At 41.5% G+C, this 57,671-nt stretch carries 53 protein-coding genes, 3 tRNA genes, 2 rRNA genes and 3 pseudogenes (2 of these 61 running past the window's edge); 35 read left to right on the plus strand and 26 right to left on the minus strand.

Going from position 1 to position 57,671, the window contains the following annotated elements:
• Together BG00_RS04740 and rrf are read left to right on the plus strand one after the other, a co-directional pair.
• Positions 1 to 2,123: ribosomal RNA gene (locus BG00_RS04740) — 23S ribosomal RNA — on the plus strand (it extends 763 nt beyond the left edge of the window).
• Positions 2,124 to 2,254: 131 nt separating this feature from the next.
• Positions 2,255 to 2,369: ribosomal RNA gene (rrf, locus tag BG00_RS04745) — 5S ribosomal RNA — on the plus strand.
• Positions 2,370 to 2,758: 389 nt separating this feature from the next.
• Here the strand turns inward: rrf and BG00_RS04750 are convergent.
• From BG00_RS04750 to uvrD, 3 genes and pseudogenes are all read right to left on the minus strand, one after another.
• Positions 2,759 to 3,845, minus strand: a pseudogene (locus tag BG00_RS04750) (ABC transporter substrate-binding protein).
• Positions 3,814 to 5,904, minus strand: coding sequence for a GNAT family N-acetyltransferase (locus BG00_RS04755; RefSeq protein ID WP_036980869.1), 2,091 nt, complete (start codon positions 5,902 to 5,904; stop codon positions 3,814 to 3,816). The pseudogene BG00_RS04750 and the gene BG00_RS04755 overlap by 32 nt, the downstream one beginning before the upstream one ends.
• Positions 5,882 to 8,047 (minus strand): DNA helicase II, encoded by a 2,166-nt coding sequence (gene uvrD, locus BG00_RS04760; protein WP_036980870.1) that lies wholly within the window; start codon positions 8,045 to 8,047, stop codon positions 5,882 to 5,884. The genes BG00_RS04755 and uvrD overlap by 23 nt, the downstream gene beginning before the upstream one ends.
• Positions 8,048 to 8,362: 315 nt before the next feature.
• Here uvrD and BG00_RS04765 point away from each other — a divergent pair, with 315 nt between their 5' ends.
• The 3 genes from BG00_RS04765 to BG00_RS04775 all read left to right on the plus strand — a co-directional run bounded on the left by BG00_RS04765 (position 8,363) and on the right by BG00_RS04775 (position 9,741).
• Positions 8,363 to 8,587, plus strand: coding sequence for a hypothetical protein (locus tag BG00_RS04765; protein WP_013463755.1), 225 nt, complete (start codon positions 8,363 to 8,365; stop codon positions 8,585 to 8,587).
• Between the two features lie 112 nt (positions 8,588 to 8,699).
• On the plus strand, positions 8,700 to 9,068 hold the full coding sequence (locus tag BG00_RS04770; RefSeq protein WP_036980872.1) for a YacL family protein: 369 nt from the start codon (positions 8,700 to 8,702) through the stop codon (positions 9,066 to 9,068).
• Between the two features lie 52 nt (positions 9,069 to 9,120).
• Positions 9,121 to 9,741: a dUTP diphosphatase gene (locus tag BG00_RS04775; protein WP_036980873.1), complete on the plus strand. Its 621-nt coding sequence runs from the start codon at positions 9,121 to 9,123 to the stop codon at positions 9,739 to 9,741.
• Here BG00_RS04775 and yrfG read toward each other — a convergent pair.
• Positions 9,734 to 10,381 (minus strand): GMP/IMP nucleotidase, encoded by a 648-nt coding sequence (yrfG, locus tag BG00_RS04780; RefSeq protein WP_036980875.1) that lies wholly within the window; start codon positions 10,379 to 10,381, stop codon positions 9,734 to 9,736. The two genes, BG00_RS04775 and yrfG, sit on opposite strands and share 8 nt — an antisense overlap.
• Before the next feature lie 286 nt (positions 10,382 to 10,667).
• Here yrfG and nudE point away from each other — a divergent pair, with 286 nt between their 5' ends.
• The 7 genes from nudE (at position 10,668) to BG00_RS04815 (ending at position 15,044) form a co-directional block, all read left to right on the plus strand.
• A complete protein-coding gene (nudE, locus tag BG00_RS04785; RefSeq protein ID WP_024601288.1) occupies positions 10,668 to 11,240 on the plus strand; it encodes an ADP compounds hydrolase NudE in 573 nt (190 codons plus the stop codon).
• Positions 11,233 to 12,030, plus strand: a complete 798-nt coding sequence (cysQ, locus tag BG00_RS04790; RefSeq protein ID WP_036980876.1) for a 3'(2'),5'-bisphosphate nucleotidase CysQ — start codon at positions 11,233 to 11,235, stop codon at positions 12,028 to 12,030. Before nudE ends, cysQ begins: the two co-directional genes overlap by 8 nt.
• Before the next feature lie 141 nt (positions 12,031 to 12,171).
• Positions 12,172 to 12,248: transfer RNA gene (locus tag BG00_RS04795), tRNA-Met, on the plus strand.
• 82 nt (positions 12,249 to 12,330) lie between these two features.
• Positions 12,331 to 12,407 (plus strand) — tRNA-Met (locus BG00_RS04800).
• Between the two features lie 67 nt (positions 12,408 to 12,474).
• Positions 12,475 to 12,551 (plus strand) — tRNA-Met (locus tag BG00_RS04805).
• A gap of 332 nt (positions 12,552 to 12,883) precedes the next feature.
• Positions 12,884 to 13,498, plus strand: coding sequence for a trimeric intracellular cation channel family protein (locus BG00_RS04810; RefSeq protein ID WP_024601286.1), 615 nt, complete (start codon positions 12,884 to 12,886; stop codon positions 13,496 to 13,498).
• A gap of 34 nt (positions 13,499 to 13,532) precedes the next feature.
• A complete protein-coding gene (locus BG00_RS04815) occupies positions 13,533 to 15,044 on the plus strand; it encodes a YifB family Mg chelatase-like AAA ATPase (protein WP_036980878.1) in 1,512 nt (503 codons plus the stop codon).
• Here the strand turns inward: BG00_RS04815 and BG00_RS04820 are convergent.
• Both BG00_RS04820 and BG00_RS04825 read right to left on the minus strand, forming a co-directional pair.
• Positions 15,041 to 15,745, minus strand: coding sequence for a response regulator transcription factor (locus tag BG00_RS04820; protein WP_013463763.1), 705 nt, complete (start codon positions 15,743 to 15,745; stop codon positions 15,041 to 15,043). The genes BG00_RS04815 and BG00_RS04820 overlap by 4 nt on opposite strands.
• A 164-nt stretch (positions 15,746 to 15,909) precedes the next feature.
• Entirely contained in the window at positions 15,910 to 18,402 is a 2,493-nt protein-coding gene (locus BG00_RS04825; protein WP_036980881.1) for an alpha/beta hydrolase family protein, read from the minus strand.
• Positions 18,403 to 18,486: 84 nt separating this feature from the next.
• Here BG00_RS04825 and BG00_RS04830 point away from each other — a divergent pair, with 84 nt between their 5' ends.
• Positions 18,487 to 19,554 carry a hemolysin family protein gene (locus BG00_RS04830; protein WP_036980883.1) on the plus strand — a complete coding sequence of 356 codons (1,068 nt, stop codon included), beginning with the start codon at positions 18,487 to 18,489 and terminating at the stop codon, positions 19,552 to 19,554.
• On the opposite strand, the pseudogene BG00_RS04835 reads toward BG00_RS04830, so the two are convergent.
• A pseudogene (locus BG00_RS04835) lies at positions 19,551 to 20,740 on the minus strand (EAL domain-containing response regulator). The gene BG00_RS04830 and the pseudogene BG00_RS04835 overlap by 4 nt on opposite strands.
• A 178-nt stretch (positions 20,741 to 20,918) precedes the next feature.
• Between BG00_RS04835 and BG00_RS04840 the strand changes: the two are divergent.
• On the plus strand, positions 20,919 to 21,932 hold the full coding sequence (locus BG00_RS04840) for a metalloprotease (RefSeq protein WP_036980885.1): 1,014 nt from the start codon (positions 20,919 to 20,921) through the stop codon (positions 21,930 to 21,932).
• Between the two features lie 39 nt (positions 21,933 to 21,971).
• Here the strand turns inward: BG00_RS04840 and BG00_RS04845 are convergent, their stop codons facing one another.
• Positions 21,972 to 23,282: a short-chain fatty acid transporter gene (locus BG00_RS04845; protein ID WP_036980886.1), complete on the minus strand. Its 1,311-nt coding sequence runs from the start codon at positions 23,280 to 23,282 to the stop codon at positions 21,972 to 21,974.
• 170 nt (positions 23,283 to 23,452) lie between these two features.
• On the minus strand, positions 23,453 to 24,400 hold the full coding sequence (locus tag BG00_RS04850) for a chemotaxis protein CheV (RefSeq protein WP_036980889.1): 948 nt from the start codon (positions 24,398 to 24,400) through the stop codon (positions 23,453 to 23,455).
• A gap of 166 nt (positions 24,401 to 24,566) precedes the next feature.
• On the opposite strand from BG00_RS04850, the gene BG00_RS04855 reads away from it, so the two are divergent.
• Positions 24,567 to 25,634: a potassium channel family protein gene (locus BG00_RS04855; RefSeq protein WP_036980892.1), complete on the plus strand. Its 1,068-nt coding sequence runs from the start codon at positions 24,567 to 24,569 to the stop codon at positions 25,632 to 25,634.
• On the plus strand, positions 25,634 to 25,825 hold the full coding sequence (locus BG00_RS04860) for a hypothetical protein (RefSeq protein WP_013463775.1): 192 nt from the start codon (positions 25,634 to 25,636) through the stop codon (positions 25,823 to 25,825). The genes BG00_RS04855 and BG00_RS04860 overlap by 1 nt, the downstream gene beginning before the upstream one ends.
• 21 nt (positions 25,826 to 25,846) lie before the next feature.
• Here BG00_RS04860 and BG00_RS04865 read toward each other — a convergent pair whose 3' ends face one another.
• Together BG00_RS04865 and BG00_RS04870 are read right to left on the minus strand one after the other, a co-directional pair.
• Positions 25,847 to 26,878, minus strand: coding sequence for a hypothetical protein (locus BG00_RS04865; protein ID WP_036980898.1), 1,032 nt, complete (start codon positions 26,876 to 26,878; stop codon positions 25,847 to 25,849).
• A 126-nt stretch (positions 26,879 to 27,004) separates the two neighbouring features.
• Positions 27,005 to 27,460 carry an EVE domain-containing protein gene (locus BG00_RS04870; protein WP_036980901.1) on the minus strand — a complete coding sequence of 152 codons (456 nt, stop codon included), beginning with the start codon at positions 27,458 to 27,460 and terminating at the stop codon, positions 27,005 to 27,007.
• Positions 27,461 to 27,543: 83 nt separating this feature from the next.
• Between BG00_RS04870 and tesB the strand changes: the two genes are divergently transcribed.
• Entirely contained in the window at positions 27,544 to 28,401 is an 858-nt protein-coding gene (gene tesB, locus BG00_RS04875) for an acyl-CoA thioesterase II (RefSeq protein ID WP_036980904.1), read from the plus strand.
• A 52-nt stretch (positions 28,402 to 28,453) separates the two neighbouring features.
• Here tesB and plsB read toward each other — a convergent pair whose 3' ends face one another.
• Complete coding sequence (gene plsB, locus BG00_RS04880) at positions 28,454 to 30,892, minus strand: glycerol-3-phosphate 1-O-acyltransferase PlsB (protein WP_036980905.1); 2,439 nt, start codon at positions 30,890 to 30,892, stop codon at positions 28,454 to 28,456.
• Between the two features lie 427 nt (positions 30,893 to 31,319).
• Between plsB and rpsJ the strand changes: the two genes are divergently transcribed.
• From rpsJ to BG00_RS04955, 15 genes are all read left to right on the plus strand, one after another.
• Complete coding sequence (gene rpsJ / locus BG00_RS04885; protein ID WP_002957900.1) at positions 31,320 to 31,631, plus strand: 30S ribosomal protein S10; 312 nt, start codon at positions 31,320 to 31,322, stop codon at positions 31,629 to 31,631.
• A 27-nt stretch (positions 31,632 to 31,658) separates the two neighbouring features.
• Positions 31,659 to 32,294, plus strand: coding sequence for a 50S ribosomal protein L3 (rplC, locus tag BG00_RS04890; RefSeq protein WP_008108338.1), 636 nt, complete (start codon positions 31,659 to 31,661; stop codon positions 32,292 to 32,294).
• 17 nt (positions 32,295 to 32,311) lie between these two features.
• A complete protein-coding gene (gene rplD, locus BG00_RS04895) occupies positions 32,312 to 32,917 on the plus strand; it encodes a 50S ribosomal protein L4 (RefSeq protein WP_008108340.1) in 606 nt (201 codons plus the stop codon).
• Complete coding sequence (gene rplW / locus BG00_RS04900; RefSeq protein ID WP_006791359.1) at positions 32,914 to 33,216, plus strand: 50S ribosomal protein L23; 303 nt, start codon at positions 32,914 to 32,916, stop codon at positions 33,214 to 33,216. The genes rplD and rplW overlap by 4 nt, the downstream gene beginning before the upstream one ends.
• Positions 33,217 to 33,233: 17 nt before the next feature.
• The gene (gene rplB / locus BG00_RS04905; RefSeq protein WP_007376192.1) at positions 33,234 to 34,058 is read left to right on the plus strand and encodes a 50S ribosomal protein L2; all 825 of its coding nucleotides are present in this window, start codon (positions 33,234 to 33,236) and stop codon (positions 34,056 to 34,058) included.
• Positions 34,059 to 34,073: 15 nt separating this feature from the next.
• Entirely contained in the window at positions 34,074 to 34,352 is a 279-nt protein-coding gene (rpsS, locus tag BG00_RS04910; RefSeq protein ID WP_004588689.1) for a 30S ribosomal protein S19, read from the plus strand.
• 13 nt (positions 34,353 to 34,365) lie between these two features.
• Positions 34,366 to 34,698, plus strand: coding sequence for a 50S ribosomal protein L22 (gene rplV, locus BG00_RS04915; protein ID WP_004588690.1), 333 nt, complete (start codon positions 34,366 to 34,368; stop codon positions 34,696 to 34,698).
• 12 nt (positions 34,699 to 34,710) lie between these two features.
• Entirely contained in the window at positions 34,711 to 35,412 is a 702-nt protein-coding gene (gene rpsC / locus BG00_RS04920) for a 30S ribosomal protein S3 (protein WP_008108350.1), read from the plus strand.
• A gap of 12 nt (positions 35,413 to 35,424) precedes the next feature.
• Positions 35,425 to 35,838, plus strand: a complete 414-nt coding sequence (gene rplP, locus BG00_RS04925; protein WP_008108352.1) for a 50S ribosomal protein L16 — start codon at positions 35,425 to 35,427, stop codon at positions 35,836 to 35,838.
• On the plus strand, positions 35,838 to 36,029 hold the full coding sequence (gene rpmC, locus BG00_RS04930; protein WP_004588692.1) for a 50S ribosomal protein L29: 192 nt from the start codon (positions 35,838 to 35,840) through the stop codon (positions 36,027 to 36,029). The genes rplP and rpmC overlap by 1 nt, the downstream gene beginning before the upstream one ends.
• Positions 36,029 to 36,286 carry a 30S ribosomal protein S17 gene (gene rpsQ, locus BG00_RS04935; RefSeq protein WP_008108356.1) on the plus strand — a complete coding sequence of 86 codons (258 nt, stop codon included), beginning with the start codon at positions 36,029 to 36,031 and terminating at the stop codon, positions 36,284 to 36,286. Before rpmC ends, rpsQ begins: the two co-directional genes overlap by 1 nt.
• A gap of 418 nt (positions 36,287 to 36,704) precedes the next feature.
• Positions 36,705 to 38,519: an assimilatory sulfite reductase (NADPH) flavoprotein subunit gene (locus BG00_RS04940; RefSeq protein WP_036980909.1), complete on the plus strand. Its 1,815-nt coding sequence runs from the start codon at positions 36,705 to 36,707 to the stop codon at positions 38,517 to 38,519.
• A 62-nt stretch (positions 38,520 to 38,581) separates the two neighbouring features.
• Complete coding sequence (gene cysI, locus BG00_RS04945) at positions 38,582 to 40,279, plus strand: assimilatory sulfite reductase (NADPH) hemoprotein subunit (protein WP_028835920.1); 1,698 nt, start codon at positions 38,582 to 38,584, stop codon at positions 40,277 to 40,279.
• A gap of 42 nt (positions 40,280 to 40,321) precedes the next feature.
• A complete protein-coding gene (locus BG00_RS04950; RefSeq protein WP_036980912.1) occupies positions 40,322 to 41,062 on the plus strand; it encodes a phosphoadenylyl-sulfate reductase in 741 nt (246 codons plus the stop codon).
• 136 nt (positions 41,063 to 41,198) lie between these two features.
• Positions 41,199 to 41,729 (plus strand): DUF4124 domain-containing protein, encoded by a 531-nt coding sequence (locus BG00_RS04955; protein WP_036980914.1) that lies wholly within the window; start codon positions 41,199 to 41,201, stop codon positions 41,727 to 41,729.
• A gap of 10 nt (positions 41,730 to 41,739) precedes the next feature.
• Here the strand turns inward: BG00_RS04955 and BG00_RS04960 are convergent, their stop codons facing one another.
• The 4 genes from BG00_RS04960 to BG00_RS04975 all read right to left on the minus strand — a co-directional run bounded on the left by BG00_RS04960 (position 41,740) and on the right by BG00_RS04975 (position 45,985).
• Positions 41,740 to 41,976 carry a hypothetical protein gene (locus BG00_RS04960; RefSeq protein WP_024601183.1) on the minus strand — a complete coding sequence of 79 codons (237 nt, stop codon included), beginning with the start codon at positions 41,974 to 41,976 and terminating at the stop codon, positions 41,740 to 41,742.
• A gap of 158 nt (positions 41,977 to 42,134) precedes the next feature.
• On the minus strand, positions 42,135 to 44,879 hold the full coding sequence (gene acnA / locus BG00_RS04965; protein WP_036980916.1) for an aconitate hydratase AcnA: 2,745 nt from the start codon (positions 44,877 to 44,879) through the stop codon (positions 42,135 to 42,137).
• A 197-nt stretch (positions 44,880 to 45,076) separates the two neighbouring features.
• The gene (locus BG00_RS04970; protein WP_036980919.1) at positions 45,077 to 45,505 is read right to left on the minus strand and encodes a hypothetical protein; all 429 of its coding nucleotides are present in this window, start codon (positions 45,503 to 45,505) and stop codon (positions 45,077 to 45,079) included.
• 96 nt (positions 45,506 to 45,601) lie between these two features.
• The gene (locus BG00_RS04975; protein ID WP_036983354.1) at positions 45,602 to 45,985 is read right to left on the minus strand and encodes an RNA-binding S4 domain-containing protein; all 384 of its coding nucleotides are present in this window, start codon (positions 45,983 to 45,985) and stop codon (positions 45,602 to 45,604) included.
• A gap of 241 nt (positions 45,986 to 46,226) precedes the next feature.
• On the opposite strand from BG00_RS04975, the gene BG00_RS04980 reads away from it, so the two are divergent.
• Both BG00_RS04980 and BG00_RS04985 read left to right on the plus strand, forming a co-directional pair.
• Positions 46,227 to 46,505: a hypothetical protein gene (locus BG00_RS04980; protein ID WP_036980922.1), complete on the plus strand. Its 279-nt coding sequence runs from the start codon at positions 46,227 to 46,229 to the stop codon at positions 46,503 to 46,505.
• Positions 46,506 to 46,586: 81 nt separating this feature from the next.
• Positions 46,587 to 47,225, plus strand: a complete 639-nt coding sequence (locus tag BG00_RS04985; protein WP_248533642.1) for a hypothetical protein — start codon at positions 46,587 to 46,589, stop codon at positions 47,223 to 47,225.
• Position 47,226: 1 nt separating this feature from the next.
• Here BG00_RS04985 and BG00_RS04990 read toward each other — a convergent pair whose 3' ends face one another.
• The 5 genes from BG00_RS04990 to glnA all read right to left on the minus strand — a co-directional run bounded on the left by BG00_RS04990 (position 47,227) and on the right by glnA (position 52,313).
• Complete coding sequence (locus BG00_RS04990) at positions 47,227 to 47,685, minus strand: Crp/Fnr family transcriptional regulator (protein ID WP_036980927.1); 459 nt, start codon at positions 47,683 to 47,685, stop codon at positions 47,227 to 47,229.
• 31 nt (positions 47,686 to 47,716) lie between these two features.
• Positions 47,717 to 49,102 carry a nitrogen regulation protein NR(I) gene (gene ntrC, locus BG00_RS04995; RefSeq protein WP_036980930.1) on the minus strand — a complete coding sequence of 462 codons (1,386 nt, stop codon included), beginning with the start codon at positions 49,100 to 49,102 and terminating at the stop codon, positions 47,717 to 47,719.
• A 15-nt stretch (positions 49,103 to 49,117) separates the two neighbouring features.
• Positions 49,118 to 50,188 (minus strand): nitrogen regulation protein NR(II), encoded by a 1,071-nt coding sequence (glnL, locus tag BG00_RS05000; RefSeq protein WP_008108383.1) that lies wholly within the window; start codon positions 50,186 to 50,188, stop codon positions 49,118 to 49,120.
• An 81-nt stretch (positions 50,189 to 50,269) separates the two neighbouring features.
• Positions 50,270 to 50,791 carry a DUF4124 domain-containing protein gene (locus tag BG00_RS05005; protein ID WP_036980932.1) on the minus strand — a complete coding sequence of 174 codons (522 nt, stop codon included), beginning with the start codon at positions 50,789 to 50,791 and terminating at the stop codon, positions 50,270 to 50,272.
• 115 nt (positions 50,792 to 50,906) lie between these two features.
• Entirely contained in the window at positions 50,907 to 52,313 is a 1,407-nt protein-coding gene (gene glnA / locus BG00_RS05010) for a glutamate--ammonia ligase (RefSeq protein ID WP_036980935.1), read from the minus strand.
• Positions 52,314 to 52,819: 506 nt separating this feature from the next.
• Here glnA and typA point away from each other — a divergent pair.
• Positions 52,820 to 54,643: a translational GTPase TypA gene (gene typA / locus BG00_RS05015; protein WP_036980938.1), complete on the plus strand. Its 1,824-nt coding sequence runs from the start codon at positions 52,820 to 52,822 to the stop codon at positions 54,641 to 54,643.
• Positions 54,644 to 55,014: 371 nt separating this feature from the next.
• On the opposite strand, the gene BG00_RS05020 is transcribed toward typA, so the two are convergent.
• The 5 genes and pseudogenes from BG00_RS05020 to BG00_RS05035 form a co-directional block, all read right to left on the minus strand.
• Positions 55,015 to 55,704: a CBM9 family sugar-binding protein gene (locus BG00_RS05020; protein ID WP_051498229.1), complete on the minus strand. Its 690-nt coding sequence runs from the start codon at positions 55,702 to 55,704 to the stop codon at positions 55,015 to 55,017.
• Positions 55,705 to 55,830: 126 nt separating this feature from the next.
• On the minus strand, positions 55,831 to 56,028 hold the full coding sequence (locus BG00_RS17975) for a hypothetical protein (RefSeq protein WP_253861352.1): 198 nt from the start codon (positions 56,026 to 56,028) through the stop codon (positions 55,831 to 55,833).
• 6 nt (positions 56,029 to 56,034) lie between these two features.
• Positions 56,035 to 56,196, minus strand: a pseudogene (locus tag BG00_RS17980) (BLUF domain-containing protein); the annotation flags it as partial.
• A gap of 145 nt (positions 56,197 to 56,341) precedes the next feature.
• A complete protein-coding gene (locus BG00_RS05030) occupies positions 56,342 to 57,433 on the minus strand; it encodes an MBL fold metallo-hydrolase (protein ID WP_036980942.1) in 1,092 nt (363 codons plus the stop codon).
• A gap of 138 nt (positions 57,434 to 57,571) precedes the next feature.
• Positions 57,572 to 57,671, minus strand: partial view of a DUF2959 domain-containing protein gene (locus BG00_RS05035; RefSeq protein WP_013463802.1) — the 3' end only. Its footprint extends 554 nt past the window's final position; only the last 100 of its 654 coding nucleotides appear in the window; its start codon lies beyond the right edge, outside the window; its stop codon occupies positions 57,572 to 57,574.

The following is a 57,671-nucleotide window of genomic DNA, read 5'->3' on the forward strand; positions in this document are numbered from 1 at the left end:
GTGAAAGGCTAATCAAACCGGGAGATAGCTGGTTCTCCCCGAAATCTATTTAGGTAGAGCCTCGGACGAATACTTACGGGGGTAGAGCACTGTTAAGGCTAGGGGGTCATCCCGACTTACCAACCCTTTGCAAACTCCGAATACCGTAAAGTACTATCCGGGAGACACACGGCGGGTGCTAACGTCCGTCGTGAAGAGGGAAACAACCCAGACCGCCAGCTAAGGTCCCAAAGTCATAGTTAAGTGGGAAACGATGTGGAAAGGCCCAGACAGCCAGGAGGTTGGCTTAGAAGCAGCCATCCTTTAAAGAAAGCGTAATAGCTCACTGGTCGAGTCGGTCTGCGCGGAAGATGTAACGGGGCTAAACTATGCACCGAAGCTGCGGATTCAAACTTTGTTTGAGTGGTAGGGGAGCGTTCTGTAAGCCGTTGAAGGTGTGCCGGGAGGCATGCTGGAGGTATCAGAAGTGCGAATGCTGACATGAGTAACGATAATGCGGGTGAAAAACCCGCACGCCGGAAGACCAAGGGTTCCTATCCCATGTTAATCAGGGTAGGGTAAGTCGACCCCTAAGGCGAGGCCGAAAGGCGTAGTCGATGGGAAACGGATTAATATTTCCGTACTTGGTATAATTGCGATGGGGGGACGGAGCAGGCTAAGCAAGCATGGCGATGGTAGTCCATGTGAAAGTGTGTAGGCTAGTGACTTAGGTAAATCCGGGTTGCTGTTAGGCTGAGACACGAGACGAGTCACCAAGGTGATGAAGTTGCTGATGCCATACTTCCAGGAAAAGCCTCTAAGCTTCAGATTATACCGAATCGTACCCCAAACCGACACAGGTGGTCAGGTAGAGAATACTAAGGCGCTTGAGAGAACTCGGGTGAAGGAACTAGGCAAAATCGTACCGTAACTTCGGGAGAAGGTACGCTCCTATCTGTGATGAGACTTGCTCTCTAAGCGGACGGGAGCCGCAGTGACCAGGTGGCTGGGACTGTTTATTAAAAACACAGCACTGTGCAAAATCGCAAGATGACGTATACGGTGTGACACCTGCCCGGTGCCGGAAGGTTAATTGATGGGGTTATCTTCGGAGAAGCTCTTGATCGAAGCCCCGGTAAACGGCGGCCGTAACTATAACGGTCCTAAGGTAGCGAAATTCCTTGTCGGGTAAGTTCCGACCTGCACGAATGGTGTAACCATGGCCACGCTGTCTCCACCCGAGACTCAGTGAAATTGAAATCGCAGTGAAGATGCTGTGTACCCGCGGCTAGACGGAAAGACCCCGTGAACCTTTACTACAGCTTGGCACTGAACATTGAACCTACATGTGTAGGATAGGTGGGAGACTTAGAAGCAGAGACGCTAGTTTTTGTGGAGTCGTCCTTGAAATACCACCCTTGTAGTTTTGATGTTCTAACGTTGGCCCCTGAATCGGGGTTACGGACAGTGCCTGGTGGGTAGTTTGACTGGGGCGGTCTCCTCCCAAAGAGTAACGGAGGAGCACGAAGGTTGGCTAAGTACGGTCGGACATCGTACGGTTAGTGTAATGGTAGAAGCCAGCTTAACTGCGAGACAGACACGTCGAGCAGGTACGAAAGTAGGTCATAGTGATCCGGTGGTTCTGAATGGAAGGGCCATCGCTCAACGGATAAAAGGTACTCCGGGGATAACAGGCTGATACCGCCCAAGAGTTCATATCGACGGCGGTGTTTGGCACCTCGATGTCGGCTCATCACATCCTGGGGCTGAAGTCGGTCCCAAGGGTATGGCTGTTCGCCATTTAAAGTGGTACGCGAGCTGGGTTTAGAACGTCGTGAGACAGTTCGGTCCCTATCTGCCGTGGGCGTTTGAGAATTGAGAGGGGTTGCTCCTAGTACGAGAGGACCGGAGTGAACGAACCGCTGGTGTTCGGGTTGTCATGCCAATGGCATTGCCCGGTAGCTACGTTCGGAACTGATAAGCGCTGAAAGCATCTAAGCGCGAAGCAGGCCTCGAGATGAGTTCTCACTAGACTTTTAAAGTCTCTGAAGGGCCGTTGAAGACGACAACGTTGATAGGCAAGATGTGGAAGTGGTGTGAGCCATTAAGCTAACTTGTACTAATTACCCGTGAGGCTTAACCATACAACGCCAAACGCGTTTTATGTGACAGTTTAAGCAAGAAGTTAATAGACTAAAGTAGATACTTGAAGACTTTTATTATCAGAATTCCAAATTTTAGTAAGCTCGATTAAATCGAACTTACACCATATTTGCTTGGTGACAATAGCGTTTTGGACCCACCTGACCCCATGCCGAACTCAGTAGTGAAACGAAACAGCGCCGATGATAGTGTAGCATTTGCTATGTGAAAGTAGGACATTACCAGGCTCCAAATTGAGAAAGCCCGACTAGCAATAGTCGGGCTTTTTTACGTCTGCAGGAAAGTAAAAGCGCAGGTGAAAGGTAAAAGGCATCAGGTAAAAGGAAAATAATAAGCGCCTAATGCCGACTCTATATATTTGCTATGTGGCTCTCTACCGCTGTGGGCACCACGACACTCTACTGCGTTGTCGCTACGAAGTAGCGCACCGACTCCAAATAAGAGAAAGCCCGACTAGCAATAGTCGGGCTTTTTTACGTCTGGAATAAAGTGAAAATGCAGCTGAAAGGTAAAAGGCATCAGGTAAAAGTAAAAGAATAAGCGCCTAAAGCTAGTACACTTAAAGCCTACTAACCGAACTTTTGTTATTAAGTGTTGTTTATAACAAATAATTAGCTTAGAACAGTCTATAGGCTTCGGTTTTCTGCTCTTGTGTGTTGTTAGAAGCTTGAAGTTCTTTGGGTTTAAATATAGCGCTTGGATCAATAAGTACGCTGTGTTTATCGGCTAGCTTAATTAATCCATGCATCATATTTCTTGTTTGTGGATCAATATCAAAGCCTATTTCAGTTAACTTATCGAGAGGTTTTATATCTTCTGCTTTGCTAAATGCCATAGTGTTAATATAGCCCTCAAAATGAAGACGACTCGGTTTTTTAATGTTGCTCGCTTGCATATCGGCTAAAAACTCAGTACAAAAATTATCGTTACAATTTAGTGGGTTTGGAACAATCTCCGTTACCATAATATTTGATGGTGAGTTTACTTCATCAAATAAGTCAAAGCTGGGTACAAACGAAACGCTAGTATATTCAGGATTAAACCCTTGCTTTTGGGCGCTATTAATAAACTCAGAGAGTGGTTCATAAGTGCGACTAAACAGATTGCCGTAACTCCGCTTAATTTTAAGGTATTAAGTGCTGACTCCACTTCTTGGCTATTGCGTTTGTAGCGAGCAACTATTGCCGGTGTAAGGTTATATTTAGCGAGTGCTTCTGTTAGCCCTGATTCTACATATAAGCCAAATTCGTCAGCCTGTATAAACAGCCCTATTTTAGTATGTTTATGCTCTTCAACGAGGTATTTGATTTGTTCTTGTGCTTCGTCGTTATAGCTTGCTTTAGTAAAGGTATAATCGCATGGCTGGTTGGGGTACCCTTGGCACCAAACAGGGCATCAACTTTATTTGTGTAAATAAACTCACGAGGATTATTAACGGTTTGTTTGGGTTCATAGTGATCGTTAGCAACTAAAAGTAGCACCTTAGCGTCATTAATACCGCCAGCGTTATTAACTTTGTCAAAATAAACGCTGCTACCTTTATACAACTATTGGCCAATATTTTTAGCAGGACTAGTTAGTGCAGTAGACATGCCCAGCTTAATTACTTTGTCGTTGGTTTGCTCTGCACGCGCGAAAGTTTGCCCAAGCACTAATGCTATAAGGACAATGTTAAGGTTTACTATTATGCGAAATGCGCTCATACCAATTATTTACAGCTTTTTTAAATAATGTATTAAATGACTTTGTGCCATTCAAACCTAACTGACTTTGGATATTTTTCGGTGTCCAATTTTGTAATACTAGCCTAATAAAAACATATTGGAAATTATCGTCATCGGTTGGCAAGCTATACGGCAATGCCCAAAAACGTCGCCAGAGTAATGGTTTTATATTAAAAAGCTGGTAGTCACTTGTTAACATAGACTTTAATCTTGATTGCTCAGTGATACTGTCGGTATGAGTAATAAAATGAGAGACAATTTTCGCGACCAGTTGATAATCAAGCTGACTATAGTGATCGAGTAGTTGCAAAGGGAAATCGGCTTCGAACTGTGCTACTAATTGCTCTACTAGTTGCTCACTTTTAGTTAAGCTTTTAACAACTAATGCGCTGTGCTCGCCCGTTGCCTTATCTTTTTGAAAACCGAGTTTAACTAAATCAAAGCCATTACTTTGCCAAAAACTGAGTAATTGCGCATTGCCACCAAAGCTGGCACCAAACCAATGACACTCGCTCTGCAATTGCTGTTCACAGTATTTAAGTAACTGTGTGCCTATTTTTTTGTTGTGATGCTGTGGATCAATGGCAATACGCACCACGCGGGCGCAGTGTGGTTTTAAAACATCAGCATTAAAACTCAATTGTGCTAGCGTTTGTGCCATTAAGTGACCTTGAGGCCTACGCTTTCCTTGTGCTATTTCATTGCTCATGGCAGCATTAAATCCACCTTCAATCGCAATTAAACAGACACCGAGAATATTATCACCTTGTTGGCAAACAAATACATGTTGTTTAGTGGCGTCTAGTAAGTGGCGTAAATCATTCACACTAGTTTGATAATGTGCCAGCGTTAGCAACCCAATCACTTGATAAAGTAGTGGCTCGTTACTAGCAAGTTGATGTGCCTGTAACTGCTTAAATTGCAAAGGGGTAGAGTGTAAGGTGAGGCTGTGATGTTCAGCATCTAAGGCTAATAACGTGCGAATGTGCTGCTCTAATGGGTCCTGCTTTGCAAAGCGAATAGGCTGTTCAAGAGTCATACTGCGCATATTTTTAAAATGCGTTTTAATGTAGCGAGTAAACTTTAGAATATAGCCGCGACCATTGCCTTCATAGCCAACCATGGTGCTTGAAAATACCACGCGAGGATAAAGGTGGAGTAGTTTTATGAGCATTGGAACAGGGATTGCTGCCGCTTCATCAATTAATAGCAAGTCACACTCAGGCTGTTCGTTAAGTAGTTGATCAGGTGCAATATATTGCATGTTTGCAATGCATTTATTGCCTGCTTGATACTCCAAATTAAGTGCGTTTGCTAAATGTTTAAAGCTGCTGTGCAATGCGCGAAATTGCATAGAGCTGATGAGGATTTTTTTATCGCTGAGCTCGCTTGCGGCAATCCCTAACGCCGCTGATTTCCCCCGTCCCCGATCAGCATTAATCAATAATGGTCTATTTGCCCGTCCGTGTGCGGTTTTTTTTATTAATTCAACACATTGTTGTTGCTCGGTAAAATCTATTGTACCTGCTGAGGCATCAATGTCGGCAAGAGTAACCCAGTCATCTTGTTGATTAAAATGTAATAAGGAGGCGCTGCTCAGTAAGTGCTTTAAACGTTGATTAAAAAAGCTGTATTGATACGCTTGTCCAAATGATTGAAATAATGGCAGCGCAGGATCGCACCAATGTTCAAGTGATTCGAGCGCTGGAAGTAATACAATTAAAAAGCCACCCGCTTGAACTACGCCCGCTAAGGCTGCTAGTTTATCTGGCACCAGTCCACTGTAGCCATCATAGACAGCATGGGCGCACTCTTGCCCTAAAATTTGATGGGTATGCTCTGGCCAATGTGCATTAACTAAATTTGTGTTTTTAGAAAGAACAAAAGAGGGTTGCTGTAATTGAGCAAGCAGCTGAGTGCATTGCTCATAACACCAATTTTTATCGCCTGTAAGCAACAGTAACTGACGATGTTTAGCATTCGTTAGCTGCTGTTGCAGATGCTTTATAACGCGGTTAAACGGCTTGTAGTCTTGCATAAGCTGTTACTAACCACTTACTACCTAAGTCGTCAAAGTTAACCTGTACACGCGATTGTGCGCCGCTGCCTTCGTAATTAAGCACCGTGCCTATACCAAATTTAGCGTGCAGTACGCGTTGACCTAAGTTAAACCCGCTTTCCTCAAATGCCGCATGGCTTACTGATGCACTAAAGCGCCCTGCAGCAGGCGGTCTTGAGACTTGTGTTTTAATGCGAATTTCTTCCAAACAGTCTTCGGGTATTTCACGTAAAAAACGCGATGGGCTGTGGTATTTTTCTTGACCATATAAACGGCGGCTTTCTGCGTGGCTTATATACAGTTTATCCATAGCACGGGTCATACCTACATAACAAAGACGGCGTTCTTCTTCTAAACGGCCCGTTTCTTCATTACTTTGTTGTGATGGGAACATGCCCTCTTCAACACCGACCATAAATACCAGCGGAAACTCTAAGCCTTTAGCTGAGTGAAGCGTCATCATTTGTACCGCATCTTCATGTTCATCAGCTTGCCCTTCACCTGATTCAAGCGAGGTGTAGGCTAAAAAGCCTTGTAGTGGTGAACTAAATTCTTCCTCTTCAGGGAGTTCATATTGATCGCAGGCGCTAATTAATTCTTCTAAGTTTTCAACCCGAGCACGGCCTTTTTCACCTTTTTCAGCCTGATACATTGCCATTAACCCTGAGGTTTGAATGGCATATTTAGCCTGCTCGTGCAGCGTTAAGTCACTAATTTTATCTTCAATATGTTCAATTAACTCAACAAACTTGGCAACAGCTCCAGAAGCGCGACCCGATAAATGCTGTTGCTCTACAATGGCTTTAGCAGCATACCAAAGCGGCAAAGATTCAGCGCGAGCGCAGTCACGTATATGGCTTAATGTTTTATCGCCAATGCCGCGGGCGGGCGTATTAATTACACGCTCAAATGCCGCATCATCTTGGCGGTTACCCACTAAGCGTAAGTATGAAAGAGCATCTTTAATTTCTTGGCGTTCGAAGAATCGCATACCGCCATAAATTCGGTATTTTAAACCTTCTTGTAGCATCGCTTCTTCAAGTACCCGTGATTGCGCATTACTACGATATAAAATAGCCGCATCTTGTAGTGCGTTACCTGCATTAAGCCAGCTACGTAATTTGCTACTCACAAAGCGCGCTTCATCTAGCTCATTAAAAGCAGCATAAATAGAGATAGGTTCACCGTCGTTACCGTCGGTCCATAAACTTTTACCCATTCGCTCGGAGTTATTTTGAATTAACGCGTTTGAGGCTTTAAGAATAGTGGCAGTCGAGCGATAGTTTTGCTCAAGGCGAATCGTCTCTGCGTCAAAATCAGTTAAAAAGCGTTTAATGTTTTCTATTTTTGCGCCGCGCCAACCATAAATACTTTGGTCATCATCGCCTACAATCATGATACTGCTGGTATCGCCCGCAAGTAGTTTTAACCACGCATATTGAATGGTGTTGGTATCTTGAAACTCGTCTACGAGCATGTGCGCAAAGCGCTGCTGATAATGACGCAGCAAGGTTGGGTTATTTTTAAGAACCTCATAGCTACGTAGTAATATTTCTGCAAAATCAACTAGGCCCGCTCTATCACAAGCTTCTTGATAGGCCGCGTAAACACGCAGCATCATTTGCTCGTTAATATCGTATGCCTGAATATCTTTAGGACGCAGAGCTTCATCTTTTTTAGCGCTTATATACCAACCAAACTGTTTAGCAGGCCATTTTTTGTCATCAATATTCATTGATTTTAATAGGCGCTTGATCATTCTTAGCTGATCATCAGAATCTAAAATTTGAAAGGCTTCTGGTAGGTTTGCTTCACGGTGATGAGCGCGCAAAATACGATGTGATAAACCATGGAATGTACCAATCCACATACCACCGACAGGTGCTTTTAAGGTTTCTTCTACTCGCGTGCGCATTTCTTTAGCTGCTTTATTAGTAAAGGTAACCGCAAAAATACTATAAGCAGAAGCTTGCTCAACCTGCATTAACCACGCGATACGATGAACTAAAACACGTGTTTTACCCGAACCAGCACCTGCTAATACCAGCATGTTTTGTAGTGGGGCTGCAACGGCATCGCGTTGTTTGTCATTTAAGCCATCGAGTAATTCAGAAACGTCCATCGTTACGCCTTTTCAATCAATAATGGGGGCAGTATAACAGGTGTTTTTGTTAGGCTAAATAAAATACTGTTTTTATAAACAGCTATTTATAAAATACGTATTTAAGTTGTTGAATAGTTAACAGTATAAACTGAGCAAGTAATTAAAATACCTATTTAAAATTGCTAATTTGACCTATTTTTGGCAAAAAATACTAAACTGATAAATTCGTAATAATTTAACTACATGATTTGTAAGCTTTAATAAATTGGCATAAAGTGTGTAAGTATAAATAATAAGTACAAATACAAAATTAATTAAACTACAGAGGTGAGTATGTCTCAACAAGGTTCTGGCGGTAACGTAATCGCAGCATTATGTAATATTTTCTTCCCCGGTTTAGGGCAGTTGGTGCAGGGCCGTATTTTAGCGGCACTTGTTTTTGCAATTCTGGTTTTTGGCGGTTATGCGCTATGGTTTTTAGTTGTTCCAGCCGTAATCGGTGCCGTGTTCCATTTATGGGCAATTATTGATGCTGCACGCTATCGCTCAGGCGGTTAGCTAAATTGATGATGCTAAATAGCGCCTTATGGCGCTATTTTTGTATCTGGCTTTCATTATTCATAGCTGATTAGGTTATAATCTGTTGCATTGGCAGTACTGGAATAAAGTTATGGAATATCAATTTATACGTGACCCTATTAGCGGGCTGCGCATTAAAATAAGCAGCGAGCATGCCCTAATTGGCCGCTGGTTAAACGAAGAAATTGGCAAAGAAAAAGTCGCGATGGTACAAGCACTTATTAGCTCGGTGAGTTCAAGCTTTGAACCGTTAACACTTAAAGGCCACGAAATTGACCTAATTCTTTCTAAAGATGAAGCATTATTCGAAGCGCATGCGTTGCATCAAGATAACGAAGATATATTAGCCTACCAAGATGATGAACTCATGCTGGAAGAGAATGATTTAAGCAGTGGTTGTGGTTTTGAAGACTTTGTTGACCTGATCAACTCATGGCATGAGTTTTCGGCTGGTCGTTAAGTTATATTATCTGTATTATTACCCTAATTATAAATCCAACAGTGGAACCAGTATGTCTGCGAATTTAAACAAACTAGTTGTTATGCTAGAAATGCAAAATGCCATGAATACCAAAGTACATGAGCAATGGTTTAGTCAAGGCTTTGAGTGGTATAGAGCTATTTGGGTTGAATGTGCAGAAATGCTGGATCATTACGGTTGGAAATGGTGGAAAAAACAAACGCCAGATACTGAACAAGTAATTTTAGAGCTGGTTGATATTTTTCATTTTGGTTTATCGCTACGTATCGACGGTAAGACCAGCTACGAGCAAATCGCTACGCAGCTACAAACTCAAATGAGCGCCCCACAACAAGGTGATGACTTCAAACAAACCCTTGAGCTATTAGCGGCCAGTGCGGTTGCCAATAAAACCTTTAATGCGGCTGCTTTTGCCGGTTGTATGGCACAAATCGGTATGGATATTGATGATTTATATCGTGGCTATGTGGGTAAAAATACGCTGAACTTCTTCCGTCAGGATCATGGTTACAAAGAGGGTAGCTACATTAAAGTGTGGCATGGCAAAGAAGATAACGAACACTTAGTTGAAGTAGTTAAAAGCCTTGATACTGAGCATGTAGATTTTGCAAAACAGGTATATCAAGGCCTAGTAGCGCGTTACCCTAAATAAGCTTACGGTAATCGGTGACGCTTAAGTAATCGGCTATTACATTATGTGGTTGCTGGCTATTAGGGTTAGCAACCGCAAGTAAATGCTCAATGCCGTATTCTCGTGCGGCATTTAATACCGGTAAGCTGTCATCTACAAATAATGTGCGGCGTTTATCAAACCCTAAATCTCCTTGAACCTTATGCCACAAACTTTGTTGCTCTTTACTTACCCCATATTCATGCGTTGATATTACCCCATCTAAGTAGTTATCAATGGCGGTATGTTCAAATTTAAGCATCACGCATTCTGGATGAGCATTGGTAAGTAAAATGAGTTCTTTACCTGCACGTCGAAGTTCAGTTAAAAAATGCGGAACATCTTCACGTATTTTAATTAAATGTGCAGATTGACGCTTTAATTCGAGAATAGGTAAGTTTAGCTGTGCTTCCCAATAGTCAGAGCAGTACCACTGAATTTTGCCACTCACAGCCTGATAGCGTTTTAAGATATCTGCGCGGGCTTCCTCAAAACTGATATTTTGAGCCAGAGCATGTTGTTGTGGAACAACATTGAGCCAAAAGTCAGTGTCGTAATGTAAATCAAGTAAAGTCCCGTCCATGTCGAGTAATACAGTATCGATTTTTGACCAATTGAGCATGATATATCCTTGTGGAAATTGAGGCGTTAAATGATTACGTTGCGATGAAATGCTTGCAAGCGAAATATAATGGGCTCTGTTAATTGAACTCTAAAAACATATTCCCAATGATGAAATATTAAGGGCGAATTCAATAACGGCAGATAAATATTTAACCTTAACTACGGGTAAGATATTTTATGATTAACTCTGCATTTAAATTGCTTTTAATTCAAACTGAAACTCGCATCTTATACTCATTTGGGTATATGATTAGTATAACTGCAATGATAGCAAATTGATGCCCATGACACAGAAAAAGCACCCAACACCACCACAAATTCTCAGTAATAATGTTGTCGCTAAAAGTCGCTTATTTACTGTGGAGTCTTTAGAACTAAAATTTTCAAATGACGAAGAGCGTCAGTATGAACGAATTCGCGGCGGTGGCCGTGGAGCCGTTATGATTGTACCCATCACAGCTGAAAACGAACTACTACTCGTTCGAGAGTATTGCGCCGGCACCAATGACTATCAGTTAGGTTTCCCTAAAGGATTAATTGACCCCGGTGAAACACCTGAGCAAGCAGCAAACCGAGAGCTCAAAGAAGAAATTGGCTTTGGTGCAGAATACTTTGAAGCACTTAAAACGGTCACTATGGCGCCTAGTTATTTCAATGCCACTATGCATATCCTCTTTGCTAAAGATTTATACCCTGAAACCCTATTAGGTGATGAGCCAGAGCCATTAGTGCTTGTTAAATGGCCACTTGCGCAGTGGCAGTCGCTATTAGAACAACCTGACTTTACTGAAGCACGTAGTGTTGCCGCTCTGCTATTATTAGATAAGTACTTAGCCTCAGGAGCGACTAATGGATAAATTACTTGAACCATGCATAACACTTGCCCAAAGTGCAGGTGATGCAATTATGGCTATTTATAAAAAAGATGATATTGGTCAACAAGAAAAATCAGACAGTACACCAGTTACTAAAGCAGATTTAGCCGCAAACGATGTACTTGTTGCTGGCTTAAAAGCGCTAGCTCCCGATATTCCTATTATGTCAGAAGAGACGCCGATCCCAGCATTGGAAGACAGGCAGCACTGGCAACGCTATTGGCTGCTTGATCCGATGGATGGCACCGGTGAATTTATATTAGAAAGCGGCGACTTTGCCGTTAATATTGCGCTGATAGAAAATAATCATCCTGTATTGGGAGTGATTCATTGGCCAGCAAAAGACGTGACCTATTTTGCTACCGCTAATAATGGGGCGTTTAAGCGTAAAGGCGAGCATGATAAACAAATATTTGTAGCACCTCCCGAAAGTTTAACTTTGGCTGTAAGTCGCCGCCAAAAAATAGAAGCCGTGAGTCAGTATTTAAATGCGCAATTTGCAACGGTGGCTTTAGGCTCATGTTCGCTTAAAGCTTGTATTGTTGCTGAAGGTAAAGCTGACTGCTTTTTAAGAATTGGTCCCACTGGTGAATGGGACACTGGCGCATCACAAGTAATAGTTGAAGAGGCGGGGGGGTGTATTACCGATGCTGAGTTTAACCCTCTGACCTATAACCAAAGGGAAAGCACAGAAAACCCAGACTTTATTGTTATGGGGCATCCCGATTGGGAGTGGCAAAAAATGATAAACCCACATCAGCGATTAGTGTAATAACCGCCTTTTGATGGGTTTTTGTTCACTTAAACGTTTTTAATTAGTAAAACCTTGCATTATAGGTTTATTCCTATATTATAGCGCTCTCTTCGAAACAGGCTTGTGAATAACACGATACTGTTACAAAGAAATTACAGGCGCGGGATGGAGCAGCCTGGTAGCTCGTCGGGCTCATAACCCGAAGGTCGTCGGTTCAAATCCGGCTCCCGCAACCAATTTCCTTTAGAGGTTTGAGGTTACTGTAAACTCTAACTTAAGAGATTAAATTAAGTAGTCGATAGACTTAAAATATATAGGCGCGGGATGGAGCAGCCTGGTAGCTCGTCGGGCTCATAACCCGAAGGTCGTCGGTTCAAATCCGGCTCCCGCAACCAATTTCCTTTAGAGGATTGGAAGCCAAGTTGTAATGTAAGCAACTATAAACAAATCTGCAATTTCAGGCGCGGGATGGAGCAGTCTGGTAGCTCGTCGGGCTCATAACCCGAAGGTCGTTGGTTCAAATCCGGCTCCCGCAACCACTGAAATAACATGTTTTATTAAATCGACACGCCTAAAGCGTGTTTTTTTATGCTTAAAATTCAGTGAAATGGGTAGCTCGTCGGTCTCAGCTCTTCATTAGCCAGCAAAGGTCGTCGGTTCAAATCCGGCTCCCGCAACCACTGAAATAAACAGTTATAGTAAAGCAGCACGCCTAAAGCGTGTTTTTTTATGCCTAAAATTCATATTCCCTCACGCTATTTTTAACGCGTATACCTACTGTTCTTTTCTAATTCTACTTTTTGAAAGTGTTATTGCTGAATATTTAGTATGCTATGCGTTAAACTCTTTAAAACTTTTTGTAATAAAAATTATGACTGAACTCTATCACTGGTTTGATTTAATTGGCGTAGCGGTATTTGCTATATCGGGCACCTTGGTTGCCTATGAAAAGAAAATGGATGGCTTTGGTGTGGTTGTGCTTGCAACCGTTACGGCTATTGGTGGCGGTACTGTTCGCGATGTGATACTCGATCAACCCGTATTTTGGTTACACGATCAAAGCTACTTCTATGCTATTTTAGCAGCAGTGCTTGTTACAACACGACTGATCAATAAACAAAAATCGATTCCTTATTATGTTTTACAAACAGCCGATGCATTTGGTTTAGCCTTTTTTGCGGTAATGGGAGCACAAAAAGCGCAATTGGCCGGTATGCCTGATATGACGGTTATTATTATGGCGGTGATCACCCCCTGTTTTGGTGGATTGATTCGCGATGTGCTTGCCCGCGATATTCCTATGCTGCTCAAAGGTGAGCTCTATGCTATTACCTGTATTGCTGGTGGTATCGTGTATACGTTAGCTATAAACCTATCTTTAACGGTGGAAGTGGCGATGATCTTGAGTATGTTAATGACCTTATTGCTGCGCTTTTCGGCCATTAAATGGAAGATTATATTACATGTTTTTAAATATCCTGACTAAACTGGTTTAATATAGCAGTTAACTAGGATAAGGAATGTCGTTAGCCCGTATATTTTCTCGCGCACAAGTAGGAATTAATGCCCCCGAGGTTATGGTTGAAGTGCATTTAGGGAATGGTTTACCTGCATTTCATATTGTCGGCTTACCCGAAGCATCGGTTAAAGAGGCCAAGGATAGAGTACGCAGCGCCCTTGAAAACTCTCAATTTGGATTTCCCGATCAACGTATCACCGTTAATTTAGCACCCGCCGATTTACCAAAAGACGGCGGGCGGTTTGACCTTGCGATTGCGGTAGGCATTTTGGTCGCATCGGGACAAATAGTCTGCCCTGATATTCATAAGTATGAGTTTTATGGTGAGCTTGCACTTAATGGTGAAATACGTGCAGTAAATGCTATTTTACCCTCAGTGCTTGGAGCTAAAGAGCAAAACCGTTGCTGTTTTCTTCCTCTTGAAAACGATAGTTTGGCCAGCCTTGTCAGCGGTGTAAAACGAAAAGCGGTAAGCTCTATACAAGAGGTGTGGGGAGACTTACTCAACCAACAACCTTTACCATTGAATATTACCTACCCTGACTGTACCCAAGCGCCAGACTTTTTACTCGATTTAAGTGATGTAAAAGGCCAACCTGGTGCTAAACGTGTATTAGAAATTGCTGCCGCAGGTGGACATAACCTACTATTTTTAGGACCACCAGGAACCGGTAAATCAATGCTTGCGCAACGAATGTCTACAATAATGCCAACCATGTCAGATGATGAAGCCATTGATACTGCCGCTTTGTATTCCATTATTGGCCACTCAATCGATTTAACCAATTGGCGTCAGCGACCATTTCGAAATCCTCATCACACTTGCTCTGCCGTTGCGCTGGTAGGCGGTTCGTCTAACCCTAAACCCGGTGAAATATCGTTAGCGCACAATGGTGTATTATTTTTAGATGAGCTGCCTGAATTTGAGCGCAAAGTACTGGACTCGTTACGAGAACCAATGGAAACCGGAACCGTGACGATTTCGCGCGCGGCAAGACAAATGGAATTTCCGGCACAGTTTCAGCTTATTGCAGCACTTAATCCCAGCCCGACTGGGTGCCATCATGATAAACGGGCGACCCCTGATCAAGTGATGCGTTATTTATCGCGGGTATCGGGACCGTTTATCGATAGAATTGATTTGCAAATTGAGCTCCCTAGACTAAGCAGCGTGGAGCTACAAAGTACGACTGCAGAAGAAACCAGTGCTGAAGTGAGAGCGCGAGTAGAAGCGGCTTATGCAATACAATTAAAACGCCAAGGTAAAGTAAATGCGCGGCTAAATAACAAAGAAATGAGCTTATACTGCGAGTTACCCGCTGCGGAGCTACAGTTTTTAGCTAGAGCAAGTGAAAAGCTGGCGTTATCGCCGCGCTCTTATCATAGAGTGATAAAAGTAGCGCGTACCATTAGTGATTTAAAAGGCGCGCCACAAATTAGTTTAAATGAGCTTAAAGAAGCACTTAATTATCGGGCATTTGAGCGTTTATTATCGCAGTTAACCCAATACTAAATAGATAGCATATAGCCTTTACCACGCACGGTGACGATGCGTTTTTGATCTTTCTCATCGTTAAGCTTTTTACGTAAACGACCCACTAACACGTCTACAGTACGATCGTTGGGGCTCCAATCAGGCTGGCCAATTTCTTCTGATATTTTTTCACGTGAAGTGGCTTTACCGGCATTGCCGATTAAACAAATAAGCACTTTATGCTCTGCCTCGGTGAGCCGTGATTCAATCCCACTGGCTGTAATGAGTGTGCGGTTATCTGGATGGAGTTTAAAATCTGCGTATTCGATAAACTCTTCACTGTCATCGTCGTGTTGATTGTTTGCAATACGTTTGTATAAAGCGCGCATTCTCAACTCAAGCTCGAGTAAATCGACAGGCTTGCAAATATAGTCATCGGCACCTTGAGCAAGACCAGCAATACGATCAGCTTGTGAGTCACGACTCGATAACAAAATAACACCGATATCGGTGAGCGTATTTAACTCTTTGGCAAGTTGTAAACCATTGCGCTTTGGCAGCACAATATCAATAATTGCCAAGGAAATAGCACTGCGCTGATTTACACGGCTTTTAACCATGCTTAAAGCATCGGCACCCGTTGCGTCAACGTCAATAGAGAACTCGGTATTTATAAAATGATTTTGGATGCGCTTTACTAGCAGCTCGTCATCTTCAACCAATAAAACATTTATTGCCATAGTCTGTTATTTTTTTAATAGTAGCCTTGCATGTTAGCATTATTCGTTACATGCATAACACAGAGTTTAATTTTTTCGGTAACTTTATATTACAAAAAAGAATAATCAAATTACTTTTATATAGCGCACTTTTTATAAATTATTTTAAGTGCGCATTTAAATGATTATTGGCCGTACATTGAATCCCACCATTGAGGTTCATTTTTTAACTCTTTATCAAAGTAAGCCAACATGGTGTTCCACCAATTAAAACGCTTATCGCGTGCAAATATTTGATGATCGGCTCCTTTGTACTCAATCATTTCAACATCTTTATTTAGCAGTTTTAGCGCGGTGTACATAGTTAAGCTTTCACCTACTGGCACATTCGTATCGCTGTCACCATGAATAAGCAGTAATGGCGTGGTCACTTTATCGGCATGAAACACTGGGCTATGTTGGCTATAAAGTTCAGAGTTATTCCACGGGAAACTATTTTTAGAGGCTTCGCCTGAGTATAAATATCCCCACCATCCTTCACCCCAGTAAGAAGTTAAGTTTGAAATTCCCGCATGAGCAATAGACGCGCTGAACATATCGGTTTTAGTAGCAAGCAGCATCGTCATAAATCCACCGTAAGATGCTCCTAAATTACCGACTTTATTTCTGTCTACAAAATCATATTTAGCTAAAAATGCCTCTGTGCCTTGCATAATGTCATCGGCGGTATAATCGCCCCATGCATTGACATGTTGCGCTGAAAACGCTTGTCCAAAGCCCGTTGCACCAGTTGGCTGTACCACATAAACCACATAGCCGTTCGCTGCCCATAAATTAAAAGGGTAACGTCCTGTAAATCCACGAGTCACAGGTGAGGTGCCACCATAGTAATAGACCAGAGCAGGGTGCTTTTTAGTTTTATCAATATTACTTGGCAAGTAAACACGACCAGATATTTCTACGCCACGCTTATTGGTAAAGTTAAATTCTTCAAGCTTAGGAATCGTGGTATTGGCATATGCAATCGGGTTTGAATCCCAGATTAACTCCACTTTATTTTTGCTTACGTCAAAGCGCTTGAGTTGTTGGGCGCTTGAAGCATTACTGCCAGAGAGCAGTAGCTGGGTATTGCGAGTATTTGAAAAACTAAACTGTTCTACAATATCAAACCCTGTATCTAACTTTTTAAAGCGTTGTTTACTAAGATCATATAAATACAGTGGTTGGGTGTCTTTTTCTGTCACTTTGATTAATGCATCGCCATTGCTTAGTACTTCCAATGTGCCAATCGCAGGGTCAAATTGTTTACTTAACGCCGTTACTTTTTTAGCGTTATCGGTTAGTAAATACAGCTGGCCATCATAATTATTCGCCAGCATGGTTTGCGGTAGTACTCTGCCTGCGCCATTTTTAAAATCAGGGCCTGCAACAACATAAATATTGTTTGCGGTATATTTCGCTTGATTAAAGGTTTTAAACTTACCTAACGATTTTATGCTGTTGGATTTTAATGTAAGTTCAACCAGCTCAGTCTCTGGATGGGTTGAGGCTTGCATGGCCATTACTGGACGACTCATTAATAGTTTTCCACGGTTGCTATTAGCATCTTCAAGTTGATGGCTTAATACGCCTTCGGTCAGGGCTTTGGTTAAACCACTTTGGGTATCGAGTAAATATAATTGGCTAACCGTACGGGCGTAAGACCAACGGTCTTGCAAGCCTTTATGATGTTTAGTGAGGCTATTGGTTTCTTCAGGTGATTTGGACCAGCTAAAAAGAATACTATTATCGTTGTAATAGCTAAAGTTGCTTGCCCCCTCAAGGCCTGAGGCTAAGGTTTTTATAGCGAAAGTTTTACGGTTTAACTGCTTTAACTCGCCGTTGAGTAAATAGACTAAAAATTGATTATCAGGACTCCAAGTGAATTGGCTAGGCTGCGCTTCTTCAAATCGGTATACCGTTTGGTTATTAGTATTTTTAAGCTCGGTTGTGGTAATGGCGTCGTTGCCTGTTTTATCGCTGTAACGCTTTGTTGTACTTAAGTAATGCTTAGCATCAGGTGACAAAGACAAGCTGCTAATAGTTGGGGCGTCAAACAATTGCTTAGCCGATAAGCGCTTGGTTTTATTGGTGGTTAGGGTGACAACATCAGTGTCTGCTTTTGGCACAAACGCTAAGGTGACATCATTCCAATTAGCAACCTGTTGAGCAATGACAATAACGGTGTGTGAGCCGTTATTTAAAGCAAGCTGATAGCGTTGGTTTTCACCACTTTGTTTCTCACCGTTAATAAAAACCTGGCCTTGCTCTATTCCTTTAATGTTTAAGGAGCCTTGAGTAAATCGGTTAGTTTCAATATTAAATTTAAGTGCTTGTAAACCGCCTAAAGTAAGCGCGTTAATTTTATCAAGTGGTTGCCACTTGTGCTTTTTACCAAACACAACAAAGCTTTCTTTATTTGATTCAAGTTGTGCAAGCAGATTACTGATAATCACGTCGCCATACGGTGTTTGAAATGGCTTTGCTTGCATGTCTTCTGCAAGAGGCCCGATAAACTGGATTTTTGATTGATCGAGTGGGGCGGCTAAGGTCGTTATACTCAAACTACTTAATGTTAGCAGGGTTGCTAAGTAAGTAAAACGTTTTGCGTAACGATGCCAAGGTGCGCTTAAATTCATTGTTATGCCTATTATTATTGGGTATTTGGCCAAATATAGCATGTATTGTTATGATGCTCATATATCCAATTTAGAGGAAAAAAAGTGACACTATTAATCGTTTACATGGTTACAGCGATTGTGATTTCGTTTTTGTGTTCAATAATGGAGGCGGTGCTATTGAGCATTTCACCTAGTTATGTTGCGCTGCTTCGTAAAGAGCGGCCAGTACTGGCTAAGCAACTAGAGAAGCTAAAAAGTAATATCGATCAGCCATTAGCGGCTATTTTAACACTTAATACTGTTGCACATACTGCCGGTGCTGCGGGCGTGGGCGCACAGGCTGCCGTGGTGTTTTCAGATGCGGCTGTGGGGATTGCGTCTGCGATTATGACTTTATTGGTACTGGTGTTATCTGAAATTATTCCTAAAACGCTGGGGGCTAATTATTGGCGTGCTTTAACGCCTAGTGTGACTTATGGTTTACGTATTTTGGTACTAGTCCTTAAGCCTTTTGTTTGGGCAGCACAAAAGCTAACTAATTTGATGGGTCAAAAGCATAATGAGGCCTATTATATTCGCCAAGAAATAGAAGCAATGGCCGACATTGGCAGTGAGTCTGGGGCGCTTCATGCTGATGAATCAGAAATCATTCGTAATTTGCTGCACTTTAGGCATGCAAAACTAACCGATTTAATGACACCGCGTACGGTCATTTTTAAAATCCATAAAGATCTTACCGTTAATCAATACTTGAGTGAACACGGTTCGTCGTCATTCTCTCGAGTGCTAATTTATGACAAAGACGCTGACGATATCATAGGCTTTGTACATAAAAACGATATTATGTTGGCATATCATCGGTTAGGCACAGATTACAAAATTAGTAAGTTAGTTAAACCTATCTATACGGTACCGAGCACCCAAAACGTATCGTCGTTATTACAAACATTGCTCACCCAACGTACCCACATTTGCTTAGTGATTGACGAATACGGTGATGTGCAAGGAATTGTAACGCTCGAGGATATGATAGAAGCGTTAATGGGCTTAGAAATAGTGGATGAGCGAGATCAATCAACCAATATGCGCGCCGTAGCAAAGCAGCGTTGGCACCAGCGTTTAGCTGATAGTGAGCATATCGTCAGCGCCGACGATAATGAATCTCGTTAGCTGTTTTTTGTTTTAGCAGCTGTTTTTATCCAGTGTTGTGCCCACGAGATAAATTCAGTTTTTGCCTTTGGGCAACTAAATAAAAAGCCCTGTATAGCTAAATTTGTTTGATAATGCTTGAGGTAAGCCAGCTCTTCGGGGCGTTCAACGCCTTCGGCCACTAGCTCAAGCTGCTCTTGGGTTGTCATATTAATTAGTGAGCTGACTACCACTTGAGAAAACTTATCGGTTTCTATGTGGCTAATAAACGAGCGATCTATTTTTACTTCTGTAAATGGCAGCTGTTTGAGTTGGTTAATATTAGTAAAACCAGTGCCAAAGTCATCGAGTGAAATACCAAAGCCGAATATTCTTAATCTATTTAAGGTTTCGAGTTGAGTGTAGCTTGAAAGGGCATGCTGCTCGGTTATTTCAAGCACCACATCACTGGGTAAAACATCATGTTTTTGTAGAAGCTGTAATAACTTATTGGGGCTGTTTAAATCATCTAACTGACACGGCGATAAGTTAAATGACAATTTCAAATTTGTACCCAGCTGCTCTTTTAGTTGCTTGATGTCCCTACAGGCTTTTTCAAATAGCGTAAACGTAATGTCATTGATTAAATCGCATTGCTCAGCCAGGCTGATAAAACGGCTTGGTAAAATAACTCGCTCGTCTTTACTTGATACAATGCGAGCCAGCACTTCCACACTTTGTTTAGGTTTATAGTAAGGTGTTATTTCATTATTTTTTAATGCGTTAATTAGTTTTTCTTTAGTGATTGGGCGCTCTTTTACAAGTGTGTGCTGTTTAACTGAGCGATTTTGGTAAGTAACGTATTTACCTGACTGAGTTGCACAGGCTTAGATAGGTTGCCAATTAAATGCACATTGTGCTGTTTAGCGAGGTCAGCGGCTAGGCTGATTATTTTAGGGTCCATTTCAGAAATAATAACAACTGCACCGCAATAGCCTATTTCACCTAAGTAACGGAACAGCTCCATGCCATCCATTTCTGGCATATTAAGATCGGTAAATATGGCATCAAAATAGTTTATATCAGGCTTTACTTTCTCTAATGCTGTAACTGCGCTTAAGCAAGTGGTGACTTCTGGCATTTCGAGCTCATTAAAAATCGCTTTCATAACAATTAAAATGGCTTTTGAGTCATCAACAACGAGTATGTTTGGCAATTGAGTTCGCATTGGTGTCCTTGGTAGTTGTAGCTTACTTCCTGTAATACTAAAAAGAGTCGCTTGAATAGTTTTTGTCAGTATTTCAGGCATTTTTACCTTAAATTATCGCTAATAAAATGATGCTAGCTCACTCGTGTTTTTTTGGTGGAAAGGTATACTAGCGCCATAATTTATAATGGGTATAACAATGATAAAAGTCGATCTTTCTCTGGCAGAGCAACCGTTTACGCTGATGATAGCCGATCAGCAAGTTGTAAAAATATTTCATGATCAGCAAGCGATAGCATTTGAAAACCCACGTGAAAATTATGTCGAGTTTATGCTTGATGAGCAGTTAATTGGTATTGATAGCAGCGAAGTAAGCCAGCAAAGCTTGGTGCTATATGTAAATAATCAGTTTGCAACTCAGTTAGCTTTACCTGCAGCACAAGGCGAACCTAAAAAAGGGTTTTTAGGGCTCGCGGCGCTTGGCTTTAAATTATTTAAAAGTGCTAAAGTTGTTAAAGTAGCACTTGCCAGTGCATCGGTAGCGGGTTATGCGTGGCTGTTTACCATTGAGTTTGCGTTAATGCTGATTGCTTGCCTGGTGGTACACGAATATGGCCACGTACGAGCTATGAAGTATTTTGGCATTAAAACCAAAGGCATTTATTTAATTCCTTTTGTAGGCGGATTAGCCGTTAGCGACGATAAAATAACTACGCGCTGGCAAGATGTGGTTATATCACTAATGGGCCCTGCCTTTGGTTTGTTTACCTCAGTGTTAGGCGTGGTGCTTTATTACGCCACAGAAATGGAAATATTTGCAGGCGTTGCGGTACTTAGTGCGCTGCTTAATTTATTCAATTTACTGCCTATTTTACCGCTAGATGGTGGGCATGTACTAAAAAGTATTAGCTTTTCAATGCGTTCATGGGTTGGTTTGAGTGTGTGCTTACTGGGGGTGCTGTTTGGCTTATGGCTTAGCTATACGTTTGGCTTAATGTTGCTGGTGTTCTTTTTGTTTGTTGGCGCACTGGAAATTGTATTTGAATGGCGCGGTCGACATTACTCCCATTTAATACCACTAGATAAATACGGACAAAGTTTTTCAGCGGTTATGTATGCACTGGTGGTTGCTGGCCATGTAGCAGTGATGATGCACTTTGCCGACTCTGAAAACGCGATATTAAGCTTGCCAATGAAGATTTTATCGAGTTAAATAAGTGCGGGCTGTAATATGAGTTACAGCCCGATTATATTAGTAAAAGCTTAATACCAACGAAATAAACACCCCAGTAATAATCAGCTGTACCACGCAAAAGCCCATAATGTCTTTAGCTTTTAATCCTGCAATGGCTAATACCGGTAATGCCCAAAAGGGTTGAATTAAATTAGTCCACGCATCTCCCCACGCCACAGCCATAGCAACCCGCGCCATATCTGCACCAAGCTCTTGTGCTGCAGGTATAACAATAGGCGCTTGTACCGCCCATTGTCCGCCACCTGATGGCACAAATATATTAACGAGTCCTGCACTTATAAAACTGTAAAATGGCAAGCTATCGGCATCTGCTATGGCAATAAAGCCCTGTGATATTTGTTGTGCTAGCCCTGTATCGACCATTACCGCCATAATACCGGCATAAAAAGGGAACTGAATTACAATTCCTGCGCCACTCGGAATCGCTTGTTGCAAGCTATTAAGTACATTATGGGGTGTTTGATGCAGAGTGATTGCCATAAACAAAAACAGGGCAATTACGCTATTGAGGTTTAAGCCGCCACCTGCGATAAAAAAGTAATAACCTAAGTAGGCAAGTCCGAGTAATCCAATGCCCATGCCTAGCAGTTTGCTTTGTTCTAAATGTTGCGCAGGGCGTGTTATTGTTACTTTATCAGGTGGTGTGTTTTCAAGCAGTGAAGGGTCAATATAAACACTGTCTTTTTCATTCGGTAGCATGTAGCGGTTAACCAGTGGCATAATGATAAATAAGCCAATCAGAATCGCAATGTTAAAGCCTGCGAATAAGGTTTGCTGTGTGCCAATAATACCCATAGTCGCCTGTGAAAAATGCCCGTCGCTGGCAATGGTGAGTGGTACGGAGCCTGCCAATCCGCCGTGCCATACTACAAAACCTGAGTAAGCACTTGCTACCAATAGCCGATAATCCACTCGAGTCTGTTTAGCAATGGCTTGAGCAAATAAAGCCCCAATCACTAAGCCAAACCCCCAATTAAGCCAGCTTGCTAAAAGCGAAATAAAAGTCACTAAAATAATGGCTTTTGGGGCCGTATTAGCAAACGTTGCTAATTTTGTTAGTAACATACTTATTAACGAGGTACTGGCAAGCATATAGCCTGTTACTAGCACCAACAGCATTTGCATGGCAAAGCTTAGTAAGTTCCAAAACCCGCTACCCCATGATGTTATTACCTCAAGTGTGGTTGCTGGGGTCGCTAAATTCGCAATGCTCAAGGTAATAATAGTGAGCATAATGACAAATATAAATGGGTCGGGTAAGTAGCGCTCGACGAGCTTAGTAAACGGGCTGGCAACTTTATTAAGCATAATTAATAACGAGTTAGTGAAAACTTATTTGTTAATTAATCATGAAATCTTAGGATTAGCAAACACCGCTTTTAATAAACGCTCAGTAAAGCTGACTTTTTAAAGGTTGTTGATGAGGGAATGTCGCTAGCAAATACTTACCTTGGTCGGTATTTGCTAGTTATGCTCAATTAAGAATCACCAAGCACTTGCTTTAAGCGATTTTGTACTTCTTGAACGAGTAAGTCGGGCTGAAATTTTGATAAAAATGCATTACAGCCTACTTTTTCCACCATGGCTTGGTTAAAGCTACCACTCAGGGACGTGTTAAGCACCACATATAAGTTTTTTAAGCGGTTGTCGTTACGTATTTCATAGGTTAAGCGATAGCCATCCATCGAAGGCATTTCGGCATCGGTAATCACCATTAGCAGCTCTTTTTCAACATCGCGTCCTTCATCAGCCCAGCTTTTGAGCATTTGTAGGGCTTCTAGGCCATTACTGGCAGGAATAATTTCGATACCAAGCTGCGATAACGTATCGCTAACTTGCTTGCGGGCTGTTGGCGAATCATCAGCGTGTAGTATTTTTCGCCCAGAGAATTCATTGACTATGGTTTGATCTAACACCCCTTCAGAAATATTAACCTCGTACTCAACTATTTCGGCCAGTACTTTTTCAACATCAATAATTTCTACTAAGTGCTCTATACCGTCACGCTGCACTTTAGTTAGTGCGGTAATGTAATGATTTTTACCCACTGAGCTGGGTGGTGGCATAATGTCAGACCAGGTCATGTTCATGATTTGATCAACCTTGCCAATTAAAAAACCTTGAGTGGTACGGTTATATTCAGTTATGACCAGGTTACAATCTTCACCATATTCTTTTTTAGCCATAGAAATGGCTTGGCGTAGATCAATCACCGGAATAGATTCACCACGTATATTGGCAACACCGGTTACCTTAGGGTGAGAGTGCGGTATTTTGCTTAAACGGGGAAGCTTTACCACTTCTTTTATTTTAAATACATTGAGTGCAAATAAATGGCGGCTATGCAAATAAAAAAGTAGCAACTCTAAACGATTTTCGCCTACAAGCTGAGTACGCTGATCAACTGACGCTAAAACACCTGACATAATAGACCCATGTTTTTCCTCATAACTTAATAACTATAGTTTACTCTTATTTTTCTTCATAACGAACCTTGAATATTTCGATTACAGTAAAACGTTGCTTAGGTGTTATCATTTACAGTATCGTGTTACTAAATGATTTAAATAATCAATCGATTAACAAAAAATTATGCATCATATTTTAAAACGTATTGTTGTGCTGTTGCGCAGCCATATTGATCAGGTAAGTTGGCAGTCTGTTGTAATAGCAACATCCTTACATATGCTGCTTACTTGGTGCTTATTGTTAGTGGCAAATGAGCAGGCACTGCTTTCACCGGGTACTTTTTTTTACTACTACACGGTAACCACTTCAACGGTAGGGTATGGGGATTTAAGTCCATCAACTGACTTAGGTCGATGGATTGTCGCATTAATACAAATACCTTTTGGTTTGGCTTTATTTGGTGTCTTGTTGGGTAAAACAGGACAAACAGTAACTTACTTAATTAGGCGCGCTATGACTGGTGATAAAAACTTTGCTCACAGTAGCAATCATATTATTATTTTTGGTTGGCATAATGCTCGTACCAAAAAAATGATCGACTACATTTTGGCTGATACTAAGCGGACAGATCGCCGTATTTTATTAGCGGTTACTGAACAAATAGAGCATCCGTTTTTAAGTAATGAGAATGTTGATTTTGCTCGCCTAACCAGTTTCACCGATTTGGATGAATTAGAACGCGTTGCCATTCGCCACGCCGATAAAGTGATTATTGATGGCCAAGATGACGACCAAACATTTACCACCGCACTGCGTATTAGTCGTTTAGTTAAAGAAGATTGTCACATAAGTGCACACTTTTTTGATGAAACGAAAGTGGAAATGTTATTAGAGCATTGCCACAACGTAGAGTGTAGCAGTACTAAATCGGCAGAGATTTTAGTGCGCTCAATGCAAGACCCAGGCTCAAGTCGTGTACAAGAGGAACTATTATCAACCTTGCACGGTGATACGCAGTTTAGTTTACAAATCCCTAGTAATGTAAAAACCATGGAGTTTGGTAAATTATTTCATCATTTTAAGTACGATCATGATGCAATATTATTAGGGGTGGCTCATAATTTAAGTGCAAAAAATATGGATTTAAATCCACCTTTAGATTACGCAGTGAATGCGGGTGATATACTGCATTATATCGCGCAAGAGCGAGTATTGAGTAATGAAGTTGACTGGCCTAGCTTGGAAAAATAATGACTGAAATTGCTTTTTTAATTATTGTTTTATGTGCTTACATTTTCCCTATTATGATAATTCTTAACAGTAAGCGTAGCCAAGGCCATGAAAAAAATGGCTGGCTAGTAGGCGCTATCTTCTTTTCGTGGATAGCGCTGATTCTTTACTTTTCGATTGTGCCCAAGCAAGGGCACGCCAAGAAAAAGTAAAGAATGAGTACCTTTTGTTACTTATTCTAATTGTCTCAGTTTATGCTCAACCAGCGGGTCGTCTGGCGCTAGCTGTTGAGCCACTTCTAATAGTTTAATGGCATCATTTGGATTCTCATCTTGATGCTTAATGGCTACGTCTATTAAAGGTTGAATATCAATTTTTTCTTGGTGCTCTTGCACGTGCGCTGCTTTTTCGTCGATTAAAATAGTGTGAGCGGTACTTAATAACGCTTGACGATGCGGCGAATTAGCATTGGCTTTATTAAGTTTTTTATAATAATCCTCTTTTAAACGCAGTGTTTTTGTTTGTAACCTAAATTGTGCAATGTCGATTTGTTGATTAGCAATAAAATCAACAGCCACTTGTTTATAAAACCCAAACTTATTTAAATAGGTGGTATGGGTGCCGTGCCCCATCCCAAACACGCGTAAGTGAGTGAGCTGCTTATAGCGTTTAGCATGTTGGCGGTCAATGCGGTTGGTTGGGTCGTAAATAATGTAGCCCTCTGCATCCCCTAAATCTAAATCATGGTAGTCACCTTGCCAGTCATATTGCTGGGCAATGTCGGTACTTGAGCGGTCATCCCAAGGGGCGATAAGTTTGTTTTTAGTGCTAACAGGATGGAAAAGCAGCACTTTGTCGAGTTTGAGTAATTTAGCAAATGCACCCACAGCAAAGCCGCCACGACTAAGTCCATAACCTAGCTTGGTTTCAAAAGGAGAGAGTAGGGTTGATAGTTGCTCAATAAAAAAGATTAAATTGCGGTTACGAAACCAATTACTTTTACCCAAATGCTGAAACGCAATAATATTAACGTTTTGCTTTTGAGCTAAATGATAGCCCCAAGGTGCAAAGTCTTCGTTCAAATCACGCTCTTGTACATCAGTACCGGCAGGTGAAAAAGTAAAAAGCAGGGGTTTGTTGAGATCAACAAAGTGATATTTTACATACACATCACCGAGTAAATCCCCACTAGAGGTAGGTAGTTTTGCTTGCTTCTCATTATCGCTGAGAGTTAACCATTCATCTAACCAGTATAGTAATTTCATTTTTCCTCCAGTGCGCACAAGCTGCAGATCATAGCAAATCTGAGGGCATAAGAGAAATTGAGCCAAGCTATGCTGCGCTGGTGGAGTGCCTTTTTAATGGTAAAATGTATGTTACCTTTGCGACTACTAAGCCATGTTCAAAATTTCATTCCAGTCATTTTCGGTCACTGGCATGACCGATAAACGCCCCCCTTTTTTAAGAGCAATGTCTGTCACTGACTCATTTGCCTTAATTGCTTGCAAGCTCACTATGCTACTGAGATGAGAATGGTAGGTTACTTCCACCACAAACCAACGGGGGGTCTCAACGGTTGCTTTGGCATCATAATAATCGCTACTTAAATCAAACTGAGTCGGATCAGGGTAAGCGGCTTTAGTGACAATTCCTATTCCCGCAACACCAACCTGTTTACAGCTAGAATGATAAATCATCACCAAATCGCCCTTTTGTACATCATCACGAATAAAGTTACGCGCTTGGTAGTTTCGCACGCCTTCCCATAACGTGGTTTGCTCTGGGGCTTGTTTTAAGTCATCAATTGAAAAGGCGTCGGGTTCGGTTTTAAACAGCCAAAAAGCCATATTAGTTTTCCTCACTCAGTGTGTTGGTATTTTTCCAGTATTGTATAGTATCATTTAGAAATTAGGGGATTGAGGAAGAAATAATGAGCCAAGTATTAGATGATTTATTGTCGTTGTTATCACTTGAAGAAATTGAACAAGGTTTATACCGCGGACAAAGCCAAGACTTAGGTTTTAGAGCGGTGTTTGGCGGTCAAGTTATGGGGCAAGCGCTTTCAGCAGCCAAAGAAACACTGCCAGCGGGGCGAATTGTTCACTCATTACATTCTTACTTTTTACGCCCTGGCGACGCTGAAAAACCGATTGTGTACGATGTAGAAGCTATACGTGATGGTAAAAGTTTTAGCACTCGACGTGTCAGTGCGATTCAGTACGGTAAACCAATTTTTTACATGACGGCGTCGTTTCAAGGTGAAGAGCAAGGGTTATCGCATCAAGCGACCATGCCAGATGTTCCAGCTCCTGAAGAGTTACGTTCTTCATTAGAGTTTTATCAAGAAAATGCAGAGCATATTCCAGAAGCTATCCGTAATAAATTTATTCGTGAAATGCCGATTGAAATGCGCCCAGTGAATTTTCATAACCCCTTTAAACCAGAAGCCATTGAACCAGTAAAACATATTTGGTTTAAAGCCAATGGCGATATGCCTGACGATCAACGTATTCATAACTATTTATTAGCGTATGCGTCCGACTTTGAATTTTTACCAACCGCATTACAACCACATGGCGTGTCGTTTATGCAGCCGAATATGCAAGTGGCGACGATTGACCATGCTATGTGGTTTCATCGTCCGTTTAGAATGGATGATTGGATTTTATATACTATTGATAGCCCAAGCGCGAGCTCAGGAAGAGGGCTGGTACGTGGGCAGTTTTTTGACCGCCAAGGAAACTTGGTAGCCTCTACTATTCAAGAAGGGGTAATGCGCCAGCGCTAATCCTAATACCCACTATATTGAATACCTTCAATATAGTGGGTATGGTTTTATTTTACTTGCATTGAGCGTGCACAATATCTGTTATTGACTGCCAAATACGTGCCGGTAATAGCGTTTGTAGTTGCTTGTAAGTCTCGCACAACGCTGGGCTGCCTTGTAAGCCACTGTCTGATTCACTAATCAGCTTTTGTTCGCGTAGGTTTGAAATAAAGCTACTGAGTACCTTTTTATCAAAAAACTCTGGCGTTTTAATGCCATGTAACGTACCCAAGCGCTGCGCCAGCACATAGCTTTCACGTTCAAGCTCTGCTTTTTCAATCCCTTGGCTGGTTTGAATAAAGCCAATCACAATCGCATAACGTTGCAAAGTAAAGCTCAATGCACGACCGAGCATTTCGAGCTTGGCAAAGCTATCGTTATTTTGAGTCACTTTAATGTTATCACCATCAAGCGCAATTAAGCCTTGATCACTAAAGTTAGTTAAAATACGAGTAACGTAGCTCTCATCTAACTCTTGCAAGTACCACTCTTTAGCAAACAATGGATAAAAAGATTTCACCAGCTGATGGCACTGAGTTACGGTGCTTTGATGTTGCTTAAATAAATGCAGCGCCACTAAACTAGGCACCGCAAAAATATGCAAAATGTTATTACGGTAATAGTTGAATAAGGTTTTTTCTTTATCGCTTATCGCAATTATTTCGCCAAACTCATCACTGATCACGTCAAACTTGTTAAGTTTTAAGGCATGTTCAAGTAGCTGCTCTGGTGTTTCATCTGGTGCGGTTATTTTACTGCTATAGCTTGCTTCACGTTGCAATCGTAAGTAAAACTCAAGCTGAGCTAACAGCTTTGGCTTACTCAATGCCTGCTTATCGTTTACCAGCAGTATCATCGCCAGTAGGTTAACAGAGTTAAGTGCGGCGGCATTGTTAATTTTAACCATAACCTGATCTGCAAGGTTAGCCACCTGCGGCCCTAACCATTGTGGTTTTTGCACATCGGTTGCATGAATTGATTCACGCCAGTCAGGCTGGTTATCATTTAAATACTGATTGATAGAAATAGGGTCGCCAAAGTTTAAATAACCACGACCATAGTTTTTTAAATTTTTAATTGCTTTAAAAATACCTAATATCGACTCGCCTTTTTTATCGTTCCCAGCCAGCTCTTTTAAATAGGTATTGATTTCCATGACGTGCTCGTAACCAATATATACCGGCACAATAGATATCGGTCTGTCTATACCGCGCAACATGGCTTGCATTGTCATTGCGAGCATGCCTGTTTTAGGGGGTAGTAAACGTCCCGTTCTGCTGCGCCCACCCTCGGTATAAAACTTTACCGAGTAACCTTTGATAAATAACTGGCTTAAGTATTCTTTAAATACCGCTGAGTAAAGTTTGTTACCAGCAAACGAGCGGCGAATAAAAAACGCGCCACTGCGGCGGAATATGCCACCGGCTGGGAAAAAGTTTAAGTTAATACCCGCTGCAATATGCGGTGGAACAAGCCCTTGATGGTAAATAGAGTAGGTCAGTAGCAAGTAATCCATATGACTACGATGACACGGCATGTAGATTATTTCATGGCCTTTGTTGGTTAGGTCATGGATTTGCTCGGTGTACTTTATATCAATCCCATTATACAGCTTGTTCCAAAGCCAGGTTAATATGCGATCGGCAACGCGAATGGTGGCGTCGCTGTAATTAGCAGCAATTTCATCAAGAAGCTTTAATGCGTTTTGTCGCGCTTGGGCTTGGCTAATATTTTTTTCAGACGCTTCAGTTTGAATCGCTTTTTTTATCGTTGGGGATGCCAGTAGTGAGCTAAATAATTGATCTCGTGATGGGATTTTAGGCCCTGTGGCAGCCAGCTTCTGGCGCTTAAAGTGTACTCTAGCTACGCGAAGTAGTTTATGCGGAAGCTCATTTACATCGGCTTTTTCGTTCACCAATAGTGATAAATCGAGTGGTTGGCTAAAACGAATAAAGTTGTCTCTCCCTGAAAAAAGTACAACAAATATTTTTCTAAACCAGCTGGGCGTAAGTGAGTGCGAAAGTAAAGTACTCAGTCCTGGCTTCTCTTTACCCGGCGCTCTGCCCCATAAAATAGTCACAGGCACAACCTGCACATTTTTTTGGCCACTATATAATAAATGTTCAATGATTTGCTTGCCCTGATCTAATGCGTTGGTAGGCTTTTCTTTATTACCAAATAACGGTGGTGGGTTTTTAATGCCAATAAAACGATCTAACGCTTGGTCACCTAACACTTGCTGCTCGGTAGGGTCGGGCAAGCCATTTCGTTTACATACGCGCGCGAGTGCCGCTAAATCAAAGCGTGAATTTAAACGCACTATATAAAAGGTCGGGTTTTTAGGGTTTAACTCAAATTGCTCTAACGGCTTCTCCGGCAGTACTTTGCTTTTAACAAACAAGCGGCTAATACCACCAGAGATAAGATTTAAACCATAATTTAAAATACGCATTGACTCACCATAAGAGAGTAGTTACCCAAATCAATATGGGTATATAACAGCAAAATTAGCGCATAGGATAACATATAATCTAAAAAATCCTCTGCAGATTAATCGACAAGCTATGACATTATAGTGACATCATCACTTCCATTACGTTCACTATTGATAAACTTGACTGTTATTTAAACGACAATTACAAGGCAATTATGTCTAAATAGTTGTTGCATTTATCACCAGCATCATTATAATACGCAGGCTTTCAAAATTCCCTCGGGAACAAGAAAGAATAAATTAAGCTTGGATTTCAAGCTAATAAACAGGAGTTCCGATTTGGAACTCAACGTAGATATAATCTAACAACCGGCATCTTAATTATTAAGATTGTTTCGGTCGTTTTTTTATGCTCTTTAAATGCTCTTTATATTGAGGTTTAAGAATGTCAAATCAACGCATTCGTATTCGCCTAAAAGCTTTTGACCACCGTTTGATTGACCAATCAACGGCGGAAATCGTGGAAACTGCGAAACGCACTGGCGCACAAGTACGTGGTCCAATTCCACTACCTACACGCTTTGAACGTTTTACTGTACTTACATCACCGCACGTTAATAAAGACGCGCGTGATCAGTACGAGATCCGCACCCATAAACGTCTGATCGACATCGTAGAACCAACTGACAAGACTGTAGACGCACTTATGCGTTTAGACCTTGCTGCTGGTGTTGATGTTCAAATCAGCCTGGGTTAATCGGAAGATTAGAGAGGTTTTAGGAAAATGGCATTAGGTCTAGTCGGTCGTAAAGTGGGTATGACACGTATCTTCACTGAAGATGGTGTATCTATCCCTGTGACAGTTATTGAAGCGACTCCTAACCGCATTGCTCAGATCAAATCTGACGCAACAGACGGTTATAACGCGCTTCAAGTAACCGCAGGCACTAAAAAAGCAAGCCGTGTAAACAAAGCAACAGCGGGTCACTTCGCTAAAGCTGGTGTTGAAGCGGGTCGCGGTCTGTGGGAATTCCGCCTAAATGGTGGTGAAGGCGATTTTGAAGTAGGCGCAGAGCTTACGGTTGAATTATTCAACGAAATCAACAAAGTTGACGTAACCGGTACTTCTAAAGGTAAAGGTTTCCAAGGTGGTGTTAAGCGCTGGAATTTCAGCATGCAAGACGCTACACATGGTAACTCTCTATCTCACCGTGCTCCTGGTTCAATCGGTCAAAACCAATCACCTGGTAAGGTGTTTAAAGGTAAGAAAATGGCCGGTCAAATGGGTAATGAGCAAGTAACAACTCAGAACCTTGAACTAGTTCGCGTTGACGCTGAGCGTAACCTGCTTTTAGTTAAAGGTGCAGTACCTGGCGCTATCGGCGGTGACGTTATCGTTAAACCAGCTGTTAAAGCATAAGTCCTGGAGATTTAGTGATGGAATTAGCAATTAAAGACGCTTCTGGCGCTCTTGAAGTTTCTGAAGCTACTTTTGGACGTGAGTTTAACGAAGCATTAGTACACCAAGTAGTTGTTGCATACGCAGCAGGTGCTCGTCAAGGTACTCGTGCTCAGAAGACACGTTCTGAAGTAAGCGGTGGTGGTAAAAAACCATGGGCTCAAAAAGGTACTGGCCGTGCACGTGCTGGTACAATCCGTAGTCCAATTTGGCGTTCAGGTGGCGTTAGCTTCGCAGCTAAACCACAAGACCACAGCCAAAAAGTAAACCGTAAAATGTACCGCGGTGCGATCAAAAGCATCTTATCTGAATTAGTTCGTCAAGAGCGTTTAATCGTTGTTGAAAGTTTTGGTCTTGAAGCACCAAAAACTAAAGAACTAGTTGCTAAGCTTAAAGAACTTGAGCTTAAAGATGTTCTTATCGTGACTGAAGAAGTAGATGAAAATCTTTTCTTATCGGCACGTAACCTGTACAAGGTTGACACACGTGATGTAGCTGGTATCGATCCTGTAAGCTTAATAGCTTTCGATAAGGTACTAATTACAGCTGCTGCTGTTAAGCAACTTGAGGAGGCGCTAGCATGATCCGTGAAGAACGTCTTTTAAAAGTGATCCTTGCTCCACATATCTCTGAAAAAAGCACAATTGCTGCTGAAGAAAACAACACAATTGTTTTCAAAGTAGTAAATGATGCAACTAAAGCTGAAATTAAAGCGGCAGTTGAGAAGCTTTTTGAAGTAGAAGTAACTGGTGTTCGCACACTTAACGTTAAGGGTAAAACAAAACGTACTGGCATGCGTTTCGGTCGTCGTAGCGACTGGAAGAAAGCTTACGTTACTCTTAAAGAAGGTAGCGAGCTGGACTTTGTCGGCGGCGCCGAGTAATAAGGGGAGTTAGAATTATGGCACTTCAAAAGTGTAAGCCAACTTCTGCGGGTCGTCGTCACCTAGTTAAAGTGGTTAACCCAGATTTACATAAGGGTAAACCTTACGCACCACTATTAGAGAAAAACTCTAAATCAGGTGGTCGTAATAACAATGGTCGTATTACGGTTCGTCATATCGGTGGTGGTCATAAGCAGCATTACCGTTTAATCGATTTTAAACGTACTAAAGATGGCATTCCAGCCACTGTTGAGCGTTTAGAATATGATCCAAATCGTAGCGCAAACATCGCTCTTGTATTATATGCAGACGGTGAGCGTCGTTACATTATCGCACCAAAAGGCTTAAAAGCTGGCGATGCAATCCAGTCTGGTGTTGATGCACCAATCAAACCTGGTAATGCATTACCAATGCGTAATATGCCTGTAGGTTCGACTGTTCACAACGTAGAACTTAAACCAGGTAAAGGTGCTCAAATTGCACGTTCTGCTGGTGCATACGTTCAAATCCTTGCACGTGATGGTCAATATGTAACATTACGTCTTCGTTCAGGCGAAGTTCGTAAAGTTGAATCTGATTGTCGTGCGACACTAGGTGAAGTAGGCAATGCTGAGCATATGCTTCGTTCACTTGGTAAAGCAGGTGCAAATCGCTGGCGTGGTATTCGTCCGACAGTTCGTGGTGTTGCCATGAACCCGGTTGATCACCCACACGGTGGTGGTGAAGGTCGTACATCTGGTGGTCGTCATCCTGTGTCTCCATGGGGTAAGCCGACTAAAGGTGCTAAGACGCGTAAGAACAAGCGTACGGATAAATTTATAGTACGTCGTCGTACTAAGTAATATTGAGGAATAGCCATGCCACGCTCTCTCAAGAAGGGTCCTTTTATAGACCTACACTTGCTGAAGAAGGTAGAGAAAGCTTTGGAAAGCGGTGAAAAGAAGCCAATTAAAACTTGGAGCCGTCGTTCAATGATCATACCTAACATGATCGGATTGACCATTGCTGTCCATAATGGTCGCCAGCATGTACCAGTTTTCGTTTCTGACGAAATGATCGGTCACAAACTAGGTGAATTTGCACCAACTCGCACTTACCGTGGCCATGCTGCGGATAAGAAAGCGAAGAAACGTTAAGAGGGGAAGATAAATGCAAGCATTAGCTAAACATAAATTCGCCTCTGGTTCGGCGCAAAAAGCACGTCTAGTTGCAGATCAGATCCGCGGGTTACCTGTCGATCGCGCACTAGAAATCCTGGCGTACAGCCCGAAAAAAGCGGCTGTATTAGTTAAGAAAGTACTTGAGTCTGCTATTGCTAACGCAGAGCATAACGAAGGTGCTGACATTGATGAGCTACGTGTAACAACGATCTTTGTGGACGATGGTCCAACAATGAAACGTATTATGCCACGTGCTAAAGGACGCGCAGACCGCATCCTTAAGCGTACAAGCCACATCACTGTTGTGGTTTCAGATAGCTAGGAGATATAAGTAATGGGACAAAAAGTTCATCCTACTGGTATTCGCCTAGGTATATCTAAACCTTGGGTTTCTACCTGGTACGCGAATTCAAAAGATTTCTCTGCACAGCTTTTTGGCGATCACAAAGTACGTACATTCCTTACTAAGGAATTAAAAGCGGCTTCTGTGTCTAAAATCGTTATTGAGCGTCCAGCAAAATCTATCCGAGTAACTATTCACACGGCTCGTCCGGGTGTTGTTATCGGTAAAAAAGGCGAAGACGTAGAAAAATTACGTCAAGCGGTAACTAAAATCGCTGGTGTACCTGCTCAGATTAATATTTCTGAAGTACGTAAACCAGAACTAGATGCACAACTAGTAGCAGACGGCATTGCCTCTCAGCTAGAGCGTCGTGTTATGTTCCGCCGCGCTATGAAGCGTTCGGTACAAAATGCAATGCGCATCGGTTCTAAAGGGATTAAAGTTGAAGTTAGCGGTCGTCTTGGCGGCGCAGAAATCGCACGTTCAGAATGGTATCGTGAAGGTCGTGTACCTCTACATACTCTTCGTGCTGATATCGACTACGCAACTTCTGAAGCCTTAACCACTTACGGTATCATTGGTGTTAAAGTTTGGATCTTCAAAGGCGAAGTTATTGGTGGTTTACCACTAGTACAAGAGCAAGAGAAGCCAGCTAAACGCGCACCAAAGAAAGCCAAAAAAAGTGCTAAGTAGAGGTAGCGAGTAATGTTACAGCCAAAACGTACAAAATTCCGTAAAATGCACAAAGGCCGCAACCGCGGTTTAGCGCAAAACGGTAACAAAGTAAGCTTCGGTACTTTCGGTTTGAAAGCTACTGGTCGTGGCCGCATGACTGCTCGTCAAATCGAAGCAGCTCGTCGTGCTATGACGCGTCACGTGAAACGTCAAGGTAAAATCTGGATCCGTGTCTTCCCTGACAAGCCGATCACAGAAAAACCTCTTGAAGTTCGTATGGGTAAAGGTAAAGGTTCTGTTGAATATTGGGTTGCTGAAATTCAGCCTGGTAAAGTACTTTACGAAATGGAAGGTGTTTCAGAAGAGCTTGCTCGTGAAGCGTTTAACCTTGCTGCTCGTAAACTGCCATTCAAAACAACTTTCGTAACTCGGACGGTAATGTGATGAAAGCAAGCGAACTAAAAGATAAAAGCGTAGAAGAGCTAAATGCTGAACTTCTAGGTCTTCTTCGTGAGCAGTTTAACCTGCGCATGCAAGCAAGCACTGGTCAGTTAGCTCAGACACACACGCTAAGAACAGTACGTCGCGATATCGCGCGTGTAAAAACAATTATTAACCAGAAGGCAGGTCAATAATGAGCGATAAAATTCGTACTCTTCAAGGCCGTGTAATCAGCGACAAGATGGAAAAATCTTTCACTGTTGCTATCGCACGTTACGTGAAGCACCCAATTTATGGGAAATTCATCAAACGTACGACTAAGTTACACGTACATGACGAAAATAACACTGCAAAAGCGGGTGACACTGTCACTATCCGTGAATGCGCTCCAATCTCTAAGAACAAATCTTGGACTTTGGTAGATGTTGTTGAACGTCCAAAACAAGCTTAATTTTTAATTAAGTCTGTTTTATGAAAAGCCCCGGCATTAGCTGGGGCTTTTTACGTTTAGAGCAGTTTTTAGCGGTAAACTTTCAGCCTTTAGCTGGCAGAAGTAAATTATAGCGCCGTAGTTTGGGCTGAGTGTTACGAAGCTAAGTGCAAAAATAATATTATAAAATGGGCGTATTGTTAAATTAGAATTTCATAAAAGGCAATAAAAACCCTTTAGGTTAATTTCACTGGTTTTTTAACTAGGTTAATAACTAAATGGAATATCAAAGCAGATTCTATTCTTTTTTTATCTATGCTTAGACGGCTATCCTGCATACTCAATTAACCTCAACAGAACCTTCTGAATGAGGTGGCACTCATTTTAAACAATGTGAACAAGCATTGTGTTTAACGTTCAGGGTTATGAGGAAAAATTCATGTTGTTAGGTCAACTCAATGCGTTAGCAAGTCCGCTTTCGCAAGAGCAAGTTCAAAAGCTACAAGGTTTAGTGGCTGAGCTTAATCCAATTCAGCAAGCGTGGGTTAGCGGCTATTTGGCTGCTAATGCTAATTCAGCAGCGCTAGGTGCGCCAATTGCAGGTACACCGGCAAGCTCTGAGGCAGCCGTACTTACTATTTTGTATGGTTCACAAACAGGTAACGCTAAAGCGGTGGCGACTAAGCTTAAAGAGCAAGCTGAATCTCGTGGGCTAGCTGCAAAGCTGGTTAGCATGTCAGATTACAAACCGACCGCATTGAAAAAAGAAAAGTTTTTAACCGTTGTTGTATCAACTTATGGTGAAGGTGAGCCACCAGAAGACGCCGAAACACTGTATGAATTTTTAATTACCAAAAAAGCGCCAAAGCTTGATGGTGTTAAAGTCGCGGTATTAGGTTTAGGTGATTCTAGCTATGAATTTTTCTGTCAAACCGCTAAAGACTTTGAAGAGCGTTTAACTAACCTCGATGCAGAGGTTATTTATCAACGTGCCGACCTAGACGTTGATTACGATGACGAAGCCGCCACTTGGATCGAGGGCGCATTAAATGCGTTTGAGCCAGATTTAAAAGCTCAGCAAGATGCCACAGGCGGCCAAGTTGTATCAATGCCATTTGGTACGCCCACAACAGCGGCTAGCCAATACACTAAGCAAAACCCGTTTGCGGCAGAGCTAAGCTTAGTGCAAAAAATTACCGGTCGTGATTCAACCAAAGATGTACGCCATATTGAAATTTCACTTGAAGGGTCTGACATTACCTATACGCCGGGTGACTCGTTAGGCATTTACTTTTTAAATGATGAAGCCCGTGTAGATGAGCTACTAGCGCAAACGCAAATTGATCCAACTAGCCGCGTCAAACTTGGCGATGAAGAACTTAGCGTGCGTGATGCCTTAATTGAAAAACTAGAGCTGACACAATCGTACCCTGGTTTTGTAGAAAAATATGCCACGGCTACAGGCACGCCTGAACTTCTTAAGCTTGTGGAAGATAAAGCCGCAATGCGTGAATACATTGAGCCACGCCAAATTTTTGATGTGGTTGCACAAAACCCAGCTAAATTAGAGGCACAAACACTGGTTGATTGCCTACGTAAATTACAAGCGCGTTTATATTCAATTGCTTCTAGCCAAAGCGAGGTTGAGGACGAAGTGCATTTAACTATTGCACTGGTTGAGTTTGAAGCGTTTGGCACAGAGCATTTAGGTGGCTGTTCAGGCTATTTAGCACGCCGAGCGCAAGAAGGCTGTAAAGTAAAAGTATTTAGTGAACATAATGACAACTTCCGCTTACCAGTAAATGATGACACACCGATCATCATGGTAGGGCCAGGTACAGGTATTGCACCGTTCCGTGCCTTTTTACAAGAGCGTGATGCGCGAGAGGCTACGGGTAAAAACTGGCTGTTTTTTGGTAACCCACACTTCACCCAAGACTTTTTATACCAAGTAGAAATTCAAGGTTACTTAAAATCAGGCTTGTTAAGTAAAGTCGATGTGGCGTTTAGCCGTGATCAAGCAGAAAAAGTTTACGTGCAAGATAAGTTACGTAAAAACTCAAAAGAAGTGTTTGACTGGTTAGAAGCGGGTGCTCATTTTTATGTGTGTGGCGATGCAAACCGCATGGCTAAAGATGTACACAATGCCTTAATTGATATCATTAGCGAAAATACCGGCAAAAGTAATGAAGAGGCCGACCAATATTTAAAAGATTTGCGTAGCGCAAATCGCTATCAGAAAGACGTGTACTAAGTACACGTTGTTTATTTTATTAAAAGCTAACAGCCGTCACTGTAACAAATTTAGGATTTAAAATGAGCGAACAAGATAAAACCGTAAAGCTTTCTGATAACGAACGTTTAAAAAGAGAAAGTAACTTTTTACGCGGCACTATAGCGCAAGACTTAAAAGATGAAATTACCGGTGGTTTTACTGCCGATAATTTCCAGTTAATTCGTTTTCATGGCATGTACCAGCAAGATGACCGCGATATTCGTCCCGAGCGTGCTAAACAAAAGCTAGAACCACTACATAATGTCATGCTGCGTGCGCGTATGCCTGGCGGCATTATTAAGCCCGAGCAATGGTTAGCAATTGATAAGTTTGCTGGGGAGAAAACCAGCTATGGCAGTATTCGTTTAACTACGCGCCAAACATTTCAGTTTCATGGTGTATTAAAACCTGAAATTAAAGGTATGCACCAATTACTTAATAGCGTGGGTATTGATTCTATTGCAACCGCCGGTGACGTGAACCGCAATGTACTTTGTACCACTAACCCTGTTGAGTCTGAGTTACACCAAGAGGCGTATGAGTGGGCGGCAAAGATTTCTGAGCACTTATTACCTAAAACCAAAGCGTATGCAGAGATTTGGCTCAATGGCGAAAAAAGTGAAACCACAGAAGAGCCAATTTTAGGCTCAACTTATTTACCGCGTAAGTTTAAAACCACAGTAACAATTCCACCAAATAATGAAGTGGATGTTCATGCAAACGACTTAAACTTTGTGGCAATTGCTGATAACGGTAAATTAGTTGGTTTTAACGTGCTAGTAGGGGGGGGGCTTGCCATGACCCACGGTGATACTGCAACGTATCCACGTAAAGCCGATGATTTTGGTTTTATTGCCCTTGAAGATACCTTAAAAATTGCGGAGCACGTAGTGTCTGTGCAACGTGATTGGGGTAATCGTTCTAACCGTAAAAACGCAAAAACTAAATACACACTTGACCGTGTTGGGTCTGATGTATTTAAAGCAGAAGTTGAAAAACGTGCAGGCGTGAGTTTTGCACCAAGCCGCCCTTATGAGTTTACTCATCGAGGGGATCGCATTGGTTGGGTTGAAGGCATTGACGGTAAACATCACTTAACGCTCTTTATTCAAAGTGGTCGTATTTTAGATTACCCCAATAAGCCACTAAAAACAGGGTGTCGTAAGATTGCAGAAATTCATCAAGGTGATTTTCGCATGACCGCCAATCAAAACTTAATTATTGCCGGTGTGCCTGCGGATCAAAAAGCAATTATTGAAAAAATAGCGCGTGAACACGGTTTGATTGATGACAAAGACACTGAGCAACGTAAAAACTCAATGGCGTGTGTGTCACTGCCCACTTGCCCTTTAGCGATGGCTGAAGCCGAGCGTTACTTACCGAGTTTAATTGAAAAAATAGAAGGCTTATTGGCCAAGCATGGAGTACCAAATGACAGCATTATTATGCGTGTGGTTGGTTGCCCTAACGGCTGTGGTCGTGCCATGTTAGCTGAAGCTGGATTAGTAGGTAAAGGCCCAGGTAAGTACAACGTTTACCTTGGCGGGAATACGGAGGGGACGCGTATCCCTAAGCTTTATCTTGAAAATGTGGGCGAAGAAGTTTACCTAGAGGCATTTGATAAGCTTATTGGGCAATGGGTTAGTGAGCGCAATGAAGGCGAATGCTTTGGTGATTTTGTTATTCGCAAGGGTATTGTTGCAGAAGTAAAAGTATCTGTTACCGATTTTTACGCATAATTTAAAAGCAGCGCACCGCGCTGGTGAGGTTTAAAATTGACCATGAGTGAATTTAAAAACATATTACAGCTAGATAAGCAAAGCCAACAGGCTATGTTAGCTGATGCGAATGGTTTGCTGGCTAACATGAATGCTGAGCAGCGCGTTGCATGGGCGCTAGAGCACTTGCCTGACACCGCGTTTTTATCATCGAGTTTTGGTATTCAAGCAGCGGTAATGTTGCATTTAATGACATCACAGCGCCCCGATATACCTGTTGTACTAACAGACACGGGTTATCTATTTCCAGAGACCTATCAGTTTATCGATCAGATGAGCGAGCGTTTATCACTTAACTTAAAAGTGTATAAAGCGCAGTTGAGCCCTGCATGGCAAGAGGCTAAATTTGGAAAACTATGGGAGCTAGGTGAAGAAGGTATTAAGCAATACAACCAGCTCAATAAAGTTGAGCCAATGACGCGTGCTTTAAAAGAGCTTAACGCGAGCACCTGGTTTAGTGGCTTGCGTCGAGATCAATCGTCGAGCCGTGCTGAAAAGCAAGTTTTAGAAATCAGCCGAGGTACAGTAAAAGTGTACCCTATTATTGAGTGGAATAATCGTGATGTGTACCAATACCTTACTAAACATGATCTGCCATACCACCCATTATGGGAGCAAGGTTATGTGTCTATGGGTGATGTACACACTACGCGTAAATTAGAGCCAGGAATGAGCGAAGAAGAAACCCGCTTTTTTGGGCTGAGCCGTGAGTGTGGCTTGCATATCGATGGTGATGGAATTTAATTACCTTGTTATTCAAAGCTATAAATTTAAAAACGCAGCTAAAGCTGCGTTTTTATTTTCCATAAAATAATTGCCTGATTACCGTTTTTTTATTATATTAATGATAATAAAGGATTAAATTTACAGCAGGAACGCTATGAAATACTTTACCTACTTAGCAATATCAGTAATGGTCATTGCTCTTATCTCTTTGTTTTATCTTAAAAAGCCAAATGGGCAACCTTGGCTCACCAGCTCATTGATTAAAAATGAATCTTTTTCTATTAAAGATAAAGTGGTAGCGCTTTCATCTGATACATTTGAGCAGCTCACACTTGAGCTTAAAAAAGTAGGAGATAAAATCACATCGTCACCGTTAGCATCTGACTCTCAAAGTAAAATTTATAAGTGGCAAGATGAGCAAGGGCAGTGGCATTTCTCCGATGTGCCAAATAAAAATGGCAAGAGTATTGAAGTGCACCTTGACCCTGCAGATATTAATGTTGTGGTAGCCGAAGATACAGCTATATTAAGTGGCAGTGCTAAATCTGCGGCAAAACCTTTTCCTCAGCGAGCGCCTGAAATATACAACAGTGAGTCAATTAATAAGTTGTTTGAAGATGCTGAAAAAGCCAAAAAGAGAATTGAGCAACGCAGTAAAGAAGTCGAAAGTTTCAGCGGCTTTTAGCCCTTGGGAGTTACTGCGATTTCAAGTAGCGCTTTTCTGCTTCCATTAATAATATGGTTAAATAAATTTTAGTTGGCAGTGATAAAAACACACCAATTGCAATGCACGCTGCTGCAGTAATAATGCCTTTAATACCGTACTGGCTGGTAAAGTAGCTCGATACAATTAATACATGGCCTGTCACAATCAGGCATAATCCAAGCAAAATAGATGTTTTAAGTAGTCTTATCATTACTATTGAAGACATGGCGACCTCTGCGCAGCGTGTCTTCTTAGTGTATGGTATCTTGATAGAGCAACATTGATTTAGCGCAAGGGTGTATCAATATTTACTTCTATAGCGAATGTAAAAAGCCCAGCTCATTGCTGAGCTAGGCTTTTAAGCTACCATTGTTTAATGGCTAGTTAGTCGAGCATATTGCGTAATACGTACTGCAAAATCCCGCCATGTTTGTAGTAATCCCACTCTTTAGGGGTATCAATACGCACATCGGCACTAAAACTAACTTGTTTACCTTCACTGTTAGTGGCAATGACACTGACTTCGTCGGTTTTGTCGTATAAACCTTGAATATCAAATTGTTCTTGCCCCGTTAAGCCCAATGACTCATGGCTTTCACCCTCTTTAAATTGTAAAGGTAATACACCCATACCAATCAGGTTTGAGCGGTGAATACGCTCATAGCTTTGTGCTATCACAGCTTTAATACCGAGTAGTAATGAGCCTTTTGCAGCCCAATCTCGTGAGGAGCCGGTACCATATTCTTTACCTGCTAGAACCACTAACGGTGTTCCACTCTCTTGGTATGCCATTGCCGCATCATAAATACTCTCTAGCTTAGCGTCAGGTTGAGTGCGAGTGACACCGCCCTCAGTACCAGGGGCGAGTAAGTTTTTAAGGCGCACATTAGCAAACGTACCACGCATCATTACTTCGTGATTACCACGGCGAGAACCATAAGAATTAAACTGTGCTTTCTCTACCCCATTTTCTTGCAGATAAAGTCCTGCGGGTGCCTCCGCTTTTATCGCACCTGCTGGTGAAATATGATCGGTAGTCACTGAATCGCCTAGTTTAGCTAAACAGCGCGCACCTTCTATTTTTGGGATCCCCGGTGGTTCAACACTCATACCATCAAAGAATGGCGCTTTTTTGATATAAGTCGAGGCAGCATCCCAATCGTAAAGCTTACCATCAGGGATTTGAATTTTTTGCCAGCGGCTATCGCCTTCGTAAACGTTGGCATAGCTTTTTTCGAACATTTCTTTGGTTACCGTTTTTTGTACTAGTTCGTTGACTTCGCTCACGCTTGGCCAAATATTTTTAAGGTAAATATCGTTACCATTTTCGTCTTGCGCCAGCGGCTCGTTGTATACATCTATGTCTGTACGTCCTGCGATAGCATACGCAACCACAAGAGGTGGCGAGGCTAAAAAGTTCATTTTAACGTCTTGGTGAATACGCCCTTCAAAGTTACGGTTACCCGACAAAATAGAGCTTACAATTAGTTTATGCTTTTGAATAGCTTCTGAAATTTCATCCGCTAATGGACCGGAGTTACCAATACAGGTGGTACAGCCATAACCAACTAAGTTAAAACCAAGCGCATCAAGATCATCCATTAACCCTGCTTTTTCAAGGTAATCGGTAACCACCTGCGAACCTGGTGCTAAAGACGTTTTAACCCAAGGTTTTACATTAATACCTAATTGACGTGCTTTTTGAGCCACTAATCCTGCCGCTAAAATTACGCTTGGATTAGAGGTATTAGTACAGCTTGTGATTGCAGCAATAACGCAGGCGCCATCGTTTAATTCAAACTCTTGGCCATTAAAGTTAACTTTTGCTGCGCCCATAAACTGCGCTTCATCAGTGGGTTCGTCAGGATTGGTAGTAGGGCCTTCACTTTCAATACGCGCTTGCTCTTCATCGCTTTTATCTCGACGTGCCATACGTTCGTCTTGGAAGTCTTTTAAGTGTTGGCCAATAACATCACCGGCTTTATCCAGTGTGATTCTGTCTTGTGGACGTTTCGGGCCAGCAAGACTTGGTACTACATCATCTAAAGTTAGTTCTAGCTTATCGGTATAATGTGCTTCATCGCCATCATTACGCCATAAACCTTGATGTTTTGCGTAATCTTCAATCAGTTTAAGCTGCTTTTCATCGCGATTAGTTAAGCGTAAGTAATTAATCGTTTCATCATCAATAGGGAAAATACCACAGGTTGCGCCATATTCCGGTGCCATGTTGGCAATAGTCGCTCTGTCGGCCAGTGGTAAGTCGGCAAGCCCGTCACCATAGAACTCAACAAACTTACCTACCACACCGTGGTTACGCAGCATTTCAGTAACAGTAAGTACTAAATCGGTTGCTGTAGTGCCCTCAGGTAAGCGGCCATTTAATTTAACGCCAACGACCTGAGGAATAAGTAGGCTAATAGGTTGGCCAAGCATGGCGGCTTCTGCTTCAATACCGCCTACCCCCCAACCGAGTACGCCTAGGCCGTTGATCATGGTTGTGTGAGAGTCAGTACCAACCAGTGTATCTGGATAGGCTAACGATTTACCGTTTTTTGTATCATTGAACACTACACGTGCTAAGTATTCTAAATTTACTTGATGGACAATACCTGTGGCTGGTGGCACTACTTTTAAATTATCAAATGCGGTTTGACCCCAACGTAAAAACTCGTAGCGCTCTTTATTACGTTCATATTCTAGTTTTGAATTTAAGTCGAATGAGCCATCTTTACCGTAACCATCCACTTGTACTGAGTGATCGATCACCAGTTCAGCCGGAGAAAGCGGATTTATTTTTGCAGGATCGCCACCAAGTTTTTCCATCGCATCACGCATGGCGGCTAAGTCAACAATAGCAGGGACACCGGTAAAATCTTGCATTACTACGCGGGCAGGGGTGAAGGCTACTTCGGCCGAGGGCTTAGCCTTTGGATCCCAATCTAGTAGTGCCTGAATATCTTGCTCTTTAATATTCACACCATCTTCATTACGCAATAAATTTTCTAGTAATATTTTTAACGAAAAAGGCAGGCGTTTGGCTTTATCGCCAAGTCCCATGAGCGAGTTAATATGATATTGCTCGCCATTGATAGTAAGCTGTTGTTGGGTGTCGAAACTATTTTTCATTATTTGTCCCTTCAATAAATTAGATTGATATTCTTGAAAAAGTGACCTCTGTAGTAGTTTGCAAACTGTGTACCATGATAAAAATACCATGCAGTGTAATTTTCTTGACTGTTATATAAATAGAGATGAAGGCCAAAAGTTAAAATTCAAGGGATGCTCTGAGTAATAATTGGCCACAAAACTAAACTTAAAAAGTGTTATTTAAAGTAGTCCTGTTGTTTTAAGTGGAAACTTAAATACACCAATGCAATCGCAATTAAGATCACTGCAATAGGCATAAAAATAGCGCTAACGCCAAACAAGCTGATGCTATTAATAATCAAAAAATTATAATATTGCTGAGCTAAAACCGCTGCCAAAGAGATTATTAATGTTAATGTGGCCAGTGACTTTTTGAATAATAGAAGTACACACCCTAATGCGCCGCCAAATACTGCAATAGCAAACGCTAAAGTAGCCCATAGAGGTTGGCTGTTATAAGCAAGTTGTTGTTCTTGTGGGAGTTTACTTACCATTTCGGGTGTTAATAATAGCTGCATGCTAAATGCAAAAACACCTAATATATTCCATAACAGGGCGGTGATGAGTGCGGGTGTTATCCAGCGGTTTGCAGTGTTTTCTGACATGTAAACATCGATTTTTTATTATTGATATTCTATTAAAGAATAAAAAAGCCAGTGATGCAAACTGGCTTTTAATAACACATATGACGTAAGCGAATGTTAGCCAAACGAAATAGGACGACGACCCGTTTTTTCATCCACTTTAGGTTTTTTAGTACGTTTGCGCTTATTTTTAGATGGTTCTGTTGTTGCTACGGGCGCGGCTTTTTCTGTAACAATTGATTCATCAATAACAGGACGTTCTGCTGGAGTAGCATCTTCACTTAGCGTCAGTTGGAACAACTCGCCATCAAATGTAAGAACATCGCCACTGTATAATTTTTTCCGTTTAATTGTACAAATTTCATGGTTAACACCCACATAGCCACCGCTAATTAGATTTTTTGCTTGGCCGCCACCTTCAACTAGATCTAATACTTTTAATAATTTACAAAGCTCTATAGGCTCTTCTTCTAATTCAATTTCTATATACTCTTCGTTCATCATGTTTCTCTGTGGGGGGCATTAGCTGTAGTATAAAGGCTAGCTGGTTATTTTGCACCAAAGTGCGTTTGTTAGATGCGATGATTGTGCATTTTTTATGAAACTTTTTACCTCTTTCATTTGTCTTTAAAAAAACTGAAGTAATTCAAGACTACACTTCGCGTGAAAAAATTACACATTGGCGCGCTTATTGCCAATATCTGTCGTAAAAAGAAATTGAATATAAACAGTGGAGTAAAACATGGGCATAAGATTAGCGATGAAAAAAGAGCTAATGGGCTTAGATAATTCAGATATGTTAACTGCTGATGATGTTAGAAAGCATTTGGCTCAGCAGGTACAAGAAGACACTAAACGTGGTTTTTCAGTTATCTCCAAGTTTAATGACACCCACAGTCAGTTAGTCAGCGGGCTTAAAACCAAACAAAGCGAGCTGGTATTTGAACGACATCGTTTATTTAATGAAGTACTTTATAATCGCCAGAGTGTTGATGCATGGTTAAATAACCAAATAAATTAAATTGCCATTTTAAGTCCCCCTTATAGACTACACTTGTAATCATTTGGGGGTGATAATGAAAATGGAATTTTAATATGTATATTGGTGTTTTTATTAGCTGCGTGCCAGCGACCTACTGTTTATGTTTTTATTGAAAACTTGCAAGGTGAACAGCGCAACCAGCTAGATGCTGCACTAAATGCACAAACTCTTCCCTATGAATATGTAGAACTAGCAATCCCATCAGATTTTGGTGAGGCCACATTACTACTCTCAAGCGATAAAATTTACCCCAAAGAGACGGAGCAACTTGCAGCTATAATGCAAGAGTTAGGGTACGCGCCACAAGTTAATTATACAAGTCGTTCAAATCATTTTTATGGTGATGGCAATATAGGCTTTTATTTAAAAAATGCTGATGCCAATAGAAATTTTGTTATGCCTAATCAGCTGAGAACAACTCATTGCAGCGAAGATAAATACAATGGTTTAGCAATCAAATTTGCAAATGAAGCTGTTGAGTTTACATTACCAAGTGGCGCAATCGTGAGGCTAAGTTGGGAATATTTATATGGTTATGTTGTTGTTTATTATAAAGACTATTCGCAAACATACAGTCATTCGCAGCCGCTTGTAAATACCCCCTTTGGCGCCAAGCCGTCAGATACCTACACATTTATCGCAAGCGTTAACACCCCCGGTTGGCTTGATTGTTCACTACAAATTGTTTATATGGACTGATTTAACCGTGGGTTTCTATATGCTCGCTTAGTTTAGCTATGCGCAGGCTCATTCCTTCAATAATACGGTCTTTAATTTTTTCGCGTATAACATTAGGTAGGCGGGTAAGGGCATCGGCTGTAATAGCCAGTACGATAGCATTTTCTTTGGCGCGTGCATTAATGCTGCGCTCTCGGTTATTAATAAACGCGCCTTCACCTATAAATTCACCAGGTTCTATGGTGCCTAGCTCTAGAAGGTGATTATGCTTAAACACCATCAAGGAGCCACTGAGGACAATAAACAGTCGCTTGTCATTATCAAACTCTTTAAATAAAAACTGATTTTTACTTACTAAGTATAATAATCCAAACGACTCTAAAAGAATTTGACGTTCATTAAGCGTGAACTCTTTAAAGAATTCTAAGCGATTTATAATTTCCATTTGCTTAAACAAAGGGATGTTTTCAATTAACTTCATCAATAACCTAGGGCGCTAGCCTTATAAAATATCAGCTAATATTGCGCTCTTTTAATTTACGGGTCAACGTATTGCGACCCCAACCAATTTTTACCGCGGCTTCTTGCTTATGGCCTGAACAATTAGCGAGTGCTGTTTTTATTAAGCGGGTTTCTAGCTGGGCTTGAATATCCGGCCAAATATTTTCTTTACCTTGTTTAAATTCTTGATTAAGCCATTGCTGAAATGAATCTAGCCAATCGCCTTCTTGGGTTGCGGCGGCATTATCAATAATTTCAGGGGGTAAATCTTGCTCACCAATCAGCTCCCCAGGAGCCATTACAGTTAACCATCGACAGGTATTTTCAAGCTGGCGAACATTTCCTGGCCAATTAAATAAACACAGTTGTTTAATCGCTTTAGGGCTAAGTACTTTACTATCTACTTGCAGGTCTTTTGCACTTTTATGTAAAAAGTGTAGCGCTAAGCGTTCTATGTCTTCGGGGCGCTCGCGAAGAGCTGGCAAGCGTAAGCGAACCACGTTTAAACGATGAAATAAGTCATCTCTAAACTTACCTTGTTTTACCAGCTCTTCTAAATTTTGGTGAGTGGCGGCAATAATGCGCACATCCACTTTTATACTTTGATGGCCGCCAACGCGGTAAAACTCGCCATCGGCTAATACGCGTAATAAGCGGGTTTGTACATCAAGCGGCATATCACCTATTTCATCCAAAAATAAGGTACCGCCATTGGCTTGTTCAAAGCGCCCTTTACGCACGCTATCGGCCCCCGTAAAAGCGCCTTTTTCATGGCCAAATAATTCAGACTCAACTAACTCTTTAGGAATAGCGGCCATATTAAGAGCAATAAATTGATTTTCTTTACGCGGGCTATGATTGTGCAAGGCGCTGGCAACCAACTCTTTACCGGTACCTGATTCACCATTGATGAGTACGCTCATACTCGATGCTGAGAGTTTGCCTATAGCACGAAACACTTCCTGCATAGCAGGGGCTTCGCCAATAATATGAGCGCTTTTGGGGGGCGCGCTTTTTCGTTTGGTTTTTTTGGTCGAATTAGCACGATAGGCGCTTTCCACTAGCGCAACGGCTTCATTTAAATCAAACGGTTTAGCTAAGTACTCAAACGCACCTTTTTGAAAAGCATTAACCGCTGAGTCTAAATCAGAGTGTGCGGTCATAATAATAACGGGTAGGCTAGGGGTTTGCTCAGCTATTAGCTCAAGTAACGCCATCCCGTCCATCCCCGGCATTCTTACATCTGAAATTAACACACTGGGTTGACTAAATTTTAGTGCATTAAGAACGTTTTGCGCATCTGCAAAGCTTTCTACTTCAAACCCTGCGCGAGTCAGTGCTTTTTCTAGTACAAAGCGAATTGAGGCATCATCATCTACAAGCCAAGCTGTTTTCATGCAAACTCCAAAGTATTAATCTGTAAATGGCAGATAAATATTAAATTCAGTATGTCCTGGCCAACTATCGCATTCGATATAGCCATCATGTTGATCAATCAAGGTTTGCGCTATAGATAATCCAAGTCCCGAGCCACCTTCTTTATTAGTGGTCATAGGGTAAAATAAGGTGTCGCGTAAATTAGCATCAATACCTGGGCCGTTATCCATTACTTGAATAAGCAATGCCTTTTTAGGGGCTTTGCCCGGACGACGATGCTGATAATTAATCCGTGTTTTTATTTTTATTTCGCCACCATCTACCAATGCCTGTTGCGCATTACGCACAATATTAAGCACCACTTGTTGAACTTTGCTCTGATCAATATAAACATCAGGAATACTCGGGTCGTAGTCTTTAACTAACCGAATATCGCGGTTGTTATCTAACGTACTGAGTTTAACAACCGACTCTAATGTTTGATGTATATTGCCATACGATTTTTGCGGCAGCTGATTAGGCCCAAGGAGCCTATCAACTAATTCACGCAATCGATCGGCTTGTTCAATTATCAGTTCTGCACATTGATCTCTTTCTTGCTGATCACCTTCATACTGCAATAATTGCGCCGCCCCGCGAATTCCACCCAGTGGGTTTTTAATTTCATGGGCTAAACCGCGAATTAAGTTACGTGCAGCTTGGTATTGATGCATTTGATTTGAGACTTGATCGTGCTTTATTTCGTCATCAGTTTGTCGACATTCAAATAAAATATAAAAGGTATCGTTATGCTTTATTCGTCGTGTGCTGACCGCTAACTTTGCATGGCGAGAATCGATAAACACCACGTCAGCTCTATGCTGGTGGCAGTCTACACCATCAACCAATGAATACTGTGCAATACGTTTTAAGTCGATAGAGTGGTAATTAAATAAATCATCGAACGCTTGTCCTAGTAAGCGCTTTTCGCCTAAACCAAGTAATTCACTGGCACTGGTGTTGGCATAAATGAGCGTAAAGCTTTCATCAAGTAACATTAGGGCGGTGGTTTGGTTTTGCCAAATTATATTTAGTAGCTCTGGGCTAAAATGTGTTTTGTTTATCATTATTGCACCATTTTAGTGCGCCTGGGGAGGTAGGCAAGGTTTTTAGTAAAATATACGCTAATTGTACGTACTTAACTGCAATTACCGACCTATATAAAGGCCTTTGCGATGCATAAAAAATACACTCTCAGGGCTAGTTGCAATTACTTGGTTTTGTTTATTATAAAGTTTAACTTGTAGTGTGTGTTGCCCGCGCTCTACATCTCTTAACGCCAGTGTTGTCGTATCGCTCGGTGCACCAATGGCAACGCCATCTAAAAATAAACCAATGGTAAATCCAGCTTCAAATCGAGGGGCAATACGGGTAGAGACATACACAGAGCCCGTGTTTTCTCTTATAGTTTGCTGTGGTTCAGGCGATGAAATACTAATACTAAACTTTACTGCTGTTTTAGTAGGAGCAGTATCAAGAATATCGGTGTTTGTAGCGGGCATGCTGAGATGTTGGCTCGTGAGTTTAACCTCTTTAGCGCCAGGCTGAGGAGTATCTGAAAAAACCAGCACCCCATTTTTGTCTTTCCATGCGTAAATTTTTTTATCGCTCGCATGGCTATTAAGGCTTAACATTAAAGCTATTAATAGCAACAAAATCTTACCTACCATCCAGCTATCCTGCATTGTTTAAACTAACTTCACTTTAGTGTAGAACCGTTAAATTTACCATAAAAAAAGCCCGCAAAGCGGGCTTAAAACACACATTATTTTATCGGTTAATAAATTAACAGCTGTAGTACATTTCGAACTCAACTGGGTGAGTTGTCATGTTAAGTTTTTCAACTTCTTTTGACTTAAGTGCGATGTAAGCATCGATTAGGTCATTGGTGAATACACCACCTTGGTTTAAGAATTCACGGTCTGAATCAAGCGCAGCTAATGCTTCATCTAATGATGAGGCTACTGTTGGAATTTCTGCCGCTTCTTCAGCTGGTAAGTCGTATAAGTCCTTGTCCATAGCATCGCCAGGGTGGATCTTGTTTTTAATTCCGTCAAGGCCAGCCATAAGCATTGCAGAGAAAGCAAGGTATGGGTTAGCAGTTGGATCTGGGAAGCGTACTTCGATACGACGACCTTTTGCAGATGGCACAACTGGAATACGGATTGATGCCGAACGGTTACGAGCCGAGTATGCAAGCATTACCGGAGCTTCAAAACCAGGTACTAAACGTTTGTACGAGTTAGTTGACGCGTTAGCAAAAGCGTTGATTGCTTTAGCATGTTTGATGATACCACCAATGTAGTAAAGCGCGTCTTCAGAAAGACCGCCGTACTTATCACCTGCGAATAAGTTTACGCCGTCTTTAGCTAAAGACTGGTGACAGTGCATACCTGAACCGTTATCGCCAACAACAGGCTTAGGCATAAAGGTTGCTGTCTTTCCGTATAAATGAGCCATGTTGTGAATAACATATTTCATTTCTTGGATTTCGTCTGCTTTTAAAACCATAGTGTTAAAGCGAGTTGCGATTTCATTCTGACCGGCAGTCGCCACTTCGTGGTGATGTGCTTCAACAACTTGCCCTAGCTCTTCAAGAACTAAACAAGTTGCAGAACGCCAATCTTGGAAATCATCAACAGGTGCAACCGGGAAGTAACCGCCTTTAACACCTGGACGGTGGCCTGTGTTGCCATCTGCATATTCTTTATCTGAGTTCCAAGCTGCTTGCTTAGAATCAATTTTATACATTGAGCCTGACATGTCAGATTTGTATTTAACATCGTCAAATACGAAAAACTCTGGCTCAGGACCAAATAAAACAGTGTCAGCAATACCCGTAGAGCGCATGTACTCTTCAGCGCGCTTAGCAACTGAGCGAGGGTCGCGTTCGTAACCTTGTAATGTAGAAGGTTCAACCACGTCACAACGAACTATTAGCGTTGTTTCTTCTGTGAAAGGGTCAAGTTTAATTGAATCTGCATCTGGTAATAACACCATGTCTGATTCGTTGATGCCTTTCCAGCCAGCAATTGAAGAACCGTCAAACATCTTTCCATCTTCAAAAAAGTCTTCATCAACTTGATGGTGAGGAATAGAAATATGTTGCTCTTTACCTTTTGTGTCAGTAAAGCGTAAATCAATGAACTTAACGTCATTTTCTTTAATAAAATCTAAAACCGATTGTGACATGTGTCCTCCAACTATTGGGTTTTATTATTGCTGCATTAAATGCTTTAGCTACTAGTAAGCCGATTTTATGCCATTATTTTAACCTACTGTTTATTAAGTTAAAAAATATGGCTGCACAAAAATAGTCGTGCGTATTGCACTTTTTTGGTGCGTAAGATATCCATAATGGTGCAAAAAATCCACACTTAAATTTGCATGTATTTTAATCATCTAAATCAGCTTAACTTAAATAGTAAATAGCGCCAAAGCAATTAACAAATTAGCTAAAAAATGACAGTTTATGTAATTTGTCGAAATTTATTTCATATAAATGTCATATAAAAAACAGATACTTAGTAAAAGTATTAAGAAAGTTTTTAAAATTGTATTGGATAAACTTTCATCCATGTCATTAATGAGGGATAATATGCGCCCTTTTAAATCCTATGCTGGGACATCTGGTTAAAACACAGATGAGTGCGTAGATCTTGCAGGATCAATGAGAATAAACTTCTCTGAGTAAAAATATGAGCATCGAACAGTTAAGAAATATAGCGATTATCGCGCACGTTGACCACGGTAAAACAACGTTGGTTGACAAACTACTTGAGCAATCAGGTACATTAGAAACACGCGGCGGTAACGAAGAGCGCGTGATGGACTCAAACGACATTGAGAGAGAACGTGGTATTACCATTTTGGCCAAAAATACAGCCATTTCTTGGAAAGACTACCATATCAATATCGTAGATACCCCGGGACACGCCGATTTTGGTGGTGAAGTTGAACGCGTACTTTCGATGGCTGACTCAGTATTGTTACTTGTTGATGCTCAAGAAGGTCCAATGCCACAAACGCGTTTCGTAACGCAAAAAGCATTCGCACAAGGCTTAAAGCCAATTGTTGTTATCAATAAGATTGATAAGCCTGGTGCACGTCCTGATTGGGTTATGGATCAAATCTTTGATTTATTCGATAACCTTGGTGCAACTGACGAACAGTTAGACTTTAAAGTAATCTACGCTTCAGCAATCAATGGTTGGGCTACATTAGATTTAGACGAGCCGTCTGACAACATGGAACCTATGTTCCAAATGATCGTTGACGAAGTATCACCACCAGAAGCTGATCCTGAAGGTGACTTCCAAATGCAAATCTCTCAGCTTGATTATAACTCTTATAAAGGTGTAATCGGTGTTGGTCGCATTAAGCGTGGCTCTGTTGCTCCTAACCAACAAGTGACTATTATCAGCGCTGATGGTTCTACGCGTAACGGTAAAATTGGTTCAGTACAAAGTTATTTAGGTCTTGAGCGAATCGAAACTGACCGTGGTTATGCAGGTAATATCGTAACAGTAACAGGTATTGGTGAGCTGAAAATATCAGACACAGTGTGTGCGCCTAATAATGTTGAAGCACTACCTCCACTAAGTGTTGATGAGCCTACAGTAACAATGACCTTCTCTGTAAATACATCACCATTTGCTGGTAAAGAAGGTAAGTTTGTAACGTCGCGTAATATCCTTGAGCGTTTACAAAACGAGCTTGTACATAACGTTGCACTTCGTGTAGAAGAGACAGATAACCCAGATAGCTTCCGCGTATCTGGCCGTGGTGAATTACACCTTGGTATCTTAATCGAGAACATGCGCCGTGAAGGTTACGAGCTAGCTGTATCTCGTCCAGAAGTAATTTTGCGTGAAGTAGACGGTGTATTAGAAGAACCGTATGAAACAGTAACAATTGACTGTGAAGAAGAGCACCAAGGTTCTATCATGGAGCAAATTGGTCTTCGTAAGGGGGAGCTTACTGATATGGCACCAGATGGTAAAGGCCGTATGCGTATGGACTTTATGATCCCAAGCCGTGGTTTAATCGGTTTCCAAACTGACTTCATGACGCTTACTTCTGGTTCTGGCCTTATGTACCACACATTCGATCATTACGGTCCTCATAAAGGCGGTACTATTGGCGCACGTAAGAACGGTGTAATGATTGCAAATGCGACAGGTAAAGCACTTACTAACGCATTATTCAACTTACAAGAGCGTGGTAAATTATTCATCGGTCACGGTGTTGAAGTTTACGAAGGTATGGTTATCGGTATTCATAGCCGTGATAACGACCTTACCGTTAACGCACTTAAAGGTAAGCAGCTTACTAACGTTCGTGCATCTGGTACAGATGAAGCACAAACACTTACGCCACCATTGAACTACACACTTGAGCAAGCGCTTGAGTTCATCGATGATGACGAGTTAGTAGAAGTAACACCTGAGAACATTCGTATTCGTAAACGCCACTTAACTGAAAGTGAGCGTAAGCGTGCGGGTCGTGCTGCTAAAGCTTAATAGTCTTTAGAGTAAGCATAATAAAAGCCGCTGTATTGCAAAATACAGCGGTTTTTTTGTGGGTGAAAACAAGCGCTATTAGCTATAAGTCGTCAGCTGTCAGATTAGAACAGTGTAATTGAATCGCTTGGTATTAATGTGGCTATTAGGTGAAAGCCGCTAGACTTTGTAAACCTTGCAACATAGTGTTTTTCCTCTAAAAACGCTGCGCCTCTTATCCTCTTTGTGAATAATTTACTTAAAAATGTTTGCACAAAGAGAAGGGGATGAAAAGTAAAAGAGGCAGGGCTTAAAGCAGACGATAATTAAAAGCAGCTGTTTTTGTTGGTAGGGTATGTTTTCGTTGAGTTTCGCTCAACCCAAGCTACACGCTAACTTACATCACTTTTTGGTAGTAGAGTGATTTTACCAAATACATCTGCATCTATAAAGCCACGGTTTCTGTCACCATTCATTGGCTTTACTTCGTGTGAGCCCATAAAGTGTTCGCGTACTTCGCTACTATCGTTATCGCAGTAGGCGAGCATAAAACCAATGACGTGTTTTTCAGTTAACTTAATCGGTGTGTTTTGTGCGCCTTGTTGATAATCATTCGGGTAGAGTTTTATTGCCACTTCCCACGTGATGTTATAGGGCGCAGTGGTATTGCGTTTCCAGTTACTAACTAAGTGGTCGGTATATAAATGCGCTTTTTTATCAGGGCCATAATCGGCTGCTTGGTTATCAAGGCCAATGTGATAAGCAAACGCGGTATGATTAAACTGATGATTCCCACCCGATGCGTCACTATCTATAAACACTTCTAAGGCATCATCATCCCAGTATTTATCAGTTGGATTTGGGTGAGTATCAATCAGCACATCGTCACTAATAACTACTTGTAAATACAAGTAGTTTTCATCCCACAGAAGACGGTATCGGCCTTTAAAATCGGCCTCTGATGAGGGAAGTGCGCCATCCATTAGGTTTGGTATAGGATGCCATGTGGCGCTATCCCATGTACTTTCAGAGACACCATCAATAATAATAGCTGTTGATGTATGACTAACTTCAATAGCCATAAGTGGTTGGGTGGAAAGTAAACTAAAAGCGAGTAGTGTTTTTTCATTAATAAGCTCATCAATTAAAGATGGTTTAACTTGGCTTAAATAGCAATTAAAAACAATTTCATAGTTGTATTTATTATATTAACTTATTGCCCCAGTTATGCTTGTTTTTAATGTCAACATTAATAAATGCGCGCTTTCACCCGACATTTTAAAAGGGTTAAAGTCAATGTTACCCGAGTATTTTAGATTAAGTAATTCGGTTAGCTGTGATTGCGGCACATAGCCCATTGACCATGTTTCAAACTCTCTTTCGGGAATTTGGGTATAGTTGAGCATAATTACATTGTGATGACGTTTGTCATTTAATATTTGTTGATAGGTATTATTAACAGCGGTTCTGGAGCCTTCAAGGCATTGTAAAAAGTACTCATTACTAGAACATAATATGCCGGTGACATTTGTTTTTACATTGTAGGTTCGCGCATTTTGTAAAATATTTTCTATATCTTCAGGCCCAAACCACTACTTATTTTACTGGCGTAAATGAGTCGCACAAGAAACATAAACCCCCTGACTGTTTAGTTAATTAAAGATAGTTCAGTGAGGGGTTATTGCTAATTATGTAAACGCATTTTGCGTAAATGACTAACTAAAGCTGGATGCTTTCACCTTCATTTAAAATATACAGAGGGATCTTCGAGTTCATTTTTTTATGCATATGCAATAAGCGCAGTAGTGCAGAGTGGCTGCTGTGATCGCCCATCTTCCAACTTGAGTTACCATAGCCCCACGGTATCATTACTTTACAGTTAAGCGCTTGTGCTGCGGTTAATGCATCCTCAGGAGTGGTATGTACATAACGGTACCAGTTGCCGTTCTCTTTATGGTAATAAGAGGCAATAGGCATTAAGCACACATCGATATCGCCATATTTTTGCTGTATATCGTTAAAGTGTTTTGAATAACCAGTGTCGCCTGCAAAAAATAAAGTGCTGCCACTTTGCTCAAGTAACCAGCCATTCCATAGGTCTTTATTGTTATCTTCATAAATAAAAGGCACTAAAACACGACTACTAAAATGATGTGCAGGTAGCGCATGAATGGTTAAATCATCAATTTTAGTTTTTGCATACCATGCCATTTCACTAATGTTAAAGCCACCTGTTGGAAAGTTATCAGCCATGCCAAGGGGGGTTAGGTAGCGAGGCTGATTACCAATTTCTTCAATATCGGCTTTATTGAAATGATCGTAGTGAATGTGAGAATACATAACGGCGACTAAGTTTTTCAATTCATTGTCTGTGAGCCAGTCGCCAGGCTTGCGATAAAATCCTGAAGTAAGGCGAAAAGCTAAATCAATAGGCGAGTCAAATTGCTCTTTTACGGGATCAAATACAACTTGTTGGCCATTCGGGGTTTTGATCACAAAGCCTGCGTGTCCGAGCCAACGAATAGTAAAGCCCGCATTAACCTGCGGATTTTTTTGCTGACCTTGATATTGGCAGTTTTCAGCCTCTGTTTCACAAACTAAGTTATTGTTTTTTGGGTAGCAATCAGTTTCACAGCTAACAGGATAACTTTTTTTGCCTGGGTAGAGGTTGTGGTAGCGCCCAGCTTGCTCACCTTGTTGATGAAGTGGAATAACGGTATCAGGGCCTGCAATAACCTCAATATTATTCGCAGTGCTGCATGCAACGAGCACACTGGAGGCGATGATTAAGCTAAGTGTATGTATTTTCATAATTCATTTTTAGTTGTTATTTTTATCTTACTGAAAGTGTAACAAAAGCAGTTTGCTAAAAAAGGACAAAAAAGTAACAAAAAGTGTGTATAAAAAAGCCCGCTATTTTTAGCGGGCTCAGTTTAATAGGTTAAATATTTAGGATTTATTCATTTGCTCAATAAATTTATTTGAGTCTTCAATCGATTTGTTCATATCATTCATTAATAACTGAATATCGCGCTTTAAGTTAGTAAAT

Origin of the sequence: Pseudoalteromonas sp. SCSIO_11900 (assembly GCF_000576475.1) — a bacterium.
Classification (GTDB): Bacteria; Pseudomonadota; Gammaproteobacteria; order Enterobacterales; family Alteromonadaceae; genus Pseudoalteromonas; species Pseudoalteromonas tetraodonis.

Coding starts and splice junctions, on each gene's coding strand:
- BG00_RS04755 (WP_036980869.1), bottom strand. CDS start 5,904: ATGCAAGACTACAAGCCGTTTAACCGCGTTATAAAGCATCTGCAACAG.
- uvrD (WP_036980870.1), bottom strand. CDS start 8,047: ATGGACGTTTCTGAATTACTCGATGGCTTAAATGACAAACAACGCGAT.
- BG00_RS04765 (WP_013463755.1), top strand. CDS start 8,363: ATGTCTCAACAAGGTTCTGGCGGTAACGTAATCGCAGCATTATGTAAT.
- BG00_RS04770 (WP_036980872.1), top strand. CDS start 8,700: ATGGAATATCAATTTATACGTGACCCTATTAGCGGGCTGCGCATTAAA.
- BG00_RS04775 (WP_036980873.1), top strand. CDS start 9,121: ATGTCTGCGAATTTAAACAAACTAGTTGTTATGCTAGAAATGCAAAAT.
- yrfG (WP_036980875.1), bottom strand. CDS start 10,381: ATGCTCAATTGGTCAAAAATCGATACTGTATTACTCGACATGGACGGG.
- nudE (WP_024601288.1), top strand. CDS start 10,668: ATGACACAGAAAAAGCACCCAACACCACCACAAATTCTCAGTAATAAT.
- cysQ (WP_036980876.1), top strand. CDS start 11,233: ATGGATAAATTACTTGAACCATGCATAACACTTGCCCAAAGTGCAGGT.
- BG00_RS04810 (WP_024601286.1), top strand. CDS start 12,884: ATGACTGAACTCTATCACTGGTTTGATTTAATTGGCGTAGCGGTATTT.
- BG00_RS04815 (WP_036980878.1), top strand. CDS start 13,533: ATGTCGTTAGCCCGTATATTTTCTCGCGCACAAGTAGGAATTAATGCC.
- BG00_RS04820 (WP_013463763.1), bottom strand. CDS start 15,745: ATGGCAATAAATGTTTTATTGGTTGAAGATGACGAGCTGCTAGTAAAG.
- BG00_RS04825 (WP_036980881.1), bottom strand. CDS start 18,402: ATGAATTTAAGCGCACCTTGGCATCGTTACGCAAAACGTTTTACTTAC.
- BG00_RS04840 (WP_036980885.1), top strand. CDS start 20,919: ATGATAAAAGTCGATCTTTCTCTGGCAGAGCAACCGTTTACGCTGATG.
- BG00_RS04845 (WP_036980886.1), bottom strand. CDS start 23,282: ATGCTTAATAAAGTTGCCAGCCCGTTTACTAAGCTCGTCGAGCGCTAC.
- BG00_RS04850 (WP_036980889.1), bottom strand. CDS start 24,400: ATGTCAGGTGTTTTAGCGTCAGTTGATCAGCGTACTCAGCTTGTAGGC.
- BG00_RS04855 (WP_036980892.1), top strand. CDS start 24,567: ATGCATCATATTTTAAAACGTATTGTTGTGCTGTTGCGCAGCCATATT.
- BG00_RS04860 (WP_013463775.1), top strand. CDS start 25,634: ATGACTGAAATTGCTTTTTTAATTATTGTTTTATGTGCTTACATTTTC.
- BG00_RS04865 (WP_036980898.1), bottom strand. CDS start 26,878: ATGAAATTACTATACTGGTTAGATGAATGGTTAACTCTCAGCGATAAT.
- BG00_RS04870 (WP_036980901.1), bottom strand. CDS start 27,460: ATGGCTTTTTGGCTGTTTAAAACCGAACCCGACGCCTTTTCAATTGAT.
- tesB (WP_036980904.1), top strand. CDS start 27,544: ATGAGCCAAGTATTAGATGATTTATTGTCGTTGTTATCACTTGAAGAA.
- plsB (WP_036980905.1), bottom strand. CDS start 30,892: ATGCGTATTTTAAATTATGGTTTAAATCTTATCTCTGGTGGTATTAGC.
- rpsJ (WP_002957900.1), top strand. CDS start 31,320: ATGTCAAATCAACGCATTCGTATTCGCCTAAAAGCTTTTGACCACCGT.
- rplC (WP_008108338.1), top strand. CDS start 31,659: ATGGCATTAGGTCTAGTCGGTCGTAAAGTGGGTATGACACGTATCTTC.
- rplD (WP_008108340.1), top strand. CDS start 32,312: ATGGAATTAGCAATTAAAGACGCTTCTGGCGCTCTTGAAGTTTCTGAA.
- rplW (WP_006791359.1), top strand. CDS start 32,914: ATGATCCGTGAAGAACGTCTTTTAAAAGTGATCCTTGCTCCACATATC.
- rplB (WP_007376192.1), top strand. CDS start 33,234: ATGGCACTTCAAAAGTGTAAGCCAACTTCTGCGGGTCGTCGTCACCTA.
- rpsS (WP_004588689.1), top strand. CDS start 34,074: ATGCCACGCTCTCTCAAGAAGGGTCCTTTTATAGACCTACACTTGCTG.
- rplV (WP_004588690.1), top strand. CDS start 34,366: ATGCAAGCATTAGCTAAACATAAATTCGCCTCTGGTTCGGCGCAAAAA.
- rpsC (WP_008108350.1), top strand. CDS start 34,711: ATGGGACAAAAAGTTCATCCTACTGGTATTCGCCTAGGTATATCTAAA.
- rplP (WP_008108352.1), top strand. CDS start 35,425: ATGTTACAGCCAAAACGTACAAAATTCCGTAAAATGCACAAAGGCCGC.
- rpmC (WP_004588692.1), top strand. CDS start 35,838: ATGAAAGCAAGCGAACTAAAAGATAAAAGCGTAGAAGAGCTAAATGCT.
- rpsQ (WP_008108356.1), top strand. CDS start 36,029: ATGAGCGATAAAATTCGTACTCTTCAAGGCCGTGTAATCAGCGACAAG.
- BG00_RS04940 (WP_036980909.1), top strand. CDS start 36,705: ATGTTGTTAGGTCAACTCAATGCGTTAGCAAGTCCGCTTTCGCAAGAG.
- cysI (WP_028835920.1), top strand. CDS start 38,582: ATGAGCGAACAAGATAAAACCGTAAAGCTTTCTGATAACGAACGTTTA.
- BG00_RS04950 (WP_036980912.1), top strand. CDS start 40,322: ATGAGTGAATTTAAAAACATATTACAGCTAGATAAGCAAAGCCAACAG.
- BG00_RS04955 (WP_036980914.1), top strand. CDS start 41,199: ATGAAATACTTTACCTACTTAGCAATATCAGTAATGGTCATTGCTCTT.
- BG00_RS04960 (WP_024601183.1), bottom strand. CDS start 41,976: ATGTCTTCAATAGTAATGATAAGACTACTTAAAACATCTATTTTGCTT.
- acnA (WP_036980916.1), bottom strand. CDS start 44,879: ATGAAAAATAGTTTCGACACCCAACAACAGCTTACTATCAATGGCGAG.
- BG00_RS04970 (WP_036980919.1), bottom strand. CDS start 45,505: ATGTCAGAAAACACTGCAAACCGCTGGATAACACCCGCACTCATCACC.
- BG00_RS04975 (WP_036983354.1), bottom strand. CDS start 45,985: ATGAACGAAGAGTATATAGAAATTGAATTAGAAGAAGAGCCTATAGAG.
- BG00_RS04980 (WP_036980922.1), top strand. CDS start 46,227: ATGGGCATAAGATTAGCGATGAAAAAAGAGCTAATGGGCTTAGATAAT.
- BG00_RS04990 (WP_036980927.1), bottom strand. CDS start 47,685: ATGAAGTTAATTGAAAACATCCCTTTGTTTAAGCAAATGGAAATTATA.
- ntrC (WP_036980930.1), bottom strand. CDS start 49,102: ATGAAAACAGCTTGGCTTGTAGATGATGATGCCTCAATTCGCTTTGTA.
- glnL (WP_008108383.1), bottom strand. CDS start 50,188: ATGATAAACAAAACACATTTTAGCCCAGAGCTACTAAATATAATTTGG.
- BG00_RS05005 (WP_036980932.1), bottom strand. CDS start 50,791: ATGGTAGGTAAGATTTTGTTGCTATTAATAGCTTTAATGTTAAGCCTT.
- glnA (WP_036980935.1), bottom strand. CDS start 52,313: ATGTCACAATCGGTTTTAGATTTTATTAAAGAAAATGACGTTAAGTTC.
- typA (WP_036980938.1), top strand. CDS start 52,820: ATGAGCATCGAACAGTTAAGAAATATAGCGATTATCGCGCACGTTGAC.
- BG00_RS05020 (WP_051498229.1), bottom strand. CDS start 55,704: ATGGCTATTGAAGTTAGTCATACATCAACAGCTATTATTATTGATGGT.
- BG00_RS17975 (WP_253861352.1), bottom strand. CDS start 56,028: ATGCTCAACTATACCCAAATTCCCGAAAGAGAGTTTGAAACATGGTCA.
- BG00_RS05030 (WP_036980942.1), bottom strand. CDS start 57,433: ATGAAAATACATACACTTAGCTTAATCATCGCCTCCAGTGTGCTCGTT.